Here is a 57,671-nt window from a genome sequence, read left to right on the forward strand (position 1 = left end):
GAATAGTTTTGTCCAAACTCGATCAGATCATTGGTCACATCACCAGAACCGTCAGGTCTAGAAACGTGAATGATATTGTCTAGCTGACGAACTTGGCGAATGGTTGGGCGAGGTGTTGGAAGACCCACTGCCATTTCTGGGCATACTGGTTCTAGTTCAACATAATCTGCAAGGTCATCTGTACAAAAACGAGAGCGTTTGTGACCTGTATCGAAACGTACCTTATGTCCTGCAACACAAGCACTAATGCCTATTTTAATTTTCTTTTCCATTGGCCAACTCCTTTGCTCTTGCTTTGAGCTATTTATTATATTTCAACATTGCTAATCGTACTTACAGAGCCGGGTGTGTTTTAAGTCTCAACACCGTTGATGTTTTAAGCCAGATGTATTTGACGATATACAGGATAACTTCATGCCATCCTGTATATTTATAGCGTGCAACTGGGTTAATAGATATATTTACCGAGTGGATTGAATAACTGGCTCACACCTTTTGTGAAGTAAAGCGCATCACTTGAAACAGTTAAACACACACAACCTTCTTTGGTGGCTGGTTGGTGAGTGTGGTCACCATCTAACCAGATGAAATCGCCTTTGTTGTAGACGCCCATTTCATCTTCGAAACTGCCTTCTAAAAGAAGCGTAATCTCAAAGCCTTTGTGGGTGTGGCATGGCACTTGTCCATCTTTGTCGATGTGCAGTAAACTGGTGTGGTGTGCTTCGTCGTCAAAATCGAGTCGCGCTCGCGAAATTTTGCCTAAGTTCATCCAGTCTTTTCTCGCCACTGAATTCAACGCGCGAGGAATAGTGAACGTGGTGTCTGCAACCGTAACTTGCTGAACTTCGGGTGTCACTTCGATAGCTTGAGATGAATCAGCAGTGATTTGAGCAATCGCATCAAAATCAAACTCTCCATCATCGGATAGGAACGCATCCATTTTGCTGTCAGAAAGTTGAAGCCCTGAGGTATCACTTTCAAAGGCAGATGTATCGCTTTCAAAGGCAGATGTATCGCTTTCAAAGACTGAGTCAGCAGCTTGCGCCGTCAGCATGCTTACTTGTTGTTGGCAGTGTTCACACAGTTCTACATGGCTAGAGACAATCAAAGAAACTGAGTCTGCGAGTGTGCCATCGACAAAATCTTTCAAAATTGCGGCATTTGGGTGATGTTTAATCATGATCTTGTTCCCCCATGTGAACCTTAAGTTTGGCTAAAGCGAGTCTCAGACGTGATTTCACGGTTCCAAGTGGGACGCCAAGTTGTTGAGCGAGTTGCTCTTGTGACAACTCCTGAAAGTAAACGCCTTTGACAATCGTTTTCTGAGCCAAAGGCAGCTTCTCTATTTGAGTCATTACATGGCGGCTCATCAAATGATCACCAAACGGTAATTCATCGCTTTGAGATTCCGCGACCATTGCATCTATTGGCCAAATGTCGTCAGCGATTGTTTGTTCTGCTTTTGCTTTCACCTTTCGTAGCATGTCGAAGGCTGCATTTCGCATCACGGTATAGACCCAAGTAGTCCCAGCGCCTTTCTCTTCGTTGTAGAGATGCGCTTTCTTCCAAACGTTAGTCATCGTGTCTTGAACTAGCTCGTTTGCAGCAGCTTCGCTGCCCAACTTGCTGATTCCAAAACGCTTGATCTTAGGTGCGAAGAACTTGAACAAACAGGTGAAGGCTTGTTTGTCTCGGTCTGAACCAACCAAAATCAACCAGCTTGAGAGCTCTGTAGGTACCTTATTTTCATTAGGTAGTTTGTTGTCGGGGATAATGACATGCTCCTTGCCGTTCCCTGAACTTCTGCTTTCGACTTGCATAGTACTTAACCATCATGCGAATTTGAGTGGCACTACGTGAAAGGAGAAGGTCGGGATCACTTTAATTTAAATTAATTTCCACTATACAAAATTATAGTGAAGAAAAGTGCTTATTGCCCCGTAATGATTTGATTCAAAAAAGGAACTAAAGAAGGAAAGCTAGCGGGTTCGGTAAATTCTGTTTTCTTTTCCAATGGGATAGGCATCATTTCGAGTAATCGCGCACAAATCCATCGTGGGCTTTCGAAGTCTGGAGTGGGGTAGAGCGTTCTGATTGAATCGTGGTCTCGAAACAGCTGTACTAAGAATGCAGTAAATACGTTCGGTACTTTGCATTCTAGATCTGGCCAATGAGGTAACAACCTGAACTGGCTTTTTATCAGGTCATCGTCGTCTCGAAACGGTCCGTGAAGCTGAACCAGCTGTTGGCCTTCGACATCGATTTCCAAAATTTGGTCGTCAGACATGTTGAAATCAACGATGGACACTTTGGTTCCCCAAGAACTGAGTTGTTCAGAGTTGGTGCTGTCTTGGGTGGCAATAATGAACCCATCTCCTTGGGCCGCATGTGCAACCATAGCAAGATATTTTGGTTCAAAGATGCGTAGCCTCTGGCGACCTCCGGGCAGAAGGAATATCGGAAGGGGAAATACGGCGAGCTCGAAAGAAGACTCTACGAGTGCCTCTGGTTCGGCGTCTGTCCGTGTGGTCTGGCTCGATGAATTCGGCACATAGCACTCCTTAGTTCAAATGTAATTTGAGAAGATATACGCGGAGTCGGTGGTGTTCGATCAATTGATTGTGGTTGTTGTTATTGGGTGATGAGCTATAGACATGAGCCAAAGCAGATGATTTTTTGTTGCACATGCTCATAAATTCATTGTTTTTACCTTCTTTCATGCGCGTCATTAGGTAATATATGTACGAATAGTAAGCGGATGGGTAGTCGCCAGACGATGCTTCTATCTAACCTTCTTCTTTACCTGACATCGCATCAAAGGAATGGTCATGATTGTTATATATGGTATCAAAGAATGCTTGAATCCAATTAAGTTGCAGCTCTCTAATGTGTTGCAACAGTGCTTAAACAGTGAAATGGGTTTACCCGATGATAAGCGAGCGCATCGATTTGTTCCATTGGAGCGAGATGATTTCTTTTATCCAGAAGGAAGAACAGAAGCCTATACTGTTATAGAGATCAATATGATGGAAGGCCGAGCGGTCAACACCAAGAAGCGCTTAATTAAGAAGATATTCTCTGAAATAGAGAAGCAGTTAGCTATCTCTCCTATTGATATTGAAATAACCATCAAGGAACAACCTGCACACTGTTGGGGGTTTCGAGGCATGACCGGTGATGAAGCCCAAGACCTGAAGTATAAAGTGAAGGTCTAAGGTCTAAGGTCGCAGGACTAAGATATATTCCACTTTAAATCTTGGATTTATAGATTACTGAGAGCGGCTTTAGAAAAACACTAAGCCGCTTGTTATTGAAGAAGACCAATAGAGAAGGTTAAACCATTAGCTCTCGTCGTTCTCTTTTAGGTAACGGTGCCAGTTGGCATTGATGACATCAAAGTGCTCCACACAGAACTCTTTCCTATCTTTCAAATAGTCGTTTTCTACTTCATCGAGCAAGTTCTTGTAGGCATCAGGATCGCTGCCATACACCAAGCATAATGTGGAGAAGTAGCGCTGTAGATCAAAACTGTGCTCATCAATGTATTCACCCAAGTCGTAATACTCAGGGCGGTCTTCTGACTCGAAAGCGAACATGTCAGCGGCGCTGATTGCGGCATCACCTCCATGTTCTACGTAGTTAAGTAAAAGCACTGTCGCGAGGTTATCAACGGCATCTTCTTCTTTGCCCAGTATGGCAATATTCTGGTCTTCGATATAAGCGTGCCCAGCTTCGTGAAGTAGAGTATGAAGCAAGGTATCGATAGCACCAGTTTGCGCGGTCTTTCCATACTCTTTTTCGTATTGATTCTTTTCAAAGTAATTAAGCGACTCAGAGTAGAAGCTATACGGGATAAGCACTTGATGCGTTTGTGGATCGTAGAGTGGACCTTCTTCCCCGCCGTATTGAATGGTTAATGGCTTTTCAAACATGAAGAGTTGGTTTGACAGGTCAATCACAGTGTCATTGACGCCACTGTTTTGAATTTCACGTTTGAGCTGCTCTTCTTCAGTATTTTGTGGTGAAGAGAACTTAACGATCAGGTTACTTTGGGTTGTTTGTTCACTAGATGCATAAGTGGCGGCAAACACTGAGCTAAGGGCTAGGCTGTAGGCCAGTGTTCGTTTCAATAATGTCATCGGCTATCCTTGTGATTATGCGGCGAGTCAGGCTCGGTGTTAAGGTGATCCCCCTAAGTCATGTAACTCAAGTTACGCGATCTAAGTTATGTACCTTAAGCTGTTTAAGCTGTTTGAGTTAATTGAGTTATTTACTGTGGTTAGATTACAAGTTTAGACTGAATTTTGAAGCATCGAGGACAGCAATTTTTGAAGTCGACACGAACTGATTAATGAGTGACCCGCTTTGAGGTTCGGCTACAAAGAATTGGCGAGCTGAATGACCAGCGGTGATGTGATTCGTTTCTGTTGGTAATTGATAGATAAATTTCGGTTCAAGTGAACCCTTGTGCTATACTCCGCGCCCCAATCCGAATTGGCTTGTTAAATCTTAGGAAATTATTATGAGTGTTAAAAACGAACTTCAACAAATTAACAACCGTCTAGACAAATGTCGCAACAAGTTAGCGGCTGCTAAAACTCGTAATGATCGTCCTGTTGTTCGTCAATTTGAAGACGAGATTAAGAAGCTAACCAAGAAAATTGCTCAGTTGAAACACAAAGAAAGCTTCGATGTAAATCAAGAGCGTAAGTCTTTGGTTGATATGCCATTTAGCCGTGAGATTACAAAAGCTGAGCAAGCGGATATGGGTAAACTTAAGAAGTCTGTAAAAGGGCTCGTAATTGTTCACCCAATGACGAAGATCGGTAAAGAGCTTCGCATTGAGGTTATGACTGGTTATGCACCGAAAAAATTCTAATTACCAGTGATGGTGATGAAAGAGGAGCTAGTAATAGCTCCTTTTTGCTTTTTTAGGTATTAAAAAAGCAGAGTCAGCGGCAAGGATACTCACGCCGTTATCAACTTTTTGGAGGTGATTGTTGTCACAAATCCTTTTATCTCCTATAAAAGTTAACGTGTCACTAACATGGCACCAAGTGAACGCAGTAATGTGTTCGCTTTTCGAATCTACAATTTCTCTCCAGTTTGTATAAATATAGGTAGAGCAGCACAGATAATTACAGATAAAACTAGACTCATTAAGGAAGATGAGAACGTAAAAAAATAGAGGTTATATGAATCAATTAATTTCAATTGGACCACTAGAATCCTTCCTAATCGCGATTAGTGTTTTGTTTCTAGGTCATTTCGTCAATGCAAAGCTTCCGGTTCTCAAAAAGTACAATATTCCAGAGCCCATTGTCGGCGGCTTGATTGTCGCTTTTGCTATTACAGCCCTGCACTTTAACGGCCTTGATCTTGAGTTTTCCTTGCCCCTGCAGAACACTTTTATGTTGATGTTCTTTGCAACGGTCGGTCTTGCGGCTAACTACACGCAGCTGATAAAAGGTGGCGCTAAGGTATTCCTATTCTTAGGGGTGGCTTCGGTTTACATCATTATCCAAAACGGTGTAGGTGTAACACTTGCGACGGCACTAGGCCTTGAACCTTTGATGGGTTTGATTGCTGGATCTATCACGCTTTCGGGTGGTCACGGCACGGGCGCAGCTTGGTCTCAAACTTTTTCAGACACGTTTGGCATTGCCAATACTCTAGAAATCGCGATGGCTTCAGCGACGTTTGGTTTGATTATCGGTGGTATTATCGGTAGCCCAGTAGCACAAAAGCTGATTGATAAAAACCAGCTTGAATCTGAGTACGGCACCGGCACACAAACCCATGAGCGTTTTCCTGAACTTGTTACTTACAACGAGTATGAAGAAGACAAAGTAACAGCGAAGAAGGTGATTGAAGTATTGTTCATTCTTCTAATCTGTATCTCGGGGGCGAAATACTTAGAAGAGTGGGTAGCGACTTTTGAAATTTCTTGGTTGATGATTCCTGACTTCGTTTACGCGTTGTTTATCGGTGTGTTCATCACTAACGTTTTTGAAGTGACTAAGCTGCATAAAACCGACAGTGAAACGGTCGATATTCTTGGTACGGTGTCATTGTCGCTGTTCTTAGCTATGGCGCTAATGAGCCTTAAGCTTTGGAACATCTTTGACCTTGCGATTCCGTTCTTGGTTATCCTTGCGGTTCAGGCTGTGGTGTTGGGTATCTTCTCTTACTTTGTGACGTTCAAAGTAATGGGTTCTAACTACGACGCAGCGGTTATGGCGGGTGGTCACTGTGGTTTCGGCCTAGGTGCAACACCAACAGCGGTAATGAACATGGGTTCTTTGGTGAACCGATTCGGTCCGTCGCCACAAGCCTTCATGGTTGTGCCAATCGTTGGTGCCTTCTTTATCGATATCGTTAACCTGATCATCCTTCAAGGTTACATCTCGTTTATCGGTTAATGTTCGCCTTTGCTTAAATGCGATGAGCTAATCGCACTAAGATGAATACAAGAAAGCCAGTCTGTTGACTGGCTTTTTTATTGTCTAGCGTATACGAACTTATAGATTTTATCTTATGTCGGTGAGCTGGTCTGTAGTTCTTTAAGCAGAGGAAATGCTGCTTTAGTGTGTTCCCCTGTGACAATGAATCCGACGAGTTGGTTTGCCTCATTAAAACCTTTGGCGACAATCCCTTTTGGATCAAACCGAGTCTCCCAACTCTGAGCAGTTTGAATATCACGGCCTGCCAGTTGAATCGGATAACTAGGCGTTTTCACTTTAGTCATAATATGCGGCAAGCTTAGCTTTCCTTCACCCGTAGTGAGTTGTTTCGCTAATACGTTGGCCGCTAATATCGCGGGTTGCAGGTAAGCCATTACTCGTCCTTGAATCTCAGCACAGTCCCCAATGGCATAGACATTTTTGATGTTAGTTCTCATTGCTTCATCAACGATGATACCTCTGTTCACTGCCATTCCTGTCTGTTGCGCGAGTGCTGTATTTGGCATTAACCCAGCTGCAGCGATGACCACATCGGTTTTGATTAATCGAGAAGAGGTCGTTTGTAACCTTACTCCGTCAGCGAGATAGGTGGCATGGCTTACCATTGCATCCGTCTCAACTGTCACACCGGCTTTACGAAGCTCTCGTTCCAGTTCTAAAGAGATAAAAGGTGGCACCAAACTACCTAATAGATAACTTGCTGGTTCAATGATCGTGACACTTTTCCCCGCAGTTTGAAGGTCGAAAGCTAACTCGACGCCAATGAGCCCGCCACCGATAACGGTGATTCGTTGCGCAGCGTCGATCTGAGCTTTGTGTTTTTCGAACTCTTCCAAGCTATTGAGAGTAATCGTTGCCTGAACACTCAACCCCTCAGCAGCAGGTATGAAAGGCGTAGCACCGGTCGCCAGCACTAGTTTTGAGTATGGGATGACATCATCGCCAGCGACAATAAACTGTTGCTCGGTGTTAATCTCGTTTACCCAAACGTTGGTTTTAATGACAACGTTATGCAGCTCAGCTAATTGTTGAGCAGTATTGATCGCAAGTTGCTGAGGTGTTTGAGCTTGACTGAATACATGCGAAAGATTCGGCTTACTGTATTCAATACCCGCATCAGCAGTGACCATTGTAATAGCGATATTTGGGTCAGTTTTACGGATCATCTTTATGGTTTGTAAGGCAGCGAAACCAGCGCCCACAATAACAATGTTGTCCATATTACTTCTCCACAAACACTTCTTTGCCTAAATGGCATTCTGGGCAAAGGAAGTCATCCGGCACTTGTGCCCAAGGTGTTCCTGGTTCAACGCCTTGGTAGGGTTCACCCAATTGTGGGTCGAACACCCATTCACAGACAGTGCAGCGCCAGCAAGTGCAGTCTGCAGTGTGTACTGACTTATCTTGAGCTACTTCTGTTTCTTGCTCTGTCGTGTCTTTGAGCTCGGCAGTGGTGTTTGCCTCAAGCGGTGTAACATTGCGTGATACTTGCTTTGGTGCGCTGACTTCGTCTGGATTTACACGCCAAACTTCAGCAAGTGTCATTCCGTAATCAATACATTGGCGAAGTGCGTCTGTATCTGGTTTCCAGTGAATATGCTGAGGTGCGCTCACTTCGAAGTTGGCTTCACGTAAGCGAGCATCGATGCGTTTTACTGCGCCGCCAGTCCACCCTGAAGAGCCAAATGCTGCGGCTCTTTTTTCTGCAAAGCGGAGGCCGTGTACTTCTTCAAGTAGTGCGGCGATTTGCGGCATCATCACATTGTTCATGGTCGATGATCCAACAAGCACGCCCTTTGAACGGAAGATATTGGCAAGGATGTCATTCTTATCGTGCTTAGAGATATTAAAGACTTTGATTGCTGTTTCTGGGCTGCCTTTACGGATACCTTTTGCGATTGCGTCAGCCATCATGCGAGTGTTGTTCGACATGGTGTCGTAAACAATGGTGATACGATCTTCTTTGTAGGCTTTAGACCACTCGTAGTATTGCTCAACAATTTGCGTCGCGTTGTCGCGCCAAATACAGCCATGAGAGGTTGCGATAACATCGATAGGCACACCTAAGCTCAATACTTCTTCTATCTTCGCTTTCACCAAAGGCGCGAAAGGTGTGAGGATGTTCGAGAAGTAACGCAGACATTGATCATGAAGCTCGACTTGGTCTAGCTGATCGTTGAATAGGTTTTCATCACAGTAGTGCTGACCGAACGCATCGTTACTGAACAGGATCTCGTCACCAGTGAGGTATGTTGCCATTGAGTCTGGCCAGTGCAGCATTTTCATCTCAACAAAGATGAGTTGCTTACCGTTACCGACATCGAGCGTGTCGCCTGTTTTAACGGTTCGGAAGTTCCAGTCAGGCTGATGGTGATGGCCAACAATCGAGTTAACGCCAGCTTCTGTGCAGTAGACGGGTGTGTTTGGAATTTTGGCTAATAGTGCTGAAAGGGCACCTGAGTGGTCTTCTTCAGCATGCTGACAAATGATGTAGTCGATCTCGTTGATGTCGATTTCCATCTCAAGGTTTGCAAGGAATTGTTCAGTAAAGCGATGATCAACGGTATCAACAAGCACCGTTTTCTCTTCACGAATCAGGTACGAGTTATAGCTGGTACCTTTGTTCATGTGGTATTCCTTACCATGGAAGTGTTCTGTTTCCCAATCGTGGACGCCAACCCAGTGAACATTTGATTTAACGTGAATAGTCATAATGATAATACCTTATTTAAATATCTAAGGTCATCATTGCACTAGTTGTGCCATGTTTTTAAGTGCCTGTTTTCAATGTGTTTGTTTGGAGTTTATGTTGTCTGGTGAGTCATTTTGACGTGCTGAGTTTTATGGTTAAAATGAATCTTAGATGTCTTTATGACTTTGTGAATTTATAGCGGTTTGGCAAGAAAATTAATGATGTTTGCTCAGAAAGAGCAGGGTGAGGAACCTGTTTTAACAAAGGGGATTATAGCGTAACTCCTGCGCTTCGCGAATTAGAACACGTGGATTGATTAGGTATTGATGGTCTAAAAAGCGGCTGGGATGGCTAAAACTGAGATAGAAAAGATGGATGCGAAATACAGACATGAAAAAGGCCAGACGAGTGTCTGGCCAAAACAAGGCAGTGTAATTTAACAGTCTGAAGTGCTGTTGAAACTATATTTTGTAAAACGAAAAAGCGTTTTAAAAATTAAAGCGTTGTAGCAGTTAAGCGTTGTAACTGTTTAACGTGTTATAGCTGTTGATTCATTCGTCATCTTAATTAACGTGTTAAAGCGTCGTCACGATTTCATCAAGAGCTAGACGTGCTTTTGGTTTACCGTGGTTATAGTCTTCGCCGTCTTTGTGGTAGCCGATTGCTAGCGCTACATCAACAACGTGACCTTCCAGTTCGTCAGCAAACTCTTCGCCGATCATAGCGGCATCTACGCCTTCCATAGGTGTTGATGCAATGCCAAGACGAGCCAGTGTGTGCATTGTGTTACCTAGTGCGATGTACACTTGAGACTTAGTCCAGTTACCGTTGAACCCCGTTTCGTCTGTGTTCATTTCTGCGAATGCGTAAGCACCTAAGAATTGCTCGTACATTTCAGCGGGTAGGTGACCAGAGCTTACTTCTGTGTCAGCACGCTTAGCGAATTTCTCTTTAGTGTACTTAGGATCGTGAGCAAACAAGATCGTATGTGATGCTTCTTTCGCATGTGGTTGGTTAAACTGGAACATGTTCTCGAAAGTATTGTGAAAACGTTGTTTTGCTGCGTCACTCTCAATGATGATGAATTTCCAAGGCTGAGAGTTGATAGAAGAAGCTGATAAACGAAGTGCTTCTTTGATTACTTCCATGTCTTCCGCAGAGATGCGTTTGTCGGCATCGTATTTTTTAGCTGTGTAACGAGTGTTTAGATCAGTAATGATTGGATGAGTCATGTTGAATCCTAATATCTATCAATAATAAATGTTGTAGGGTTTTATGTTCGGTAACGTCAACAATAAACGGATAACGCATTTAGGCTATATCTCTATAGAAGTCGTTTCTAGAACAGTCAGCCTCTAAAAGGCTGAACGCTTAAATGGCTATCGAACATGCCCCAATAAATCGAGTATCTGCGGTAGCTCAAGTCGATGGGTGTAAGATAATAGAAGATTGGCTCGGGAAAAATAGCGAACACATCAAATCACTATGGTTAATAATATCCATAATGATTTGATTTGTGTGATCTGGGTGTGTGTTGGTTTTCGAAAATCAGCCAGTTAGTACGCCTTGATTCCATATTGGCGTAATAAAGAGGGAAGTACGCTGTCGAGGTTTGGGATATCTTCAGGGTTAAGTTCAATCAAGCTAAAACCATGCTCTTGGTAAACTTTCTTGGTCGCACTTCGTTTGTCTTCTTCTATAGAGCCTGAATCTGTTCCCCAGAACTGAATGTATACTTTGCCGCTTGGCAGGTAGAAATCGCTCATTACTTCTTTTGATATCGGGAGCGGACGTTCATAGGCATGAACCACTCCCGCCATATAAAGCCAGTTATCAATGATCAGCTCTCCCTTTGAACGAACATAGTGCCCATCTAAGGTTCGGTGTTTCGCTTCAAACTTCTGGCGAAAGCTAGAAAACGATACATCAGTAGAATGCCTTTCAGCATCGTGTCCTAGGAATTCGACAACAGACTGCTTCAAACGTTTATTGCGAACCAGTGAGTCGTGCCAAACCACGAATAAGTTTTGAGTCGCTTTATCTTCTCTTTGTTCACCACCGGCTTTTAAGCCTGTAGAGGTGACATGCCAGCCGTCGTCTTCTTTTGTTATCCAGCCAAGCTCATTGAGCAATAAGTTGATTTTCTTTGCGCTGAGTTGAAAGGCACCGCCGAGCTGAGTGGCGGTCAATGTGTTTCCTGAGAATGAATCCAAATCGATAAGCAGTTTCTCTGGCCAGACAATAAAGACACCGAACTTCTTATGTTCGACATATTCCCCACCAAAGCTTTCTCCTCGTTCTGTAAGAACCCAGCGCTCTTGTGAGCGCACGATATAACCCGCTGTTTTTAGATCGCTAAATAAAGTTTTAGCTTCTATGCCTTTTTGTTTAGCGAGTGCGGATGTGGAAATTTTGTCTGACATAGTCTTTTCTCAAATAGCAGAGTGATCCGCTGATGGGTTTTGGAGGGATACATGATCTGATAGCACTGGTAACTACCATATCACATCTACTAATGCTAACTGCAGCTCACTGGTCTATGTTTTTAGTAGAAAGTCATGTCTGGTTTTGATGTTGTGGGAAATGTGGTTCTTTTTGTAATTAAATTACACAATTAGCGATTTTGCTCATCTGGGTGCATATTTTCTATACGTGACACGATGTTCTTTTATACGGTTTATATAGATCTTAGATGCTACATTTTATTAAGTGTGATTTGCATCACTATTTATTTTTAAGTATTACAAAATAAAGTGTGATCTAGATCTTGTGTTAATGATATTTATTCTCATCAATTTGGCTTTGTAATTTAAATTCATGGTGTTTTTGTGATCTAAATTGCTCTTGTTAACCCTAAAGTGTTTTTTGCGTGTGATGTTTGTCACGAAAGTTGGGCTAAGGTGCATTTTGGAAATGTTGTGATACATTTTAATCGACTTTTGAGTACACACTTTCGGTCATTTGACCAACCAATACATTACGGGGTTCTACCTATGTTATCACCAGAAGCAAAGATTAAGGTTCAAAACTTTGGTCGTTTCTTATCCAATATGGTAATGCCAAACATCGGCGCATTTATTGCGTGGGGTTTCATTACAGCACTGTTTATCCCAACAGGTTGGTGGCCTAACGAAACGTTAGCATCAATGGTTGGTCCTATGATCACATACCTTCTACCGCTATTGATTGGTTACACTGGTGGTAAAATGGTAGGCGGCGACCGTGGTGCGGTTGTTGGCGCGATTACAACGATGGGTGTCATCGTTGGTACTGATATCCCTATGTTCATGGGAGCGATGATTGTCGGCCCTCTAGGTGGTATCGCAATTAAGAAATTCGATGAAGCTGTTCACGGTAAAGTGAAGAGTGGTTTCGAAATGCTAGTGAACAACTTCTCTGCTGGCATCATCGGTATGATCTGCGCAATCATCGCATTCGTTGTGATTGGTCCTGCAGTTAAAGTACTGTCTGGTGCTCTTGCTGCTGGTGTTAACGCAATGGTTGAAGCTGGTGCCCTTCCTTTAGCTTCTATCTTTGTTGAACCTGCGAAAATCCTTTTCCTAAACAACGCAATCAACCACGGTATCTTTTCTCCATTAGGTATCCAGCAATCTGAAGAAATTGGTCGTTCAATTTTCTTCCTAATTGAAGCGAACCCAGGTCCTGGTTTTGGTCTTCTACTTGCTTACATGGTATTTGGTAAAGGTAGTGCGAAACAGTCTGCTGCTGGCGCATCTATCATCCACTTCCTAGGTGGTATCCACGAAATTTACTTCCCTTACGTACTAATGAACCCACGTCTAATTCTTGCTGTTATCGCAGGTGGTATGACAGGTGTATTCACTAACGTAATGTTTGATTCTGGCCTTATCTCTCCAGCATCTCCAGGTTCTATCTTTGCAGTTCTATTGATGACGCCAAAAGGCTCTTACGTTGGTGTTGTTCTTTCTGTTATCGCATCAACCGCTGTGTCTTTCATCGTAGCTTCAATCCTACTTAAGACTGCAGCTCAAGGTGACGACGAAGATTCACTAGAAAAAGCATCAGCGCAAATGAAAGACATGAAAGCGTCTTCTAAAGGTGCGGCATCAGGTGCAAACGTGAACCTAACTGATGTAGAAGCAGTGTACGTAGCGTGTGATGCGGGTATGGGGTCAAGTGCAATGGGTGCCGGTCTACTGCGTAAAAAAGTAGAAGCAGCAGGCCTGAACATTGTGGTAACCAACTACGCAATCAACAATCTACCAGCTGATTCGCAAATTGTTATTACACACAAAGACCTAACAGACCGTGCACGTAAAACCGTACCAGGTGCAATGCATATGTCTCTTAACAACTTCTTAGATGGTGCTGTATACGACCAGCTAGTTGCAGACCTTGTAGAAGCAAAAAGTGGCGAAGCAAAAGCGCCAGTGACTGCAGCCGCTCCTACACAGAAAGGCAACAAACTTGCACTAACTAACGACAGTATCTTCCTTGGCCTTAAAGCTACGCAGAAAGAAGACGCTATCAAGTTTGCTGGCGACCAGTTAGTAAAACTTGGCAACGTGTCACCTGAATACGTAGACGGTATGTTTGCTCGTGAAGAGCTTGTGTCTACTTACTTAGGCGAGTCTATCGCGGTACCACACGGCACAATCGAAGCAAAACAATACGTACAAAAAACCGGCATCGTGTTCTGCCAATACCCTGAAGGCATTCAGTGGGGCGAAGACGAAGATGATATCGCTAAGATGGTTATCGGTATTGCAGCACAAGGCGATGAACACAACATGGTGTTGATGGCTATTACCAATTCACTTGATGACGAAGAAGCATTGGAATGCTTACAGAACACAACTAACCCAGATGATGTTCTACGTATTCTAAACGGAAATTAATACGCTCTAGTCAAGCTCCTGAGTGAAGGAGGCCGGTGTCCCCCCACTGGCCTCATTTTCGGTCTTACTCTTTAAAGATTCAGTCTGAATAGCTTACTGCTTAATGCCTAGGGCACGTCGTCAAGGCATGTTGTTGAGCCGTTAGCTATCTAGATTCAAATATTTATAAGGTCAAAATTATGAAAGCGTTACATTTTGGTGCAGGTAATATCGGTCGTGGTTTCATTGGTAAGCTTCTTTCTGATGCAGGTATGAAGGTTACGTTTGCTGACGTAAATGAAACGGTTGTAAATGCGTTAATTGAACGCCAAGAATACCCAGTTAAGATTGTTGGCGAAGAGTGTGTTGTGGAAATGGTTAAGAACGTGACAGCAGTAAACTCAGCGACAAGCGCTGTAGTAGATTGCATCGCTGAGTCTGATCTTGTAACAACAGCGGTAGGCCCAACGGTTCTTAAGATTATCTCTAAATCGATCGCTCAAGGTATTGAAAAACGTGCTGCGGCAAACAACACGGCACCAATGAACATTATCGCGGCAGAGAACATGGTTCGCGGTACTAGCCAATTAAAAGCAGCAGTTTTAGAGCACCTTTCTGATGAAATGAAAGCGTTCACGGAAGAGCACATTGGCTTTGTTGATTCAGCGGTTGACCGTATTGTTCCACCGGCAGAAGCGGGCGAAACAGATCCTCTAGCTGTGACCGTTGAAACGTTCAGCGAGTGGATTGTAGATCAAACACAATTTAAGGGTGAGATTCCAAACATCCCAGGTATGGAATGCACTGATAACCTAATGGCTTTCGTTGAGCGTAAACTGTTCACGCTAAATACGGGTCACTTGGTAACGGCATACCTTGGTGTGCTTGCAGGTCACGAGACAATCAAAGACTCTATCGAAGATGACGTAATCCGCGCTGAAGTAACAGCAACGATGGAAGAGAGTGGTGCGGTTCTGATTAAGCGTTACGGCTTTGATCCAGAAGCTCACGCTGCGTACATCCAAAAGATTCTTGGTCGTTTTGCTAACCCGTTTCTACGTGATGAAGTAGACCGTGTTGGTCGTCAGCCAATTCGTAAACTGAGCCCACAAGACCGCCTAGTCAAGCCATTAAACGGCACATTGGAGTATGGTCTTCCAAACGCTCATCTCGTAAAAGCGATTGCAGCGGCTTTCCATTACAAGAATGAAGATGACCCTCAAGCGGTTGAACTTCAGGCAATGTTCGCAGAAAAAGGGTTTGCTGAGACATTAGCGCATTATTCTGAGCTGAATAGTGACTCAGAAGTTGTTAAACTAGCGGAAGAAGCTTATCTAGCATTGAAATGATAAACCATCAAAGTGCCACACCAGTGGCACTTTCTTATTGCCGAGCCGTTATGCCAATACAAACTAGCCACGAAACTGAATTACTCGAAGCCCTATCTGAAGCTGAGAGCGCTAGCGCCTGTCTAATGGCGGCTTACGATGCATTGGATGACACGGTAGATGCCGTATTAAAAAACATTTTCAAGAAAGACGACACGGCAATTAAATTTGTTGTTGAACCACTTCTCAACAGTGGCGGGCCGTTGGGCGAGATTATGATCCGCGCTAAGCTACTATTAGGGCTTGGTGTGATCAGTAAAGAGCTCTACGATGATTTAGAGATTTTCGTTACCTTGAAAGAGTGGGCGAAAATACAGGGTGAAGACACCAGTTTCACAGAAGTCGACGTTATATTTGAGCTCAACAAGGTGCAAGCGATTCAACGCATAATGCCTATCGAATATGACTCGGAGATGGTGGAAACCATGTCTGGCCCAATGCTTCAAATGTTCTTGGGTCGACACAATCAGAAAGTGAAGTCGACGATCGTTTTGGCTATCACTGACATTATCACGACCTTATGCCGAGATAACGCACTGAGTTCTTAGTTCTAGTTTGCAGTCCTGCTTATCTTGTTTCGCATCCTACATATCTTGTAGCTGTTCGTTCGTATCAATACAAAGTTTAAAATGATGGCGGTTTCTCTCGTTGGAGAAATCGCTTTGTTGTTTTTGTGTCTATAAAAAATACCCGAAACCTCTCTTCCCATTAAACACAAAAGCAGCAGGTACAAAAAAAGCCACATTCAGTGGCTTTTTCTATTCAAGACGCTCTCTTTATTAAAAACGCCCTTCTATCCAAGACTATGCGGATTATAGGTCTTGGATGTTCTCAGCTTCTAGCTCTTGGAAGTAGCGTAGAGTCTTAACTTTTAACTCTTGTTGAGCTGGCTCATCAGCAACGATGATAGCTTTACGGTGCATCTGTAGAGCTGTAACAGTCCACATGTGGTTTACAGAACCTTCGATAGCCATTTGAAGCGCTTGCGCTTTGTTGTGGCCTAGAGAAAGGATCATTACTTCTTCAGAATCTAGAAGAGTAGCAACACCGATAGTTAGTGCGTATTTAGGAACTTGATTGATGTCGCCATCGAAGAAACGAGAGTTCGCGATACGAGTGTCTTCAGTCAACGTTTTGATACGAGTGCGCGAAGATAGAGAAGAACCTGGCTCATTGAATGCGATGTGACCGTCGATGCCTACGCCGCCCATGAATAGGTTGATTTTGCCGTATGAACGGATTTTCTCTTCGTATGCTGCACAGTGAGCATCGATGTCTTCAGCTTTGCCGTCTAGCAGGTTGATGTTTTCTGCTTGAATATCAACGTGGTTGAAGAAGTTCTCGTGCATGAATGTGCGGTAAGATTCTGGGTGGTTAGGGTCGATACCAACGTACTCATCCATGTTGAATGTTACAACGTGCTTGAAGCTTACTTCGCCCGCTTTGTGTAGTTCAATTAGCGCAGCGTAAGTAGTTAGAGGTGTGCTACCAGTAGGAAGACCTAGAACAAATGGACGCTCAGCAGTAGGAGCGAATTTGTTGATAGAATCTGCGATGTGACGAGCAGCCCATTTACCTACTTTAGCTTTGTTGCTTAATGGAATAAGTCTCATTGATTTTGCCCCTAGAAATAAAATTTTATAGTGTTCTGAAACATTAATTCGCATTATAAAATAAGTTATTAAATTCCGCTATTGTTTTAGGTCAAGTTTTTGCTTTTTTCGTCGTATCTGTGACCAGAACTCTCAAGTTTGCACAATTATTGTATGGATATTTGGTAGCGTTAAACAAGATTAATACGTTTGTCATATATCGTCAGGTGGTTTTGATTCAGGGTCTGAAAGATCAACAAGCTTCGTTGGGTGGATAGGTGGATGGGTGGATGGTCAGGAGCGCAATGGACGTATGATCAAAGAGTGATACTTATGTGGCACTGCCGTGCAAAAAAGAGGAGAAAAAGTGAGGAAGTATCACCGACAGGCGTGAATGAGCATGGGTATATTTAAGAATAGTGATTATTCAAAGCTATCACTATGAATTTTATATAAATATTGGTAAAACTGGACAGGTTGGCTAAACTTACTAATTACGAAGAAGATGCGTGTTTGTTTTAAGTTGCCGCTAATATGCTATGAAAAAAAGCCCAAAGTGATTAGGTATCACTTTGAGCAGTTTTACTAATCTTCTAACACTAACTCTCTGTCGTATTCTTCCCTAGGCACTTCACCGCGTTTGCAGCCGTTTAGGGTATGAAAGCGACGGCGTCCACGAGCCAGTTGAATGTACTTCAACCAAACACGGTCTAACTTGGACTTAGCCTTATGAGGGTGAGCCAATACTTTGATGAAATGTCTTTCTTCAGCATTGGTCGGTGTTAGTTCACCAGTCTCAAGTGCAAGCATAGTGTCACCAAACAAGGTTAGGATTTCTTCTTCTGAAAGAGTAAAATCACCTGACTTAGCGAACCCTCGTGGGAATTTAATGGTGTCATAAAAACGTTTTTTTCCGTGTCGGAATTCGGTCTCAGACATATCAGCCTCAGTAATGTGGTTAGATAGAAATTAGTGTTTATTGCTCACGCGAAAATATTGTTAAAAGGCTAAAATAGGAAACAAAACGTTTTTGCCTTTACGATAAACAATCCTAGATCGGCTAGTTAGCAGATTTATTACAGAGATGTATTTTTGATGGATGTGAAAGTATTTAGAACCTTTCTTGAGGTTGCAAGGGTGCGCCACTTTGGGCGCGCAGCTGAAAACTTGTATTTAACACAAGCAGCGGTGAGTGCGCGGATCAAACAGCTTGAAGGCTATTTTGATACTCAGCTCTTCATTCGTGACCGCAATAACATCAAGCTTACCTCTTCCGGTGAGCGTTTGATTGGTTATGCTGAAGTGATGGTATCCACCTTACAACAAGCCAAGTTTGAGCTGTCGTTAGAGAGTGGAAAAGCCTTGCAGTTAACACTAGGTGGCACTCCGAATATTTGGGATGCGTATCTGCAAAACTGTTTAAGCGTAGTGACCGATTCTTTTGGTGGTTATGGCTTCATGGCTGAGGTGATGGGGCGCGAGCAACTGAACCGTAATTTGCTAGAGCGAACCTTAGATATGGCTTTCGCCTTCGATCAAATTAAAGCGGAAGAGCTGAACTGTAAAAAAGTCGCTGATTTGGTTTTGGTGCTGGTATCAACGCAGCAAGATGATCTGGAATCTGTGTTCCAACATAAGTATGTGTATGTCGATTGGGGAACGCGCTTCGGTTCAGAACACGCAGAACGTCACCCTAAAGTTCCAGCTCCGTATTTACGTACCTCTACGGCTCGTATTGCCCTCGATTTCATCTTAGAGAAAGGTGGCAGTGCGTATTTACCTGTTTCTATGGTTGAACCTTTTATCGATTCGGGTCAGCTGCATAAGGTGAAAGGGGTAGAAGATTGGTATCGTCCGATTTATCTGAGCTATCGCAAAAGCAGCACCTCGGTTGATGCGATCATGCAGGTCGAGAAGTTGGTTAACGAAATTGATCCATCGACCGCTTATACGTTGCAACAAGCCGCTGAACAAGCACCAGAGTAGCGGCATTCGCGGTAAGCAACGGCTTTGTTGATTAGATTCAATAAAAAATGGCTCCTAACTAATTGTATAGTTAGGAGCCATTTTTGTTTTAAACCAGAGATGATTTTCTTTTCCAAATCAGGAGATAACCCTAACTCGGATAAAACCGTTTAAGCCTGGTATGCGTAACCTTTTTTAAAAGCCCTATCACTTCAAAGCACTATTCTTCGAAAATTCTAGAGATTCATTAGATTCTCAATGGACTCTTCAAGAGAGTGTGACAGGTATGAATGGATTTGATTTCCATCGGTAGCGTCAATCTCAATTTTAGAAATCCCCTTACTCGCTTCGTCTTCAAGAAAGCTGAGAGACTGCTCGACTGATTGACTGGTGAGAACCTGTTGGTTTGATAAAACAATACGACACGTGTGAAGAACCATAGCCTTTTCCTTTTTATATTCGACAGGTCTCTGCATCTTAGTGTGCTAAGTACCTATCGTTGACGTTGTGAGAAGAGTTTCTTCTCAAGGTTAAATTTAGTCGAATTGCGTAAAAAGAAAACCCTTTTTTGTGATTTATCTAACCTTCAGTTCCGAAAGTGGCTAGCGACAATGACAGTTCACGGTAAACTTTTAGGTATCGGAGTAAAAGTTATGGCAAATGGGAAGAGCACAGCATGTCGAGAAATATTCATCACAACAGTACGTTAACGAGTGAGCAGTGCCATTTGGCTCGATATGCGCGAGACGCTCGCTTTGACGGAATGTTTTTTACAGCGGTAAAAACCACCGGAATTTTTTGTCGTCCGATTTGCCCAGCAAGCCCGCCCAAAGAAGAAAATGTCGAGTATTTTTCTCATCAAGCTCAAGCCTTGAAGGCTGGATATCGCCCATGCTTACGTTGCCGGCCAGACAGCGCACCTTTTTCTCCGGCTTGGAAAGGTGTTGAAACGACTTTCTTGCGTGCTTTACAGTTGATTGATCATGGTGCGCTGAACTCAGGATCAATCGTCGACCTTGCCACACGATTAGGTATTTCAGACCGCTATTTACGAACCTTATTCGATAATTATATTGGGGTGTCGCCGAAGCAATATAGCCTTTATAGCCAATTGATGTTTGCCAAGCAGTTGCTGCACACTAGTAGCATGAGCATTACCGATGTTGGCTTTGCAAGTGGCTTCAATAGCACGCGCCGTTTCAATGATGCCTTTCTAAAAGAGCTTCAGCTCTCGCCAAGCCAAATCCGACGAACAAAGTTAAGTGAAAACCTGAGCAATCATATTCAGCTAGTCTTTCACGGCCCATTAGACTGGAAGCATTTACTGGGTTTCTATCGACGAAGAATGATTGAGGGCTTAGAAGACGTTGGCGAAGACTATTACAAGCGCACAGTGAATGTTAATGGGTCAAAGGGTTGGTTCAAGGCCACTTTGGCTAAAGAGAACCGCTTAGATATTGAATTTGAGTTGGACGATATAAGCCAGTTAAGAAGCTTGATTGCGAACATTCGACGCATGTTCGACCTTGATGTCGATATTGCCAAGGTTGAGGCCTTCTTTACAACCATTGACCCCAACTTAGTGGCTAAGAGTGGCATCCGCATTCCTGGCGTGTGGAGTGCTTGGGAAGCCGGAGTAAGAGCGATTCTAGGGCAGCAAGTTTCAGTAACCGCGGCGATTGGGCAGCTTAACTTGTTGGTCAAAGAGCTTTCTGATGCACATGAGAAGGTCAGCTTCCCGACACCTAAACAGATAGCGGAGGCTGATGTCAGTTTCTTAAGAATGCCGGGAAGCCGCAAAGAGACCTTAAAGCGTTTTGCTGAATACATGGTCGACAATGAAGCAGAGCACCCTTCCAAATGGATTGAGCTAAAGGGCATTGGGCCTTGGACGATTCAATACGCGCTGCTTCGCGGGTTAAGTGAACCTAACCACCTGTTGGTAGGCGATTTGGTGGTGAAGAAGTTCATTGAGCATCGCCCCGCCATCAACACAGAGAGTGTTTCGCCTTGGGGTAGTTACGCCACGTTCCACTGTTGGAATCAGTCTTAGTAGAAAGAACAATCTACAAACATCAGTAATCCACAAACATCTGCAGTAGCAGGCTAGGAGAGATTATGACTCACCGATTTACTTATTATGAGAGCCCATTGGGAACCGTGACGTTACAGGCGAACGAAGAAGGGCTGCTCGGCCTTTGGTTTGAAACATACACCACCAAGCCAGAACAGTTAGGCGTTCAAGATGCTAGCTTTCCGATCTTTGAATTGGTCGCCGACCAGCTCAACCGTTATTTTTCTGGTGAAGCAATCCAGTTTTCTGTACCGATCGCCGCAAAGGGCACGCCATTTCAGCAATCGGTTTGGCAAGCGCTCATGACTATTCCTTATGGAGAAACATGGAGCTATGCACAACTGGCTGATGCGATTGGTAACCCAAAGGCCGTTCGAGCCGTGGGTTTAGCGAATGGTAAAAATCCAGTGTCAGTGATTGTGCCGTGCCATCGAGTTATTGGTAAAAATGGCAAGCTGACCGGGTATGCGGGTGGCGTAGAACGCAAACAACGCTTGTTAGTTATTGAGGGAAGAGAAGAAGATTAAAGAGTCTTTTTCGGAATGTTTGTTGAAAATTGCGTATCAATTATTGGTGAACGTTAAGGGTTCTTAAAGTGTGACTTTGCAATAAAACTGCCACTTGCTGGAAAATACTTGTTTGGTTGCATATCCTTTAACCATGTTCTCTAGGCAAGGATGCCCAAATGAATAGCCATCATTCACTTATACTCTGCTGCAGTAGCGCACTATTGCTGACCGGTTGTTTAACCGACACCAGTCGACCCTTCGAAGTACCACAACTTGTTCTGTTTAAGGGCATGTATGAGAACGCTGACAATGACAGTTACTTGCTTTTTGAATCTGGGCAAGTGACTTATCAAACAACGGATAAGTCTGTTACTCGAACTTATCGTGTTGAAGATGACTTAATCAATATTGAGTTGAATTCAGCGAACCGCCGATCTGACTCCGGGCTAGTGATGCGAATTCAACACGAGGGTGCAGTGTTAACCTGCAACCAGTGTCCAGCGATGCAGTTAAGTAACGTCTGGACACGCGTTGAGAAGCCTCTAGCTGATATGCATTAGAGCGTTTTACTAGAAAAGATCGCCATTCAGCCATAGGTGAGCAGCGATACTGACGGCATAGCCAATCATGATCACTGGCATCCATTTCAAGTGGCCAAAGAAGGTGTATTTGCCATGCGCCGCGCCCATTAACGCCACACCTGCCGCACTACCAATTGACAACAAACTACCACCGACGCCCGCGGTTAAGGTGATCAGTAGCCAGTTGCCCATCGACATTTGGGGTTCCATGGATAACACGGCAAACATCACCGGAATGTTATCGACAATAGCCGATAAGATCCCCACCATGACGTTGGCCCAAATTGGATCCCATTGGCTATACATCACGCCTGAGGCTAATTCCAAGTATCCAAGTAAACTCAAGCCACCGACACACATTACGACGCCGTAGAAGAACAGCAACGTGTCCCATTCGGCATGCGACACTCTTCGAAATACATCGAATGGCACAACAGAACCGAGTCGTTTCAGGGCGCCTTCATCGTTATTGGCGATCGCCACCGCTTTTTTCTTCGCGAGTGAGTTGGGTAAAGTCTTACGTAAGTAATAACCAAAGAACTGAAGGTAGGCGAGCCCCATCATCATCCCCATCACAGGAGGGAAGTGGAGTACGGCATGGAAAGCAACCGCGGTCGCTATTGTCATGATGAACAAGAAGACGATTCGTCTTGCACCACGTTTTAATTCAACGTGTTGATGAACCGTGTCGGGCTGAGTCGTGGGTACAAAATAAGACATGATCAACGCAGGGACGAGGTAATTCATCACCGAAGGAATAAACAAAGGAATGAACTCACTAAAACTCACATAACCAGCCTGCCACACCATTAGCGTTGTGATGTCGCCGAATGGACTGAACGCGCCGCCAGCATTGGCGGCTATCACGATATTCACACAAGCGAGGTTAACGAATTTAGGGTTAGAACCAGCAACCTTGAGAACCACGGCACACATCAATAGAGCTGTCGTAAGGTTGTCGGCAATAGGCGAGATAAAGAAGGCTAGAATACCGGTTATCCAGAACAGAGAGCGGAAATTGAAGCCTTTGCCTACCATCCACGCTTGCAGCGCATCAAACAGTCTTCTCTCTTCCATGGCGCTAATGTATGTCATGGCGACGAGCAGAAAGAGTAATAGCTCGGCATATTCCAGCAGGTTGTGTTCGAGTGCTTGTTTGGCGACTTCAACAAGGTTGTGTTCTTGGTAGGTAAAACCAATGATTATCCAGATCAGGCCCGCCGCAAGTAGAACCGGCTTGGATTTTCGGAGTTTTAGGTATTCTTCCATCATCACCACGATGTAGGCGACAACGAAAATGGTCAGCGATAGGTAGCCAGCAAATGAACTGGTTAGTTTGAGCGGCTCTCCCAACTGAGAAGTGGCAGCGCCTGCTACCGTAGAAAAAAATAATAAAGAGAGAACAGCAGAAAGCTGGATACCTAACATGGATTACGCTCCGAAGTTAATAAGTTATTAACACGGGTAAAAGCGTAGACCTAAATAACCATGTGCAGTGTGATAGATATCTTAATAATTCAATAGATTATATAGAAAACAGTAGATTGGGTGAAAACGTGAGGTCACAGTGAAAGCCGTCGATTATAGGAACCCATCGTTCATAGGAAAACGGTCGATCATCGGTAACTCGTCAATCATAGAGAAATAGAGAAAATAGAGGTTAGGGAAAAAGCCCTACCGGGTTTATTACCGATAGAGCTTATTCGCCATTGCCAATATTATGCAGCATTGAGATCAAACGTTAGTGTTTGTTCTGCGGCACATACTTCAACAGGCCAGCCGTAGGATTGATATTCCAGCGCAAGTTTGTCCGCTACTGCGCGAGATACTGTTGCAGTGATCCACATGCCTTTGCCCATTACTTGATATTTAAGCGTTCTCATTTCCATCATCATCACCACCGTTCTCCTTCGATATTGGCAGCGCGAAGTCTATAGCACCTCTGAGGGCTGAAATTTCGGATTAAGCTCAAATTCTTTATAAAATGGCTCACGGTTTAGCCATGGTTCAAAACTCAACCAATAATAGGTAAACGATTGCATTTTAGAATGCGTAACCACGATTTAAGCCGCTGTATTATAATCGAATTAAAATTGAACAGAAAAAGCATGTAAGAGATCACTTACATCATTATCAGAGATCAGACTAGGTAAAAACCTGTCATTTGAAACCTTATTTGTGTGGTGATTGTGTGCGTTTTTGGTTGCGCTGTTGAAGCGAATTTTGTTTAGTTTTGTATGTGAAATATTCTAATTATTTTAGCGTATACCTCTGCTTTTAAATCTAAATCACAGTTTTATATGTTGCTGTGGTTCTTTTGTTCAAACCGATACGCTATTTGATTTTGGTCATTAACCTATTGCTCATTAGTTTGCACTATCTATACGTGTTCTGTTCCACATAAACGAGATGTATAGAGGTCCTTATGACTAATCCAACTAAAACCGATCGTAAAGTCACGATCGGCAGCTATATCGCACTCGCATTCGCGATTGTGTTCTTTTCAGGCTTAATGCAGTCCAATGAATGGTATGGAGTGCTCGATTTTACAACGCTCAACGGTTCATTCGGTAAGGTCGCTTACGATGTAAGTGAAACGGCCGATGGTATCCAAGCGGCAACGACGTCACTGCGTGGTAAAGGCGGTAGTGGTGCTCGCGACGGTTTCATTTTTGCTTTGACACTTATTCCGACCGTGATGTTTGCACTGGGTATGATCAACGTACTTGAGCACTACGGTGCACTGGACGCGGCTCGTAAACTACTGACACCGCTGCTTCGCCCTCTAATGGGTATTCCGGGTAACTCAGGCTTGGCACTGATTGCTTCTTTGCAAAGTACCGATGCAGGTGCAGCGATGACCAGGCAACTGAAAGATGAAGGGCATCTGACTAAGCGTGAAACCGATGTCTTCACCATGTTCCAGTTTACGGCGGGCGCGGCGATCGTTAACTTTTTCTCTTCAGGTGCGGTTCTGTTCACTCTAACGGCGATGGATGGTTCTTTAGCGGTAACATCGTCAATTGGTTTGGCTGTGGCTGTGATGTTCATCTTCAAGTTTGTCGGTGCGAACCTGTTCCGTATTTACCTCAACATTACTGAAGGCAGAGAAGACAAACCAAAATCAGACAAAGAACAAAAACTGGAAGAGGAAGTAGCATAATGAGCGAAGTTAAAGCAAAGAAACCAATGGTTACTGATATTTTCGTTGAAGGTGCTAAGAAAGGCTGGGTTATTGCGACTACCTCTACGGTACCGAATGTTCTGATGGCGTTTGTGATCATCAAGGCATTGCAGATCACCGGTGCGCTGGATTTGATGGGCAGTGTATTTGCTCCAATCATGGCGGTATTTGGTTTACCTGGTGAAGCGGCAGCAGTATTGATTGGCGCTTGGATGTCGATGGGCGGTGCTGTGGGTGTGGTTATCACGCTGTTTGACCAAGGCATCCTGAACGGCAACCATATCGCTATCTTGGCGCCAGCTATCTACTTGATGGGCTCTCAGGTGCAATACATGGGTCGTATTATGGGACCAATTGGTACTGAAGGTCGTTATATCCCGGTGATGATCGCGATTTCGGTATTGAATGCCTTTGGTGCAATGTTCTTGATGAACATTATTTTGTAACGTGCCTTTTAACGGTTAGCTACTATTAACGGTTAGCTGCTAACAGCTTTTAGACGTTACAAAAAAGGAAACCCCGTTTGGCTTTCACCAAACGGGGTCTATTCTTTTCGTAGCCATCCTGCTACTGCGCGTTACTTATCTTTCAATAGGTAACTGGTGCTCCCTGCATCATTCCTTGACGTGGCTAAATCCTTTAACCTATCCAATTCATCGCCTTCCTAGCGGTGTCCTTGCTAACTCATCATCCTGACAAGCGACTCTATCCTAGAGCAAAACTTCCTTGCTGATAACTCATCCTAAGTCATCAAATCTTCATCCTGAAGATACCTAATCCGTTAGGCTTTTTCCTGTTCCTGCCAACTCCCTGTCGACATGTGTATTAAACACTGCAGAGGCTTTACTCACAATCCACCTCAAGAAATAAATGTACTCACTAACCGAAATAAATATGCGTGGATTCATACAAAACAAGGGGTTGGGTTTGTATTTTAGGAATTTTCTGCGAAGCTTGATTGTGATCTCTTACGTTCGGTGTGAGAGATCTCTTACAAACTTTCGGGCTCGACTATCATTTTGCGTTGACCGCATCAATGAATTGATGGGTAATGGATGATGAATAAACACCAAGTAATAGGGAAATATAATGGTTACAGCACTATACGCAGCCTTGCTTACGGTAGTAATGATCTGGTTAGCGATCGAAGTTATTAAGCAAAGACGAATCAATCTTGTTGCTCATGCCGATGGTGGTGTTGAGTCGTTACAGATAGCTCGATCGGCACAAAGTAACGCAATGGATTACATCCCAATCACGGTGATTTTGATGGGGTTGCTAGAGGTGAATGGGGCTGGTGTGTGGCTTATTCATGTCATTGGTGTGGCGTTTATTCTGGGGCGAGTGATTCACGCGAAAGGGATCTTAGCGAAGAATTTCAAAGGCAGAAAAGTGGGTATGGTGTTAACGCTTATCTGCATGATCTCTTTGATTGTCCTAAACTTAGCTTACCTACCTTTTGATAAAATGTTCTAGGGAGCATTATGGCATTGCGCCTTCCTCCTGCTTGGGCGATTGTCCTTGCAGGTCTCATACTGAACGTCATGGCGATTGTCATGTCGAGTTTGGTGTTAGACAAAATTGAAGCGGAGAAAGCGGAATACAACGATCGTAAATACGGCAATGTGTACTCAATACAACTGGCCTGGAACACGATCGAAACCTTAGAGCGTAAGCGTGAAGCGATTCTGATTCACCTTGATAAGCTATCCCCAGAAACCGCTCAACCTGCCACTGTTCTTAATGAAGCGCTTCGCGGCCAACTCCGGAGTTGGGTGAGTGATGAGGTGCCAGCCATCTCGTTGGCTAATTTACCTAAGCTTATGATGCTGATAAACAGTGCCCAAGAATCGCAACGAGCACGAATCGATGACTACTATTTGGATAATCTGACCTTGGTTGAGTTAATCCAAAGACTCGATGAGAAAATGGCTTTCTACAAGAACATCGCCCTGTTTCTTCAGGTGTTTGGTTTAGCACTTATCTTGGCTCGCGATCTAGCCAGAAGACCATAGCCTATCTAGCTTTTATGGTTAGCGACTGGAATTATCTGTATAGCTATCGAGACTCGCTTGGCAGGTTAGGGTGCTGTTGGTCTTGGTACTTTGGTAATTGTTCTTTTAGCCCTTTAAACGTGCTCAGTGCACTGCCAATCGATAACTTATTCATCAACCAATTTGGCAAGATGCCACCTGCGTTCGCATACGCGGTGTAGGTAATGTAGGTATTGCCGTTGGTGAGCGGTTGCAGTGTCCAAAGTGCGTCCACATCGTAAATTCGAATGTACCCCGACTCTTTCGCCAAATAGTTAGATGCATCTTTAATCGACAAGACAAACTGGCCATCCTCAATGCTGTATTTTGAGTAAGTCACCATATCGCGATCTCTAGCAGGCCATGGCGCTTTGAATTGGGTATAGACGATATTTTCATCCTCAGATATCTGCATCAAGACACGACTTTCCGATACGTTATCTATCCAGTTTGGCACGTTCTCGCTGTCTTCCAATAACAGTAAAAAACCAGAATAAGTGGTGGGCGTTTGCATTTGTGCTCGTATCTCTACCAAGCCTTCAGTGTGAGGTCTCTTATCAATGATGATGCCATCTTCACTTTTGACGAACTGCCACGGGTTGGCATAAGTCAGTGTTGATAAGGCGCAAAGTCCGAGTGCAAAAATCCTAGGTAATATCATTATTCTTCCATTAAAAGAAAAGCTTATCTTCTAGGAGTATAGAATAGAAATGGGCTTGATTCGTGCTAAAGGCTGACGGGTTTTTCCTGATTTGAGCTGCGCATCGCTATTTATTGTGGTGATGCCAATAGCTGGAGGCTTATTAATATTTGGAACGTCGAAATGAAAACGGAAGCATTCGGTCGCTTCCGTTTTTATTAATGGGCAATGGATAAAGGTTAAAGTTACTAGGCTAAAACTTGTAGGTTAAAGCTTATAGACTAAAGCTTATAGGCTTCTACGGTTTTGATCGTCGTCCAGTTGCTGTTGGCGTCTTGGATGAACTCTTGCGTATCTTCCAACCATCGTTTTTGTACTGATTTGTCTAAGTTCAGATACAACTTTCCATCTTCGACTTTCCAAGCGTTAGGGTCGGTCTCAAATTTCTTACCCATAGCCACACCAAAGGCACAATAGCCACCGTATTGAGGCGCATAAGCTTCAGGGTTGGTGCGGAACTGATCTCGGTTGTCACTGTTTGCGAACTGATAAATAGCGTTCTTATAAGTAGCAGTGAATTCTGATGAACCTTGAACGGCACCAGCATCAGTAAAGTAAGCCACTGGGTCATAGCCTTTGATCGCGATGTCATTGCTATCAACGCTCATGTCGATGTCTGCTGCCATCAGTGAAAAGCTGGTTCCTAGTAACGCGGCCAATAGAGTGATTTTTTGACTGGTCGATTTCATGTGTGACATATCAAGTTCCTTGTCAGTGTTGGTTATCTTGTTTGAAATAATTTAGCCCACTCGTCCGGTCTATAGAGGGACAAAAGAACTTAAAAGTAAGCGAATCGTTCGGAGGATGCATGGATCTGCTTTCACAACTAATGGAACACTTCTCGATACGTACCGGTGTTTTCTATTCTGGCAATTTGTGCGGAGTGTCGTCATTTAAGCCGCAACAGGGTAAAGAAGGGCATCTTCATGTATTGAGCGCGGGTGAGTTGACCTTGTCTAGCGCGCACACGGAGTACAGGCAACTGGCACAGCCCTGCATTGTTTACCTGCCGAATAGCACACCACATGTGATAGAAGGTGTGGGAGACGGTGCTGAGGTCGTGTGTGCGAATGTCGAATATCGTTCAGGGCAGATGAATCCTTTATTGTCTGCTCTGCCTGACGTGATAGTAATTCCGTTTGCGGATGCACCTAACTTAATGCCAGTGATAGAGGTGTTATTTCGAGAGTCGAGTCAAGATTCATCGGGGCAACAATATCTAATGGACAAGTTGAGTGACGCCTTGATGGCTTTGATTTTCCGCCATCTCATTGAACAACAGCAGATCGATCAAGGCGTATTTTCTGCACTTGCTCATCCGCGGCTTGCTCCGGTCGTTACTGCGATTCACCTAATGCCTGCTCGCCACTTTTCGATAGAGCAAATGGCTTCATTGGCAGCGATGTCTCGAACTCAGTTTATAGAAGCGTTCAAGCGTGAAGTGGGTGAAACCCCAGGTGACTATGTACAAAAGTGGCGAGTCTCAGTGGCTCAATCCCTCTTATTGCAAAATAAGCCCATCAACTGGGTTGCTGATGAAGTGGGTTACAGCAGCTATTCGGGGTTTTCACGCGCTTTTCAGCATGTTGCTGGGGTGTCACCGCGCCTTTGGCTAAAGCAAAATGTATCGTGAAACGCTCGGCAACCTTACCCAATATATGGCTATTCGCATCGGGCTGGTCTATGTTTTAGCGGAAATTGTGCAGAGTTTGTTCTTTTCTCAAAAGAGGGTCTAAAAAGGTGGACTTTTTAAGCTTGTCGTAACATCCTGCTCGTCCTATTTTATCTAGACACCAATGAGACGAAGTGCCTGCTGGACATTATTCAGCCTCCCGTATCTCATTAAAGTATTAAGGAGTTCAACTTGAACCTATTTGTAAGAGACCTTACCGTTATCGATTCTTCATACATCTGTGAACATAGAGGGGTCGTAGGAGATAGTTGGATTTTAGATGTCACCATGTCTGGTGAACTTAATGAAATGAGCATGGTGCTGGATTTTAGCAAGGTCAAAAAGCAGATCAAACACCTCGTTGATGAGCACGTTGATCACCGCTTACTGCTGCCGATGCAAAGCGCTGCAGTTGTTCTTCAAGCGAGCAAAGCGGGCTATTCTCAGGTTGATGTGTTGCGTGGTGACAAGAGCCTCCACCTACATTGCCCTGACGAAGCGTACTGTCTTATTGATGCAGAGGCGATCACCATCGAGAGCGTGACCGCACACGTTTACCATATTCTTCGCGATAACCTACCAAGTAACGTCACTGGGTTAGAGATCACCCTTCGTCATGAGAACATTAATGGCGCGTTTTACCACTATACCCATGGTTTGAAAAAGCATGATGGCAACTGCCAACGCATCGCACATGGTCACCGTTCTCCAGTCGAAATCTTGGTTGATGGTCAGCGTGACGAACAACGCGAACAGGCGTTTGCTCAGCGCTGGGAAGACATTTACTTAGGCTCTAAAGAAGATCAAGTTTCAATTTCATCACTTAATCTGAGTGAACACGCGCAAAGCGTTAATGATGAAAGCCACTATGGCTTCCGCTACACAGCACCACAAGGCGAATTTGAGCTAGCGATTGCTAAGAGTGAGACGGAAATTTTACCGACAGATACCACAGTAGAATTACTGGCAGGCTATATTGCGGATCAAGTTGAGCCGAGCCTAGCAGAGAACCAATCACTACAAATCGTCGCTTATGAAGGGGTCGGTAAAGGTGCGATGGCGTTCCTATAGCACCTCACGAGTGAGATAATCTCGGTTCCAATATGATGAAAGAAAGGCAAGATATTAAGTTATCTTGCCTTTCTTTTTTGTGGCTCTTTAAAATTGATTTAGCGGATAGTTTTAGGCACAAAATTTAACCGCGAAAGGTCAACACGCCCTAGCGAAGTAGCGCGTGTCGTAATGGTGTTTTTTCGATACCAGCAACCAACATAAAGCTCAGGATAAAGGTGCCGAAGAAGACGGTGATGTCTTTACCGAGCTCCGTGATACCCAAGACTCCACAAACGTTGAACAGCACAATAATGATCAAAAGGTGGCAAACGTAGATACCTAGCATGCGATTCGAGATAGCGCGAACCCAAGCGTAGTTACCCATGTTTGGATTAGCTAAAAGCCACATAAACACACCAATCCCCCACAGAGCCGTACCAAACAAGAAATCATTCATGTTGAATCCGACGTCGAACGTGGTGAGCCATGCCGCCTCAGCAAAGTGAATCAACATGCCTAACGCTAATAACCCCAACGCTTTAGTTGATGACACCTTCCATTGATTCTGACGAATAACGAAACCTAAGGTCACCATTAATGTGCCAAAGAACGGGCCGTTACGCGTGAAGAAGGGTGCTTCCAATCCGGTCAGCGTTGCGTAGCTTCCTGCCAAAACACCATAGCCATAGAGTGCAATAGCGATCGGTAATAGAAGTTTGTTGAGTTTCAATTCAATCAATAAAGCGATGATCAACACTGCGCAAACAAGGGCTGGAATGAACCACAAATGCACCAGACCTCCCTCTAAGAATGAGTTAAGAGGAGTGCTCATTAAGAAACCCCAATAGCCTTCACGTTCACCTAGATAGCCAAACTCTTCTACATTCGCGAGATTGAATGGCATCACTAAGCAAATGATGCTCCATGCCAACCAAGCCTTAAGCAGTGGTTTGGAGTAGTTAATGAAGGTTGTCCAAGGCGATGCGGCCAACTTAGGCTGAATAAGATAGCCAGAAATCAGGAAGAACAGAGGTACCGCAAAACGAGCGGTTTGGTTGAGCACATAACCGATCCAAGGCACTTCATCTATTTGCCAATAAGTGAGTGCCATTTGGCCGTGTAAACCAATGATCGCCAAGATAGCAATCACTCGGCCTAACTCGATACTGGCGATGCGTTGTGAAGGCATATTTTGAACGGAAGACATATCAGATCTCTAAGAAAAATTTCGTAAAATCTAACAGTCTTTATGTGGAATCCGTTAGTCCTAAATCAAAGGTGGAGGCCTTTGATTTAAGGCTTATATTGATTTTTTGAAGCCTGTCGCAGCTATATTAAATCCATTGCAGTCAGTGCGAATATACCAAGGGTGCAAGTGATAAGTGAAACGACAGTGGTTAACGCGATAATATTGGCAGCCAATGTGGAGTTTCCACCCATCGCACGGGCCATAACATAGCTTGCAGCTGCCGTTGGCGCGGCGCTCATTAAGAAGATAAGCCCGAGATCGAGCCCTTCAAACCCTAAGTACCCAGCAGCCAATGTAATCAGTAACGGTGAGGCAATTAACTTGTAGCTAGAGGCGAACCACGTCGACAACTTTTCTTGTTTGAGCGAGCTAATATCCAGCGACCCGCCAGTACAGAGCAGGGCCAAAGGTAATGTCATATTGGCAAAGTATTGCCCAGCGTCAGCCACCATTTTTGGAATCGGAATTGAAAGCGCATAGAAGACGACCGCTAAGAAAATAGCAATAATTAACGGGTTTTTGGTGATGGACTTGACGATCACTTTAATGGCTTTAGCGCCGGTGTCTTTGCCTTTGGGTGTCAGTGCAATCACGGCTTGAATGTTATACAGCACGGTTAGGGATGCGACATAGATAGCCGCCAATGCCACGCCTTGGTTGCCATAGATATTAGCCACATAGGCGAGGCCAATGATCGCGGTATTAGCGCGGAATCCACCCTGGACAATCACACCTTGATCTTTCGAGTTTTTGAATACCAATTTGGTCGAGAAAATCGTAAACAAGAAAAAGACAAAGTTAGCGATGACGCCAAACGCCACTAACGCGCTACTGGCTGAAAAATTATGATTTGATTGAACAATACTAAGAAATAGCATTGCTGGTAGGGTGACTTGAAATACGACCTTAGATGCGACATCAATGAAATTATCATTGATCAAGCCGATTCGCTTGAGCATCACACCAAGAAACAGCATTAAACAGATAGGGCCTGTTACTGACGCCGAAAACGCAAACTGTTCCCAAAGTGTGTTCATTCTTTTTCCTTTGTTAGTCGATTTCAATTTCCTTTGAATACTGTCGCATTTTTCCACAATTCTTTGATAATACAAAATGAATACCAAGGGTTAAGTAAAAAACTTGAAAAAAAGTACGAACGTGCTAAAAATAAAGCATCAGATTTATTATTGGTGAATAATGAGCAAAGGAAAGATAACCAAAGAGTATATTTTGAGCCATGCATTTTCACTTGCGAGTGAGAATGGTCTTGAAAGTTTGACGATTGGCGAATTAGCCAAGCAGTGTGGTATGTCTAAGAGTGGATTGTTTGCGCACTTCAACTCTAAAGAGAACCTGCAACTCTCTGTACTCGAATATTCCAACGCCATATTCATTGAAAGAGTCATCATTCCGGCGAGAGAGTTGGGCGACGGTGATATTGAAGCCAAGCTGAAACAACTGCTCGATAACTGGCTGGGCTGGAACCACTCGTTCCAAGGCAGCTGCATGTTTATTGATGCTTGGAAAGATGCAGGCAGCGAAACCTCTGTGATTCAGAAGGCACTGCAGAAAACCATTTCAGTGTGGATTGATTACTTGACGATTCAGGTAGCAAAAGCGGTTGAGAGCAAACAATTCAGAGCCGATTTAGACCCGAAACAGGCAACCTTCGAGTTGTACGGTCTCTACTTAAGTGCGAACTTGTTCTACTCATTACGAGGTCAACAAGCCAGCCACACTCATTTTTGGAGTGGTGTCGAGCGCTTGGTAGCCAGTTGGAAAGCGGTTTAATACATACAGCAGGTTAACTCGCAAATCATGTGAGTCTTGCTGAAGTAAGGCTTACAACAAAATTTTAGAGAAGTGGTGGTAAGCGATGATAAATCGCAGTAGCGCCATTTTTTATATCAACAAATAGCACGGTCGTTCGATTTTTAGGGCCGAGCTCGATCCGCCAATAATGATGGCGATACAAGGAACGGTCATGAGTGACAAAATCTATTTCAATACATCGAACAAATTCAGCTTCAAGCGTAGCTTGATTGGTGCTACAACCAATCTGCACTACATTTTAGCTCCGAGTCATGCAAAGAAAACGGCACGTAAACTGCTGCTCACTCCGATGCGTACCGAGCAAAAGAATGCCGATCCAAAAGGTTTGATTAAAAGTGAAATCAAAGGTCGTGACGGTGTATTGAAGACATACTCTCTGGGTACGGGACCCGTTTGGGTGCTGACCCATGGTTGGTCTGGCACCGCGAGTCAATTCTTTCCTTTAATGGAACACATCGCCGCGAAAGGTTTTACGGCCTTGGCTTACGATCATCCTGCCCATGGTGGCAGTGATGGTGTACATGGGCATATCCCAGCGTTTGTGAACGGTTTAGAAGCGATTCTAGATTCGGTTGGCGAAGTGGCAGGTTTAGTCGGTCACAGCATGGGTACTGCTTCAGCGTTGGAATGTAAGCACGTTAAATTAGAAAACAAACCTTTGTTGCTTATTGCACCTGTGTTGGATTATCTAGAAAACCTATTTGGTAGCGTTGCGCGTTCTGGTTACTCAATGAAGCTGTTTGAGGCGGTCGTGGGTGAAGTGGAGGAGCAGTTTAACTATCCAATTCAGTCTGTTGATCCATATGGAAAGCTAGCGCTTCGTGAGTCTCAGACGATCATTGTTCATGATGAGCAAGACAAGTTTACTAAGTTTGATGTGTCTCAGCGTGCTGCTAATGAAATGGGTCGCGTTACCTTGATTGCGACTCAAGGACAGGGTCACGGGCGAGTGATGAAGTGTCCACAAGTATTCGAGAGCTTTGATAACTTAATTGGCTAAGTCCAACGATCGCAAGTCAGTAGGACGCCAATAAAAAGATCGTAAGCCCAAAGCTCAGAAAACATAAATAAAAAGGCCAACCAGACATTATCTGGTTGGCCTTGCTTTTAGGTGTTTAGTCGACGCTTAGTTAGCGTTTAGCTAAACCCTATTTTTAGCTTGCACAGTTTGCAGGGCCGATCTCTTTCCACACGCCCCATTGGCCTGTCGTTGTTGGATCTTCACCTGTTGTCCACCATTTCGCTTCCCAAATCTTACCGCCTTGAGTTACTTGGTCGCCGCTAGTATAGACCGCACTTGAATCCCAAGCGTTAGTACACGTACCGCCGCCTGTGGTTTTCTTAAGAACGTTCACTGAAGTAGCCGCTACCGATGTATCAGTGCCATCGCTGACCGTTACAGAGAAGTTCAGCGTCGTATCTTGCGTGTATTCCGCCGCGACAAAGCTCACTGAAGCACCTTGAACCGTAGCATCAATACCAGCAGGCACATCCCACGTGAAGGTCAATGTATCTTGGTTAGCATCACTCGAAGCCGAAGCATCAACCACGACTACATCACCCGCATTAACTTCAGCCGGAGCCGTAACCACAGCAACTGGTGCTGTATTGACTGGACCCGTGTCTTTAGGGGTTACTGTTACAACAACGGCGTCAGTTGCAGTAGCGCCTTCGTTATCAGTTACCGTTAGGCTAAACGTTAGTACTTCTTGTTGCACGACTTCAACCACATCGAAGCTTGCAACTGCTGTATTAGCGTTGGCTAGCGTGACCGCTGCACCGCTTACTTGTGCCCAAGCGTAGCTCGCAATCGTGCCGTCGCTGTCTTTTGAAGCGCTACCGTCTAGAGAAACAGAAGCTGGGCCTTCAACCGATTGGTCTGCGCCCGCTGCTGCGGTTGGTTTACGGTTTACAGGATCTGTTGTTCCGCCCGCTAGGCCTTCATGCATTGCGTTGAGGATGTCGCCGTTATCTGCATCAATTTCCCAAGAGAATAGACCCGCAAGGCCAAGGCTACGAACGTACGCGCCTTTTGCTTTTACTGAGCGGTCATCATCAAATGTGATCAGCTTGCCCGAAGTACGGTTCCAAACGTAAGGCGCTTCTGCCATTTCGTCGTAACCATATTCAAAGCCGTTGATGCCTTGGTTGTTTGCACCAAGCATGTTCGCCTTAATGCCTTTGTAATCGATAACGCCATCTTCCCATACACCTTGTGCAGAGCTACCGGTCAGTTTGCCATTACCAACGCCTGTCATTGGATCGCTTGGATCTGAAAGTGATGATGGTAATACGCCTTCCCAACCACGACCGTACATCGCTGTACCAACCACAAGTTTGTTCGCAGGAACGCCTTGCTCAAGCAGCAATTGGATGCCGTTGTCTGTGGTGTAAGCTGGACCAGTGTATTGTTCGCCATTTTCATCAAGTCCTGAGCCATCACATTGACCAGGACGCATGAAGTTACCGCAGTTTAGTGCTGTTTGGTGACCTAAGACGTTGTTCCAACCGCCGTAGAAGTCGTAAGTCATTGCGAAGATGTAATCCATGTATTGGATAGCATCGCCGTAGTTCACGTCTTCAATCTTATCGTGACCAACACCGATCGCTGATGTTAGCTCGTAAGTACGGCCGTTCTCAGCTTCTAGCTCATCCAACATAACGCGCAGCTCTGCCATCAATGCAATGTAAGCAGGGCCGTCATTTACAGGATCACCAAGATCGGGAGCAGCACCGCCTCCACCAGGGAATTCCCAATCGATATCGACACCATCGTAGAATTTCCATGTGTTGAGGAATTTCTTAACCGATGCAACGAACGTGTCGCGGTTGGCTTTAGTCGTGAAATCGAAGAACGGGTCAGACAGTGTCCAACCACCAATTGATGGGATGATTTTCAAGTCTGGATTGCGCTGTTTTAGCGCCATCATCATTGCGTAGTTACCCTTGATAGGTGAGCTGTATTCGTGACCAGCTTGCGGGAAACTCTTTTGGAAAGCGGCCCAAGGGTCATGAATCACCACTTCGTAATCGTTTACACCCTGACAGGCTGTCATGAGTGCGTTGTAGCTGTTGCCGCCTACCGATTTTACTGATTCATTAGGACCACAAATTGGGATGAAGCCATAAAGGATATGGGTCAAGTTGTCAGCGGGTAGGTTATCAACGGTGTAATCACGACCATAAATACCCCACTCAACAAAGTAAGTACCTACTACCGTGCTTGGGTCTGTATTGTATGACTTGTTGTTCGGATCAACATTCATTGCAAGTGGCGCTAAGTGTGAACCATCGGTATCTGCAATCGTGATCTGAGCAGGAGCACTCTTGGCGCAGCCTGTTTCGTCACACGCTTCGATTTCCATCTGAAATAAGCCGCCTTGGCCGTATTCGAATGAAGCTGTAGTTTGGCTGCCAGTAATAGGGCCAGTGGCCACTTTAACGCCATCGAAGTAGATGTTGTACGTGCTTCCTGACGTTCCGCTCCATTGGTTGAACTTGACGTCGACCTTTGCTTTGTCGTGATATTTAACCATCTGGTTGTAGCCTGATGTGGTTTCCATCGCGAGTTCAATTTTAGAAAACTGCAGGTTGTTGGAACCGTACATGTCGATGCTAGGTGCTGTAGGAGCAGCTAATGCTGTACCAGATAGCGCTAGAGCAATGCTTGCCGCACAGGTATTAATACGAATCATACTTTTTCTCTCATTCCTTGAAGGTTACGAGAACCAAATGGCCCCATAAACGGCTCCAGTCAGTTTTGAAGGAGCTTCCCAGTCAGTATTCGAGAGAGTTTTAATTTTATAACTGAAAATAAATCCGTTTTCGATGGACAACTAAAAAATAGTATTTCGTTACAATTCTGTTGCTTAATGAGTGAGAGGCTGAGTCCATGTTTTATAAAATAAAACACCCTTCAGAAGTAAAATCTCATAAGTGAAAATCCACGACATGAAGTTATGAAAAGATGCAACAAACGATAAGAAAATATCGCAAGTTGAAGCAGTATCACAAAGCGAAGTGTGTTGAGTGAGCGGCGCAGATCGGTAGGTAAATATGAAAGTAGTGATGCGGAGAATACTTTTTACGGAGAAGACTATTATTTAGACGACTGAAGACTGAGAAGGGGATTATCTTTTGAATTGCTCAGCTAAGGAAGCGCGTCTTTGTTGCATAACACTGTGGGTATCACCAGCTGCAGTATCTTCGTAGCCTTCTTTAATAAATTGCTGAGATGGTACGCTTGGCTCTAGTCGCTTCAAGCGAGGAGAATCGTAAGTACCACTGATGGTGTAAACGGTGGTTCCAGAGCCTGTGCTAATCGTGACAATCTTGCCATCAAAATCAAACGAGGTAGCAATGAGGCGATGATTCATCATCACACCATTATCTGAAAGTGTCAGGGTATCAGTATTGTAAGGTGGTGCTGCAATCTCTATCCATGTGCCATAGACATTACTTGGGCTGACAGATTGTTGGTGGGCTTGGTAAGCAAAATAGCCCGCGGTGAGGGCAATCATAAAACCAGCTAATAGGAAGCTGTAGAGTAACGAGTTGGCAAATAAATCTCTGCTTTTGATCGACTTTTTTGCCATTATCTCTTCATTTTCCCACTGATATTATTTTAGATTCTATTAACTAAAACCTTAGTTTGCAAAAATTGTTATAAGAGTTAGAAGCAGGATCGAATGTTCCAATAAATTTGGTTGCGTTGGCGATTTTTTGCCTGATTCCTTGGTATTTACGTTATCAATGAAAGTGAATTCAATAAATGCCTAAGCTATGCGTATTTATTTCTTGTAGGACAGTCTCGAATTGGTTAAAACAATTATCACCTAGATTTACGCATAGGCTCATTCGTTGAGTCCAATAATTGCAATTTGAAGATAACAAGGAAGTACAATGATTAAAGAAAATACATACTTTGATGGTGGCGTTAAGTCGTTAGCGTTTAACCAAGCTGGCGCTGATGTGAGTGTTGGTGTGATGGCGGCTGGCGAATACACATTCGGTACCGCGGCTCCAGAGAAGATGACCGTTGTTAAAGGTGCTTTAATTGTAAAGCGTGTTGGCGATGATGACTGGACGACATACCAATCTGGTGAGTCTTTTGACGTTGCGGGTGATTCTTCATTCGACCTACAGGTAAAAGAAGCGACAGCTTACCTATGTGAGTACCTGTAACTCGCTCTAAATTCGTTTAATTAGGGCATCGTTGGTCTCTGATTTAATAGAAAAAAACCACGCTCTAAGAGCGTGGTTAAATAAGTGATAGTAACCGGCAGTGGATAGTGTCACTTGTTTTTGCAGTCATCAAATGGATGACCAAATCGTTGTTCGTTGCAAAATATCTTCAATCTTCAATCTTCAATCTTCAATCTTCAATCTTCAACTTCAATTCAAAGCTAAAAGCTCAAAGACAGACATCTGTAAATCAGTAAGTCTCAAATACGCCGTTGTTGTAATCCTGAATCGTCTGTTCAATCTCTTCCATTGAATTCATGACGAACGGACCATAGTGCACAACAGGTTCATTAATCGGCTGACCAGAAAAAATCAGTACACCTGAATCTTCTAGGCTTTCTAAAGACAACAATTCAGCTTTTGTTAACAGGGCAAGCTGACCTTGCTTGATCACTTTGTCGTTGATCTTAATACTGCCTCGGTACACATAAGTCATGGCATTGTGATTAACATTAGTCCCTAACGTCACTTTTTGCCCAGAATGAGAGCGCCAATCCGCAACGCTTAATGGCACACCTGTTTTCTGCAATGGACCTTGCGCCCGTAAAGCCTCTGAATCATCGTTAGTTTGGTTATACAGCTCAAATCCACCGGCTATCACACGTAATAAACCGCTTTGCTCATCTTGATGTTCAGCAATGCTTTCACTCTGGAAATCATGGTATTGCGCTGGTCGCATTTTGTGTGTTGCTGGTTGGTTTATCCAAATCTGAAAACCGTGCAATGCGCCTTCTTCCATCATCGGCATTTCACTGTGAATCACACCACGACCCGCGGCCATCCACTGTGCGCCACCGCTGCGTAGCTCTCCAATATTCCCCATGTGGTCTTTGTGTTGGAAGTGACCTTGGAGCATGTAAGTGAGCGTTTCTATCCCACGGTGAGGGTGTGGAGGAAAGCCACCAACATAGTCTTTGCTTTCATCCGACTTAAGTTCATCAATCATCAAAAATGGAGAGAAACGCGTGTTATTGAAACCAGCGAGTCTTTGGATTTTGACGCCATCACCATCGGAGGTAGCATGTGCTGCAATCACATGATCTACTGTTCTTACACTCGTCATTTTGAAATCCTCATAAACTTGAATAGCTGTAGTTTATGTAATTCGATTTAAAAAGAAGATGGCATAGCGTTGAGTGACTTATTCGAAAATTTTGAACAGGTAACAATAATTTTGAACAGGTAACAATATGAAATTATGTCTATACTCAATATAGAGTAGACCGCCAAGGAGGCCGCTATGGCAGTACAGCAAAAACATGGCGAAAGGCAAGGTCGGATGGGCTTTGATAACGACTTTACAACGGAGCAAGGGCAGCGTTTTACCGAGGTTGCGAACAGCGCGGTTAAACGTCGCGTGAAAAAACGTGAGATTGAAGCACCGTTTATTCAGTCGGCTAAGCAAGCTGCTTTTAAAACGGTAGTGAGACCTAGAGGCAATAACCCAAACCGAACACGACAAGTCGTATGGATCATTGTGATCGGGTTAGTGAGCCTATGGCTTATGTATATGGCAGGTTAGCGCGCTTAGCAGTAAGCGATGTCAATGGTTAACGTTGACGCGTTTTTAACAGCGTAACATTGTTCCCTTCGACTTTTGCTTCAAGACAATCTTCAAGCTCAGATGAATCCGATTCTGAGAAGGTTAGATTCGTCGGTAGTTCTTCTATCAAGGTCGATACTGGATTGTCGTGATAATAAGCGTATCGGTTTTTTCCTGAGTGCTTAGCGACATACATCGCTTTATCAGCACATCTCGTCAGTTCATGTAATTCTTGAGCATCTTGCGGATACAAAGACACCCCAACACTGAGCGTCAACTCCTTTATTCTCTCGTTTGTCTGGCAACCACTTTCGAATAACCCACAAATCCTATCTAAAATACCGTCTAGATCTTTACGAGTTGGTACATCGTAGAGCATCAAAACAAACTCGTCGCCAGCAAAGCGCGCAATCGAATAGTCGTATTCATGGCTTTTTCTGTCTCTGGTTCGGATGTTGTTGCTCAAGCGATTAGCAAAGTGCTGTAAGACACTGTCTCCGACGTCGTGCCCGTAGCTGTCGTTAATGCCTTTAAAGTCATCAATATCTAAAAAGACCAATGCCGTAAGTGATCGCTCACTATCCACTGTCGCAAGCTTTTCTACCGCCCAGCGCTCAAAACTCCAGCGGTTTGCCAATCCGGTAAGTTGGTCTCTGTAGGCGAGATCTTCAATGCCTTCTTTATACAGGCGTTGGATGTAACTGACGGCTTTTGTGTAGTAATAAGCGGATGTGTGACACACCAAACTCATGGTAAACAGGCTAAGAATAAATCTGTGTGTGCTGTTAAATGGCAAAGAAAAGTTGTTGGGCATCGCCGTAATTAAGATGCTGATAAATAGGCAAAATGAGGTGCTGAAGACAATGCCAATTCTGAAATCGTTAATGAAAATGACGGCTGCCAGAATCGGATAGAGCCAAAGTATCCGGTCGGGAATAGCGTGACTGTACAAGAATAGGATAACCCCTTGTACCAGAAGAACGCCACTCAGAATCAATTCTGAATATTCAGGGTGAATGACTTTTCTTACGTAAAATGCATTGGAGATAGCGATCAGTGCAAAACACAATTCGAAAACCGATAGTGTGTAATGTTGGCCTTGGAAGTAAGCCCAAGTGTAGAAAATGAATAACGCAGCGGCAGTCAGTGAAAAGGAGTGGACAATCTTTTGCTTGCGGGTGGATCGTATGTCCGCCATTTCTTCTAGATGTCTGCCGACCAGCCTTTTCATGTGATTTGTGCCAAAGATTTTGATAATGAAGTTAATAGTAGATTAAATAATAAGCTATGCGGATACTTAGATGGCTATTTAGTGTGATTGTTATCAAGGTTTTATATTAAAAATGCCCAACCGATAATAAATAGTGATGCGTATCACTGACGGCGCAAGCTTGTCCGAGAGGGAGGATAATCAAGGTTCGAGTTGGCAAAAGCGATTTAGTTATTATCCACTTGCTTTCCAATGATTTACTCAACATAGTTTGTAGATAGCTAAATGTTTATAGATACCTAAATTTGATAGAGGCTCATTATGTTAATTACCTTTAGTTGCAAGGCTCATGCTAGCGTCACGATGTTTGGTGAAGTAGGTCTTCAGTTCATTAAGATGCTTGGACATAGTGGCGCGATCCCAGGAGCGATTGATGCTTCAGAGGTTCCTCAAGCGCTAAACAACTTACGTGCTGCGATCGCTGCTGAGCAGAGCAAACCGGTAGAGCAAGAAAATGCTGATGACGACAGTGAAGAAGAGGTTGTTGAAGCGCCTGTTAATATCGGTAGCCGAGCTTTTCCGCTAGTCGAACTATTGAAAGCGGCTATCAAGGATGAATGCGAAGTGATGTGGGAAGACGGCAGCGGTAAACGACTGTAGTACGATTCGCGCAAAACACGTAACAAGCCTATTGAATCTATTTTAATAGGAATGAATGTTGAGCCAGTATTGATCATGTCATGGAGTTTGATGGTGATGAATCGACACTGGCGCTTTTTTTAGGCGAAGTGTTTCACTTGTGTCTGTTCGTTTACAAAGTTTATCAGCCTTGAAATGAGTTACTTTTGTTATCGTAATATCAATACATAACAGACCGTAAACAAAGTGATGCTGTTCACGCTTTCTTGACTCCCAATTCTGAACTAGGAATTTTTCTTAGTTATTCTAAGACCCTCTCTCATGCGGTCGATTTTTAGACTCTTTATTATTTCACGGTCAACTAACAAAGAATGCATGGTCGCAATTATGCCGTGCAGACCTCATAAATAATAAGAGAGTTCACAATGTTAAAGTTCCTAGATCAGGTTCGAAAACCGACACTGGATCTTCCGGTCGAAACTAGAAGAAAAATGTGGTTTAAACCCTTCCTACAATCTTACCTAGTCGTGTTCATTGGTTATCTAACCATGTATTTGATCCGTAAGAACTTCAATGTCGCGCAAAACGACATGATTTCTACTTATGGGTTATCAATGACGGATCTAGGTCTTATCGGTCTTGGTTTCTCAATCACTTATGGTATCGGTAAAACCGTCGTTTCTTATTACGCCGATGGTAAAAATACCAAGCAGTTCCTGCCCTTCATGCTTGTCCTTTCGGGTATTGCCATGTTGGGCTTCAGCTTCAGTATGGGTGGCGGCAGCGCTAGCTTATTCATGATGGTTGCCTTCTACGCATTGAGTGGTTTCTTCCAAAGTACGGGTGGCCCTTCAAGTTATTCAACGATCACTAAATGGACGCCTCGTAACAAGCGTGGTTCGTATTTAGGTCTTTGGAATATGTCGCACAACGTGGGTGGTGCGGGTGCTGCTGGTGTTGCTCTGTTTGGTGCGAACTACCTATTTGATGGCAACGTTATTGGTATGTTCGTTTTCCCATCTATCATCGCGATTGTGGTCGGCTTTATTGGGATGCGTTTTGGTAATGATTCTCCAGAAGCATACGGTCTAGGTACGGTTGAAGAGTTGTTTGATGAAGAAATTAGCGAAGAAGATACTATCGCTGAAGAAAATCAAATGACCAAGAAAGAGATCTTTGTTGAATACATTCTAAAAAACAAAGTGATCTGGTTGCTCTGCTTCGCGAATATCTTTTTATACATTGTTCGTATCGGTATCGATCAATGGTCTACCGTTTACGCGTATCAAGAGCTAGGTCTATCAAAAGAAACGGCGATTTCAGGCTTTACTCTTTTTGAAGTCGGAGCACTGGTTGGCACATTGATGTGGGGTTATTTATCAGACCTTGCGAACGGACGCCGTGCTTTAGTTGCTTGTGTATCGCTTGGACTGATTATTGTCTCTCTAGAGTTCTACCAAAATGCAACGAGCGAGTTCATGTACCTAGCGTCACTGTTCGTACTTGGCTTCCTAGTGTTCGGTCCTCAACTGTTGATTGGTGTTGCTGCGGTAGGTTTTGTACCTAAGAAAGCAATCAGTGTTGCTGACGGCGTGAAAGGTACATTTGCTTACCTAATTGGTGACAGCTTTGCCAAACTTGGCCTCGGTATGATTGCGGATGGCACACCTATTTTCGGCTTAACGGGTTGGAAAGGCACATTCGCAGCATTGGATACATCTGCTGCTATTTGTATTGTTTTGCTGCTATTCGTTGCGGTTGCGGAAGAGAAGAAGATTCGTCACGCGAAGAAGATGCACCTAGCGGCTCAAAACGCCTAGCGAGTTTTCGTAAATAGAGTTTCGGGTAGTTAGTCTCACGTGCTTTATTTGATTAAAGCACGTGAGATCATACCAATCGCTAGTTCGATTCAGTATCATCTCTATCAATAAACTTAATATTAAATAGCTCCTGTCGGGGCTATTTTTCTTTCTTACTCCTAATTTTGGTTAATATCATGATTAATGTTGCGCTTGTTGATGACCACGTCATTGTTCGTTCGGGCTTTGCTCAATTACTCAGTCTTGAAACTGATATTACGGTCGTGGGTGAATTCAACTCTGCGGCAGAAGCGCGCCTCGGATTGCCAAGTTGTCACCCTGATGTCGTTATCTTGGATATTTCAATGCAGGATGAAAGTGGCTTGAGCTTATTGGAAGAAATTCCATCAGGCATTGCCAGTATCATGCTGAGCGTACATGACTCTCCGGCGATGGTTGAGAAGTCACTAGAGTTAGGAGCCAAAGGTTATCTCAGCAAGCGCTGCAGCCCAGATGAGTTAATCCAAGCCGTACATACGAGCGCAAATGGTGGCTGTTATCTCACGCCCGATATCGCTATAAAGCTTGCGACACCAATGAAGAATAAAGCCTCTTTAAATCAACTCACCCGTCGAGAAAGCGAAGTGTGCCAGTTATTGGCAACAGGGCTCGATGTGAAATCTATCGCCGTTGAGTTAGGAGTTAGTCATAAAACGGTTCATGTACACCGTGCTAATGCCATGGACAAACTCAATGTTAAGAACAACGTTGAGTTAGCCAAATTGTTCACTCAAGATCAGTACTAATGCGCTCCTATCTAGCCACCTCCCTATGTGGGGTTTTTATGGCTGGCTGCGCATGGTTTTGTTTATGGGTTATTGCCTTTTATTTCATTAATGACCCTGAGTTAGCCATTCTGCTTTTTCCATTCTCACTCAGGTTAGGAATGACGCTGCACACTCGCACTCACTATTGGCCTGCTATCTATATTGCAGAGTGGGGGCTCGCGATTGCTTTAGCCCTATTACTCGATGAGCCACAGTGGTTAACCATATTAATTGCGAGTGGATTAAGTATTCCCGTTACTTTACTTGCTAAGCGGTACTACTTTGGTGACCAAAATCGTCACCTGTTAGTGATGGCGAGCTTGATCATGGTTACAGCATTGATCAACGTGGCTGTGATGAGCTCTCATGTTTCTGTTTTGTATATGGTGGGCTTAGTGAGTATCACTGGCGGGCTCATGCTGGTGCCTATGTGTTATCTGGTCTGGAACTATCTATTCCAAAATAAGTGGGCGCCACTGAGCTCTTACTTAATCCATAATGTTGTAGAGTTCAAAATCCGTCACATCGCTTTATACAGTGTGTTGCTGGTGGCCAGTATTTTGATACAAACCAGTTTGCCTGATGAACTAAGGCGCTTCGCCCCATTTTGTATGGCGATCCCTATTATCTTGCTAGCCGTTCGTTACGGATGGCAAGGCGCTTTGCTCGCGACCCTGTTAAACAGTGTTGCGCTGATTGCTGCCCACAGTGGAACGTCCAAACTTGAAATTACCGATTTACTCTTATCTCTTTCCGCTCAAACCATCACTGGTATATTGCTGGGTCTTGCAGTTCAAAAGCAAAAAGATCTCAATTCGAAATTGCGCAGTGAGCTCTCCAGGAATCAAAATCTTTCACGTCAGTTAATCACGGCTGAAGAATCGGTTCGTCGTGACATTGCTCGTGAGCTACACGATGAAATCGGTCAAAACATCACCGCAATTCGCACTCAAGCAAGCATTATTAAGCGTGTCGATACCGCTGAAATGAGTGTTCGTTGTGCGGGGACGATTGAGTCATTGTCTTTGAATGTTTATGACACCACCAAACGTCTACTTACAAAACTAAGACCTAAGATGTTGGACGATCTTGATCTAAAAGATTCCGTGGAACAGCTTATTCGAGAGATGGAGTTTTCGGATCATGGCGTTGATATTCAGTTAAATTGGCAAGGTGATTATTCGTGTTTGAGTGACACGCTCAAGGTCACTATCTTCAGGCTGTGCCAAGAATCTCTAAACAATGCCTCCAAATACGCCAACGCGAGCGAAATCAGAATTGAACTGATTCTAGATGATCAGGCTTATCTTCGGATTTCAGACAATGGCGTTGGTTTTACAGCGCAAGACCTTCTCAAAGGAATGGGTGTTCGTGGTATGCAAGAGCGTGTTCAGGCGCTCGGTGGCAAGATGACAATCGACGCTAATGGTTCCTCTTCGGGCACCAATATCAGCGTTACATTACCTAAAGTGTGAGAACGAATATGTTTGGATTTCTGCGCTCAACAACGTCAAAGAGTGATGCTCTAACTGATGATGAGATTAATCTGAGTTACCACTACTGGCGCCTTCACATCATGATAGGAATGTATGTCGGCTATGCCGGTTTTTACTTCACTCGTAAAACCTTTAATTATGCCGCGCCAGCCATGATCACCGACCTTGGCTTGGACAAAGGCGATATCGGCTTAATTGGCACGCTCTTTTATCTTTCTTATGGCTTATCGAAATTTATCTCAGGCACGATATCGGATCGTTCAAACCCGCGCTACTTTATGGGGCTTGGATTAATCGCAACAGGCTTGATCAATATCGCGTTTGGCTTTTCTAGTTCGTTAGCGGCTTTCATTTCGCTTTGGGTACTGAATGCATGGTTTCAAGGTTGGGGCTGGCCATCGTGTTCTAAGTTATTGACGACTTGGTATTCTCGCTCCGAAAGAGGCTTTCGCTGGGCTATATGGAATACAGCACACAACGTTGGTGGGGCGCTAATTCCTATTCTCGTGGGTTATCTAACGCTGCAATTCAGTTGGCGAGCTGGGTTTATCTGGCCGGGTGTGATTGGTGTATTTATCGGTCTTATCGTTTGTTGGCGCTTACGTGATAAGCCCACCACCATGGGACTTCCGACGGTAGGGAAGTGGCGCAGTGACCATCTAGAATTGGCGCAAGAGAGCCATGGGCAAGGGTTAAGCTATCGAGAAATCTTGAAAACTTATGTGTTCAGCAATAAGTACATTTGGTTGCTCGCCTTTAGCTATGTGCTGGTTTACATCGTAAGAACGGCAGTTAACGACTGGGGTAACTTATACCTCACCGAAGAACACAATTACAGTTTGATAAACGCCAACGCTGCCTTGTCTCTGTTTGAGATTGGCGGTTTCGTTGGTTCACTTGTGGCTGGGTGGGGCTCGGATCGGCTGTTTGGTGGTAACCGCGGTCCAATGAACATCTTGTTTGCCATCGGCATATTTCTTTCAGTTTCTGCATTGTGGTTGATGCCTTTAACCAACTTTGTGTTTCAAGCTGCTGGGCTGTTTTGTGTAGGATTTTTTGTTTTTGGTCCTCAAATGCTTATTGGCATGGCGGCGGCAGAATGCTCGCACAAAGACTCTGCTGGGGCGGCGACAGGCTTTGTTGGCTTGTTTGCTTACATGGGTGCAGCACTTTCTGGTTACCCATTAGCGCTTGTTCTAGAAACTTATGGTTGGAGTGGGTTCTTCATTACCATCTCTACTTGTGCAGCCGTTATTGGCTTGCTGCTGCTGCCTTTCCTACAAGCTCAATCGCCTCAGAAAAGTGCAGAGGTTCGCTCTGGCTTTTAAGGACTCTTCCCGATAACAAGATAGTCGCTGGTGTTTGTATTGTTGCTTGTATCGCTGCTGTAACCAGTGCGATACAAGCAGCTATCTTATTCTCAGCGCTTTCTACTAGTGATATTCAAATGTGACTCTTTTCACGCTTTTCATCGATCTCACCTGTTTCTAAGAATTTTTCCTATTGCGTCTAAGACCTCATCTCATGTGGGTCCTAGCTGCTCTCTGTAGTCTTTCTAATTATTTACGTTATTAGAAATCAGCTCTCTGAATTATGTTCAAAGGGCTCACTATGGAAAACGCCATGTCACTCAGCCACTTCTCAGAACACTCATTTTTCCCAATGGAAAACACCATCCAAAATTATGCATGGGGGAGTATTTCTTCGATACGTGAGCTGTTTGGCTTTAAGAATGAGTCACAAGAGCCGCAAGCGGAAGTCTGGATGGGAGCGCATCCGAAGGGCTGCTCAATGGTCAAGCTTGACCAACATTTGGTGCCTCTATCTGAGCTGATTAACAAGAATAAACCCGCTTATCTATCTACTGATATTGCGCAGGAGTTCGGTGAGCTACCGTTCTTGTTTAAGATCTTGGCAGCAGAAAAAGCGCTGTCTGTTCAGGTTCACCCAAACAAGCGCCAAGCTGAAATTGGCTTTGCGAGAGAAGAGCAAGCAAGAATCCCCCTAAACGCAGGGCATCGCAATTACAAAGACTCGAACCACAAACCTGAATTGGTTTACGCGATCACTGAATATCAAGCGATGAATGGCTTTCGAGAGTTCGATGAAATATTAGGTCTGTTCAGAAAATTGGATTCGAGTGAGCTGGCTGGCTTGGTTGAAGAGTTTGGTAACAATATTGATTCTCTTGGTTTAGAAGCGTTTTTCCGCGATCTGTTAACGCTGAATGATCAACGTAAACACCGAGCATTAGAGCAACTTCTGACTCACGCAGCCGCTCACCAAGATCAAGCTGAGTTTGCCTTGGTTACTGAGCTTAGCCATCAGTACCCGAACGATATCGGTTTGTTTTGTGTCCTGCTACTTAACTTGATCACACTAAAGCCGGGTGAAGCGATGTATTTGAATGCGAACACTCCGCACGCTTACATCAAGGGGACTGGGCTCGAGATCATGGCGAATTCAGACAACGTGTTACGTGCTGGTTTAACGCCAAAGCACATTGATGTGGCTGAGTTAGTCGCCTGCACAACATTTACGCCAATTCCCTTCGAACGCTTGTTGTTAGCGCCCTCAAAACTGGGTCAATGTGATAGCTATGATATCCCGGTCAGTGATTTTGATTTCAATATCTTTCATCGCCCTCAGCAAGAAGAAGTCATCACAAGCGGCGCTGAAATATTAATGGCAATAGATGATGATTTAACGCTAATGAGTCAGAAAGGCGAGCACTTAACCCTCACTAAAGGACAATCTGTATTTATTCCAGCCTATATAGGTCATTACGAATTGAGCAGTAACGGGCGAGTGGCCAGAGCGTTTAATTAGGGGAATAGCTGTCGTCTAACATTAGAAAGCTTTCGGGCTTTGGGTATGCGGTAAAGTCGTAGAGATATTAGTAAGAATGAACATTTCATAACAATAAGAGCTCTTCGAATCAGAAAACAAACGTTTTCATAGGTTGACTAATAAATGCAAACTGAAACAATAAGTCGCATTTATAGAAGTGTGTTGATCTAAAGGAAATTTGATGAGCTCTTATTCTCACGTTCGCAGTTACGCCAGTTTATTCAGTGTCTTATCGTTGGCGGTTGCGTCAGCTCCGAGTGCCGCTGATATATCAACAACGCCCGTCATTGGTGGCGTGTTTAGCTCCAGTGAAGTGTTGAAAAATCAGGTGCTTTTAAGCCTAAGTTACTCTGCCAAACTCACTCGTGATGCGGCTCTTTTCACGATTGGTGGCGTTACATTAGATGCGTATATTCTCGCTCTCCCTTTAGATGTCAAAACAAAAGCCAGAGTCGTTGCTCAGTTATCTAACCCGACGTACTCAATTCCTTTGGGTTATTTTCTCTATAGTTATTACGACCGCTATTCAGGCTTGGGCAGTGAAGATGTGTTCAAATCTTACTTGTCGACGGTTTATGATAAGCAGGCGCTAAAGGGCTTTGAACATAGCCTCTATCATGTTGGAGATAAGCCAACCTCAGAGCATCATGAGCCAGATACCTCGACTGAAGCAACGGGACATCATGAAGGTATTCGTATCGATGAACAGTTCATTGCCAACATGGTGGTTATCTACGATGCGTTATTCGAAATTGGTGTTTGGCAGGATATGGACACGCTCCCTGCGAATTACACCTACTTAACCAATAGCCCTGAAGATCTAGCGATCATCGCTCAGATTCAACCGATCATCGTTGATTTGATCGATAAAGCGGCATTGGGAATGGATGACGGCGACATGAAGTCTGCAATGTTGGCGATTGCAGAAGATGGTAAACCAGAAAACGCTGATAAGCCGAATAACAAAGCACAAGCTCTTACCATCACGCTTATTGATTTTGTGCGCTTAAACTTGCTGAAAGCCTACCGACAGTTTGTGTTTAAAGAAGAACGTGCAGAAGCGCTCGATGATTGGATGCAGCAAGCGTTCAGTGACCAGCCTGATGCGCTCATTCAGTTCTTAGAATCCCAACAGAACAAACGTTTTGCGGTCCAAGTGACTGTCGATGGTTTACAGCAGGGGTTGATCGAAGGCTTGGTCGATGAAGATTCACCTTTCATTTCTGTTGCTTACCAAAATCATAAAAACCGAGCGCAATACAAACCTAAGCTAGAAACGGTGATTGAGCCTGAGCATCAACAGCAGGTGAGGTTCATGGAGGTTCTGTCTGAACAAACCTACCGTGATCCGAATTATCTTCCGTTCTTCAAAAAACTCTATCAAGAGAATCGAAATAATATAAGCCGAGTGGGTATCTCTTCTACTCCGACGATCAGCGTACGTAATCTACCGATCATTAAAACGGGCGCGAAAGTATCGGGGCAAGGTGGCACGGGTATTCCTAATTTCCACTTTGTTGACCGAGAGATCGACCGAGCGTATTACTTCTTTGGTAATGATGCCCTGCAGTTGGATGTGTTGATGGAAAACAACAAGGTGCAGACCATGTTTGATCGCCTTGATTACCTAAAAACGCTGAACTGCAATGCTCAATATGATTGGAATGCTCACACCACTTACGATGGGTTAGTAAACCTAGGTTTGGGTGAGTCACTACGTGATTATGGTGAGAAACGCTGCGTGAAAGAGCTTCAAGAACGTTCAGAAGTCGAAGTGGTTTTGCAAGAAAAGCGTCAAGCCTTGATTGAAGATATTGAAGCGTATCAGACTATATCTGGCTTTGATTTTTTCACTAAGTTTTCAAAGAAGGCTCAGGTTAAACAATTGATTACTCAGTTTGCCGAGTTAGATGGAAAAGGGATGCCAGACTACACCTTGGTGTATAACCCATGGCCGGATCACTTCGCACACTTTACCGGTCCTTTTAGTGACGAAATTCTGATGCCGACGGGAGAGCTTAACCGACTGGACTATTGGATTCGCCAGATTGAAGCGACTTACCGCAGTGCCGGCGTTTACGATAAAACGCTATGGGGTATGGCAGGGGATCATGGTTTAACGCCGGTGTTCTACGCGCTCAATCCCGAAAAGCAGGTATTTGAAGGCTTACAAGCAGAGCTAGAGTACCCAATAGTGGTTAAGAAGATATCTTCAGACGAGGGTGAAGGGCCTAAAATCACCAATGCCCTAAGCTACCCAAGTTCGAAGGAGTTGGATGTTGTGGTTGCTTCTACTGCTGGTGGTAACTTCATGATGGACTTCTTTAATTCGGCTCACGGGTGGCAGGTGCAGCCAGTTTACCAAGAACTCACGCAGTGGTCTCCGATTGCGGCGACAGCTGGTCAGAATATCGACATCATCAATCAGATAGCGCAACGCTTGCCTGAAAGTCTTGATTATATGGTCGTAAGAGAAAGTACATGTGATCAACAACGCTGCGCTGTTCGTGTGATTGGCAATCGTGATTTAAAACGGGTCGATGAATTGATCACACGTGAAGGTGACAAGCTTTTCTATGAGTCATTGGAAGACAACCGAGCGCCGATTTTGCTTAATACACAAAGGTTAAATCCATACCTAGCATCACCAAGCGAAGCTGATTTTTCACAGTACTCTCAATTAGTAGAAAAGTGTATTAACCGAGCGGTTAAGGCGGATGTGACAACGTGGTGTAGCAGTGCTGAGTGGACTTCATTGACGCTACCAACACCTCGACCAGATTCAGTAAATCAACTGGCTAATATCTACCTTGAAGATAGGGCTGGCACGGTTAACTTGTTCCCTAAAGCAGGAATTGGCTACAACACCAAGGTACCAGGGCGTCATGCTGGTGAGGATTACTTAGAGAAAGATGCCTTCATCGGATTCTGGGGAGCGCCAATTGGCGATAACTCTCAGAAATTGAAAATCGAAGCTAATGGATCTTTAGCACCAACGCTGTTTGAGTATTTGACCGGAGAACCTGTGGTCGAAGGCGAGAACGGTTGGGGTTTTCCGTCGTTGATTGAGAAATTAGATATTTCAAGCGCGCGCTAACGTAAACGCTCTCTACCTACTCGCTATCTGTATTTTCTCTATGGTTAGCGAGACTTAGAGTTAGCTAGGTTGAGAGCCATCCCCACAAAATCTTCATCACTGTCATCAATAACCTGATAGCCAAGTGACTGATAAAAGCGAATGGCGCGGGTGTTACTTCTAAAGCTCGACAGAGTGACTTGGTTTCGTTGCTCTTGATGGGCTTTTTCGTGGATGAGTGACATGACTTTTTTACCAAGAGATTGATCTTGGTATTGAGGGGAAATGATCAGCAGATGAATATGGTATGCGTTGTCATAAGGCTTAAAACACACAAGTCCAATCCTCTCTTTTCCTCGGTATACCCAATGAAACCAAGAGGGATGGTAATCGTTTAAAAGTCGTTGGCGTTGGAAGTCGTCATCCCAACCGAAAACACTATCGACGTGTATGAAAAGACTTTGTTTAACACACGTAAACCGTTCTTCGAATTCAGAATTTGAAACGAGCTGGAATTGTATATTCTCTTCTTTTATTACCACTCTGATTGCTTCCTTATCAAACGCCTTTGAATAAGCAAACAGTAACATAATTGAAGAAGCCGAATTAGCTTAGATTTGCGATGTGATAAAACCAAAAAGCCATGCGTGATGCATGGCTTAGAATAAAGTCTTGGATTGATTTTTCTATACGATCTTAAGTGCGTGGTGGCGCGTGAGCTGTTTGTGTAGCGAGTCTTTTAGCGCCATGCGTTCAACTTTGAGGTTGTGCATGCTGTCGTCATCGATAGGGCTGCCAGAGATTTCTAGCTGACGGATGTCGTAGTCGAGTTGGTGGTATTTCTGCATGTCTGCTTTGAATTTTTCGTCGTCGTGGTTGAGCTGAACAATGTCTAATTTAAGATCTGGGAAATCTAAGATAAAGGCATGGTTTTCATTGAGCATTGGCACTTCCTCTCTAGTCGAATTATCTTCAGTATAGATCCTATTTTTGAAGATAAATGTGTTCCTAAACACAAAGCGAGAGCAGGATCAAAAAAGGGCATAAGCGTTCCATTGTGGATTCGCTTATGCCCTTTGTTATTTTAGTAATACTAAAAACTACTTCGCTTTCTTACCAGAACGTTGCTGCTCTTTGTGTGCTAGCTTTTCTTTCTTACGTTGATCGATAAGGTGAGCAGCATCGCCGCCTACGTGGGTTTCGCCACGAGCATTCGACAATTGAACTTGCTTTTCACGTTCACGGAAACGGGCTTTTTGCTCGTCGCTGTGCTTATCAATACACTTAGGGCAGCTTACGCCTTTCTCGAAGTGCTCAGAGGCTTTGTCTTCGTCAGTAATTGGCAAGCGACAAGCATTACACACATCGTAATCGCTCTTTTCTAGCTGGTGGTTTACCGCAACACGGCCATCAAATACGTAGCAGTCGCCTTCCCACATGCTCTCTTCTTCTGGTACTTCTTCTAAGTACTTAAGAATGCCGCCTTCAAGGTGGTATACCTCATCAAAGCCTTGCTCTTTCATGTAGGCTGTTGATTTTTCACAGCGAATACCACCCGTACAGAACATCGCGACTTTTTTGTGTTTCTTAGGGTCGAGGTTATCTGCAACATATTGAGGGAATTCACGGAAGGTTTCAGTGTTCGGATTTACTGCGTTTTTGAATGTGCCGATATCGACTTCGTAGTCGTTACGAGTATCAACCAAAATCACATCTGGATCAGAGATAAGGTCGTTCCATTCGTTTGGTTTAACGTAAGTGCCGACAACGTGGCGAGGGTCGATACCTTCAACGCCCATGGTTACGATCTCTTTCTTGAGTTTCACCTTGGTGCGGTTGAATGGCTGTTCTTCGTTGAACGACTCTTTGTAAACAACATCAGCTAGACGTGGGTCTTGCTTGAACCATTGAAGAAGAGCGTCGATAGATTCGCGCTTACCTGCAACAGTGCCGTTGATACCTTCACTTGCAAGTAGCAAAGTACCGCGGATTTGGTTAGCTTCTAACACGTAAGTTAGTGGCTGGCGAATTTCTTGGTAATCATCAAGTGCTACGAATTTATACAGAGCACATACAACATATTGAGACATGGTTTTTCCTTTCTGCGAGCTGGAACGTAAATCCAGAGCGGTTGCCTTTTATGATACATACTGAGTTTGATTTACTCAGGTTTGCCCATATTGGCTTATTAAAATCCGCCGCAGTATAACCAAGCCAATGTAGGACAAAAACCAACCAAAAGTAGGGCTATTTATCATTTTGATTTGTGTGGTTTTAGGCTTGCAAAGATACATGCTCATGAAGTGGGATGAATAGGTAAGAGGATTGCGACATGCAGGCCTGCCAAAGCGTAATGATTGGCAGGCGAGTAATGTATTGAGTCACTTAATCTTTTACGACTCAATTACAGGTGAGTAGGTAGCGTAAACTCTTGAGTTTCAGTTGCTTCATTGAGTCGCTCTCTCGTTAATCGCATCGGCGTTACGGGCATCCCATAGAAGTCGAACTTGTCACCTAAAACCTCTCCACCGAGTCCTTTTACGATATTGACGGTTGTGTCGCGCGCTTCGATATAGATTTCGTTGATGTCTTTCGACGCCTGAACTAATGAATAACGAGCCAATGCTTTTCCTATGCCAAGGCCGCGGAATCGGTTGTCGACAACAAATCGCCCCCAGTGCCATTCTCCATCGCTCTCCCATGCCGCTACGGCGCCTAAAACATATTCTCCTGAACGTGCTAACCACCATTTCTGAGGAATGTCAGGGGATAATGGTATGAGATGTTGTGGGATACTTTGTTCACCCGAAAAGGTATCTCTGATCAAACTGTCGATCTCAGTGCGGTATACCGAAGTGCAAGCTTCGAGCTGAATTCTGGCTTTGTTGTGCGTGGCGTTTTTCTGAAAAGCGCTGAGTCGTAATGTTCTTAGTCCATCAATCACATTTTGGGTATCTTCTGGGCTCATTAGGTTCAGCAATTGAGACAGTTCATTGTTGGCTGACTCATCGGCTTCTTCTAACCTTTTCAATCCTTCAGCTTTGAGTGAAAAGTACTTCTGACGTTTATCCGTCTCACTCAAAGATGGTTCGATATATTGTTTTTCTACTAGGGAGTTGAGGGTTCGGCTAAGAGAGGCTTTCTCGACGCTGAGCTGTACGCTGAGCTCAGAAAAGGGTGTGACTCCATTCTTACGTAGATAGGTAAGAAGGTGGACTTGTGTCAGTGATAAGCCTGAATTAAGGCAGTTTTTATCCAATAGTCCAAGCTCGCGAACGAGATAACGTAACTCGCTTCTGATCTGCATAACCGATGACATACTCACTCCATAGAAATATACGTTGATAGTATCAACAATAATCCCAAAGACCGTTCAATGTCAATAATGTTGATACTATCAATGAATTCTCTACACTTTAGAACTGATAGTTGAATTCAATACGTTGGTCACCTTCAAAGTAGTCTTGATCTTGAGTCCAGTTGGTATAGTATCTTGCGTTAAAACGCGGTGTGAATTGATAGGAAATCGATAACTCATTGGTGAAGATATTGCTATCTCCGGCCATGCCTTGGTCAACAAACGAGTCAGAACCAGCAATCGACGTTAACCACATTGGGTTGTAGTTAATCCATATGTTTTCGGTGACCGTGATGCGGCTGTACATGCCTACCACGGCATATACACCGGGAATTGTGTAGCCCACAGATGTGTCGATTTCATAAGCGCCAGAATCCGTATCGACCACTTTATCAACCTGACCATTCATGATACGAGCGCCAACTCCAGCCAAAGGATAGAGCTGTATCGCACCCCATTTTGGTAGCGCTTGAATAAAGCTGTATGAAGCGTCTAACTGTTCTTGCTCGACGCTGTAATTCAAATCGATTTGTTTCCCTTGGCCATTAGTCTTATCAACGGTGAAATTACGAAAACGAACACTATCGATTGAATCATCGCGGTGGTTCGAGCCTGACCACCCTAGCTGTTCGCCTGCCACCCCTTTTATTTCGACGATGTTCATTCCCATCGTGATATCACTGCCCGTATCATAAGATTGTCCGATTTTGATATTGAGCCCTTTGTCTGAGATACCGAAACCCGCTTGAGTGTAAACCGCGAGCGGATCAGACATGTCTTGGACTTTTTCAGGTGTGGCGCTTTCTGTCGACGGCATCACTTCTTGAGGCGAAGTCTTCTGAATGATATCTGTTGTGTCGGAAGTGTTTTGTTGAGCAAACGCATTCGATGTTAATAGGAGCAGCGATATGGATGAGATGAGTGGTACAGTTTTCATGTTTTTCTCTCTTTGATTTTTTCTGGTGCTTAAAAAGCTTTTATTTGGCGCTAAAAAAAGCGGCTCCAAATGGAACCGCTATATCTATCGGCATTGATGGTGAATTGGCGTGTTAGTTAGGTAGAACTAGGTTGATGTCATTCGCTTTGTTATGGTCGAACAAGCTAAAGAACGTATCCACTGATTGACTGTTGCCTTCGATGGTTGCGTTACTGACATCGCCAGAGGCGAAATAACCCAGAACCTCTAACTTCTTGCCGCTTAACGTTGCATCTGCGTTTGGATCTTGCTCTAGAGAGAAAACAGCAATCTCGTTACGTACCGTGTAGTTCGCTACTTCTCCGGTGTCAGATACCTTAATGTTGATAGATAATTCTTTTCCTTGAGCACGATCTGCGTTTAGGTTTACGCGCTCGGTTTCTAAGATTTTGGTGGTTGGCAGCACCTTAACAATAGCTGGGTTAGCAAAATCCCATGCCACAGAGCGATCTAATGTACCGTCCAATTCTGCTGCGTTAGAAATCGCATAGCCTCTCCAGTATATGTTGGTTTGAGCGTAACCCCATTCACGAAGTGCTTGCGCTTTTAGGTCACGCGCTTCCATGTTGTCAGGATCGGCATTGTTTACGTGAGTTAACACTTCTGCTGCCCAGCCGTAGTTCTTCTCGGCATACGCGTCGCGAGCAATATCGATGACTTTATCTTCGCCGCCCATCGCATCAACGTAATCTTGAGCCATGTCTTTGACGCCCGGACGAGCCAGTTTGGTTACATCACCGTCCCACCAACCTAGGTAGCCGTTGTAAATATTACGAACTGAGTGCGCTACTGTACCGTAGTATTC

Annotated in this window: 55 protein-coding genes (2 of these 55 only partly in view); 27 read left to right on the top strand and 28 right to left on the bottom strand. The window is 44.2% G+C overall.

Going from position 1 to position 57,671, the window contains the following annotated elements:
• The 4 genes from AC3CID_RS23775 to AC3CID_RS23790 all read right to left on the bottom strand — a co-directional run.
• A protein-coding gene (locus AC3CID_RS23775; RefSeq protein WP_054546099.1) for a YbgA family protein crosses the window boundary here: on the bottom strand, positions 1-272 show its 5' portion. The gene continues 676 nt to the left of window position 1, outside the view; only the first 272 of its 948 coding nucleotides appear in the window; the start codon lies at positions 270-272; its stop codon lies beyond the left edge, outside the window.
• Between the two features lie 176 nt (positions 273-448).
• Complete coding sequence (locus AC3CID_RS23780; protein WP_488527635.1) at positions 449-1,180, bottom strand: ChrR family anti-sigma-E factor; 732 nt, start codon at positions 1,178-1,180, stop codon at positions 449-451.
• Positions 1,173-1,820 carry a sigma-70 family RNA polymerase sigma factor gene (locus tag AC3CID_RS23785; protein ID WP_017077063.1) on the bottom strand — a complete coding sequence of 216 codons (648 nt, stop codon included), beginning with the start codon at positions 1,818-1,820 and terminating at the stop codon, positions 1,173-1,175. Before AC3CID_RS23785 ends, AC3CID_RS23780 begins: the two co-directional genes overlap by 8 nt.
• A 110-nt stretch (positions 1,821-1,930) precedes the next feature.
• Entirely contained in the window at positions 1,931-2,551 is a 621-nt protein-coding gene (locus tag AC3CID_RS23790) for an LON peptidase substrate-binding domain-containing protein (RefSeq protein WP_488527636.1), read from the bottom strand.
• A gap of 277 nt (positions 2,552-2,828) precedes the next feature.
• Between AC3CID_RS23790 and AC3CID_RS23795 the strand changes: the two genes are divergently transcribed.
• Entirely contained in the window at positions 2,829-3,215 is a 387-nt protein-coding gene (locus tag AC3CID_RS23795) for a tautomerase family protein (RefSeq protein WP_004732720.1), read from the top strand.
• Between the two features lie 126 nt (positions 3,216-3,341).
• Here the strand turns inward: AC3CID_RS23795 and AC3CID_RS23800 are convergent, their stop codons facing one another.
• Positions 3,342-4,139: a DUF4344 domain-containing metallopeptidase gene (locus AC3CID_RS23800; RefSeq protein WP_488527637.1), complete on the bottom strand. Its 798-nt coding sequence runs from the start codon at positions 4,137-4,139 to the stop codon at positions 3,342-3,344.
• Positions 4,140-4,522: 383 nt separating this feature from the next.
• Here AC3CID_RS23800 and AC3CID_RS23805 point away from each other — a divergent pair, with 383 nt between their 5' ends.
• Entirely contained in the window at positions 4,523-4,879 is a 357-nt protein-coding gene (locus AC3CID_RS23805; protein WP_004732722.1) for a YibL family ribosome-associated protein, read from the top strand.
• 316 nt (positions 4,880-5,195) lie between these two features.
• The gene (gene gltS, locus AC3CID_RS23810; protein WP_004732723.1) at positions 5,196-6,422 is read left to right on the top strand and encodes a sodium/glutamate symporter; all 1,227 of its coding nucleotides are present in this window, start codon (positions 5,196-5,198) and stop codon (positions 6,420-6,422) included.
• Between the two features lie 113 nt (positions 6,423-6,535).
• On the opposite strand, the gene norW is transcribed toward gltS, so the two are convergent.
• The 4 genes from norW to AC3CID_RS23830 form a co-directional block, all read right to left on the bottom strand.
• Complete coding sequence (norW, locus tag AC3CID_RS23815) at positions 6,536-7,684, bottom strand: NADH:flavorubredoxin reductase NorW (protein WP_488519481.1); 1,149 nt, start codon at positions 7,682-7,684, stop codon at positions 6,536-6,538.
• A gap of 1 nt (position 7,685) precedes the next feature.
• Entirely contained in the window at positions 7,686-9,176 is a 1,491-nt protein-coding gene (gene norV / locus AC3CID_RS23820) for an anaerobic nitric oxide reductase flavorubredoxin (protein ID WP_488519480.1), read from the bottom strand.
• A 555-nt stretch (positions 9,177-9,731) separates the two neighbouring features.
• A complete protein-coding gene (locus AC3CID_RS23825) occupies positions 9,732-10,388 on the bottom strand; it encodes an NAD(P)H-dependent oxidoreductase (RefSeq protein ID WP_488527638.1) in 657 nt (218 codons plus the stop codon).
• Positions 10,389-10,712: 324 nt separating this feature from the next.
• The gene (locus tag AC3CID_RS23830; protein ID WP_171314223.1) at positions 10,713-11,579 is read right to left on the bottom strand and encodes a glycerol kinase; all 867 of its coding nucleotides are present in this window, start codon (positions 11,577-11,579) and stop codon (positions 10,713-10,715) included.
• A gap of 570 nt (positions 11,580-12,149) precedes the next feature.
• Here AC3CID_RS23830 and AC3CID_RS23835 point away from each other — a divergent pair.
• The 3 genes from AC3CID_RS23835 (at position 12,150) to AC3CID_RS23845 (ending at position 15,951) form a co-directional block, all read left to right on the top strand.
• On the top strand, positions 12,150-14,036 hold the full coding sequence (locus AC3CID_RS23835) for a PTS mannitol transporter subunit IICBA (RefSeq protein WP_171307409.1): 1,887 nt from the start codon (positions 12,150-12,152) through the stop codon (positions 14,034-14,036).
• Positions 14,037-14,215: 179 nt separating this feature from the next.
• Positions 14,216-15,364 carry a mannitol-1-phosphate 5-dehydrogenase gene (locus AC3CID_RS23840; RefSeq protein WP_171307408.1) on the top strand — a complete coding sequence of 383 codons (1,149 nt, stop codon included), beginning with the start codon at positions 14,216-14,218 and terminating at the stop codon, positions 15,362-15,364.
• A 50-nt stretch (positions 15,365-15,414) separates the two neighbouring features.
• Positions 15,415-15,951 carry an MltR family transcriptional regulator gene (locus tag AC3CID_RS23845; RefSeq protein WP_193835446.1) on the top strand — a complete coding sequence of 179 codons (537 nt, stop codon included), beginning with the start codon at positions 15,415-15,417 and terminating at the stop codon, positions 15,949-15,951.
• Positions 15,952-16,215: 264 nt separating this feature from the next.
• Here the strand turns inward: AC3CID_RS23845 and nagB are convergent, their stop codons facing one another.
• Entirely contained in the window at positions 16,216-17,016 is an 801-nt protein-coding gene (gene nagB, locus AC3CID_RS23850; protein ID WP_004732731.1) for a glucosamine-6-phosphate deaminase, read from the bottom strand.
• A gap of 564 nt (positions 17,017-17,580) precedes the next feature.
• On the bottom strand, positions 17,581-17,934 hold the full coding sequence (locus AC3CID_RS23855) for a MaoP family protein (RefSeq protein ID WP_017092459.1): 354 nt from the start codon (positions 17,932-17,934) through the stop codon (positions 17,581-17,583).
• Positions 17,935-18,090: 156 nt separating this feature from the next.
• On the opposite strand from AC3CID_RS23855, the gene AC3CID_RS23860 reads away from it, so the two are divergent.
• Positions 18,091-18,981 carry a LysR family transcriptional regulator gene (locus AC3CID_RS23860; RefSeq protein ID WP_004732733.1) on the top strand — a complete coding sequence of 297 codons (891 nt, stop codon included), beginning with the start codon at positions 18,091-18,093 and terminating at the stop codon, positions 18,979-18,981.
• 215 nt (positions 18,982-19,196) lie between these two features.
• Here AC3CID_RS23860 and AC3CID_RS23865 read toward each other — a convergent pair whose 3' ends face one another.
• The gene (locus AC3CID_RS23865; protein WP_004732734.1) at positions 19,197-19,400 is read right to left on the bottom strand and encodes a hypothetical protein; all 204 of its coding nucleotides are present in this window, start codon (positions 19,398-19,400) and stop codon (positions 19,197-19,199) included.
• A gap of 236 nt (positions 19,401-19,636) precedes the next feature.
• Between AC3CID_RS23865 and AC3CID_RS23870 the strand changes: the two genes are divergently transcribed.
• From AC3CID_RS23870 to AC3CID_RS23880, 3 genes are all read left to right on the top strand, one after another.
• The gene (locus tag AC3CID_RS23870) at positions 19,637-21,013 is read left to right on the top strand and encodes an AlkA N-terminal domain-containing protein (protein ID WP_488519477.1); all 1,377 of its coding nucleotides are present in this window, start codon (positions 19,637-19,639) and stop codon (positions 21,011-21,013) included.
• A 65-nt stretch (positions 21,014-21,078) separates the two neighbouring features.
• Complete coding sequence (locus AC3CID_RS23875; RefSeq protein ID WP_488519476.1) at positions 21,079-21,561, top strand: methylated-DNA--[protein]-cysteine S-methyltransferase; 483 nt, start codon at positions 21,079-21,081, stop codon at positions 21,559-21,561.
• Positions 21,562-21,719: 158 nt separating this feature from the next.
• Positions 21,720-22,103, top strand: coding sequence for a hypothetical protein (locus AC3CID_RS23880; protein WP_065206460.1), 384 nt, complete (start codon positions 21,720-21,722; stop codon positions 22,101-22,103).
• A 9-nt stretch (positions 22,104-22,112) separates the two neighbouring features.
• On the opposite strand, the gene nhaD is transcribed toward AC3CID_RS23880, so the two are convergent.
• On the bottom strand, positions 22,113-23,552 hold the full coding sequence (gene nhaD / locus AC3CID_RS23885) for a sodium:proton antiporter NhaD (RefSeq protein WP_017077049.1): 1,440 nt from the start codon (positions 23,550-23,552) through the stop codon (positions 22,113-22,115).
• A 290-nt stretch (positions 23,553-23,842) separates the two neighbouring features.
• Positions 23,843-24,019 (bottom strand): hypothetical protein, encoded by a 177-nt coding sequence (locus AC3CID_RS23890; protein ID WP_004732739.1) that lies wholly within the window; start codon positions 24,017-24,019, stop codon positions 23,843-23,845.
• 530 nt (positions 24,020-24,549) lie between these two features.
• On the opposite strand from AC3CID_RS23890, the gene AC3CID_RS23895 reads away from it, so the two are divergent.
• The 4 genes from AC3CID_RS23895 (at position 24,550) to AC3CID_RS23910 (ending at position 27,323) form a co-directional block, all read left to right on the top strand.
• Complete coding sequence (locus AC3CID_RS23895; protein ID WP_488527639.1) at positions 24,550-25,287, top strand: nucleoside recognition domain-containing protein; 738 nt, start codon at positions 24,550-24,552, stop codon at positions 25,285-25,287.
• A complete protein-coding gene (locus AC3CID_RS23900) occupies positions 25,287-25,754 on the top strand; it encodes a YjiG family protein (RefSeq protein ID WP_004737023.1) in 468 nt (155 codons plus the stop codon). The genes AC3CID_RS23895 and AC3CID_RS23900 overlap by 1 nt, the downstream gene beginning before the upstream one ends.
• Positions 25,755-26,397: 643 nt before the next feature.
• Positions 26,398-26,784: an MAPEG family protein gene (locus tag AC3CID_RS23905; protein ID WP_054546115.1), complete on the top strand. Its 387-nt coding sequence runs from the start codon at positions 26,398-26,400 to the stop codon at positions 26,782-26,784.
• Positions 26,785-26,792: 8 nt separating this feature from the next.
• Positions 26,793-27,323 carry a DNA mismatch repair protein gene (locus AC3CID_RS23910; RefSeq protein ID WP_488527640.1) on the top strand — a complete coding sequence of 177 codons (531 nt, stop codon included), beginning with the start codon at positions 26,793-26,795 and terminating at the stop codon, positions 27,321-27,323.
• A gap of 43 nt (positions 27,324-27,366) precedes the next feature.
• Here AC3CID_RS23910 and AC3CID_RS23915 read toward each other — a convergent pair whose 3' ends face one another.
• The gene (locus tag AC3CID_RS23915) at positions 27,367-28,002 is read right to left on the bottom strand and encodes an START domain-containing protein (RefSeq protein WP_017111346.1); all 636 of its coding nucleotides are present in this window, start codon (positions 28,000-28,002) and stop codon (positions 27,367-27,369) included.
• A gap of 260 nt (positions 28,003-28,262) precedes the next feature.
• On the bottom strand, positions 28,263-28,739 hold the full coding sequence (locus AC3CID_RS23920) for a YHS domain-containing (seleno)protein (protein WP_017077045.1): 477 nt from the start codon (positions 28,737-28,739) through the stop codon (positions 28,263-28,265).
• Between the two features lie 110 nt (positions 28,740-28,849).
• Between AC3CID_RS23920 and AC3CID_RS23925 the strand changes: the two genes are divergently transcribed.
• Together AC3CID_RS23925 and AC3CID_RS23930 are read left to right on the top strand one after the other, a co-directional pair.
• Positions 28,850-29,674: an AraC family transcriptional regulator gene (locus AC3CID_RS23925; RefSeq protein ID WP_114634363.1), complete on the top strand. Its 825-nt coding sequence runs from the start codon at positions 28,850-28,852 to the stop codon at positions 29,672-29,674.
• 231 nt (positions 29,675-29,905) lie between these two features.
• Positions 29,906-30,784 carry a 6-pyruvoyl trahydropterin synthase family protein gene (locus AC3CID_RS23930; protein ID WP_488527641.1) on the top strand — a complete coding sequence of 293 codons (879 nt, stop codon included), beginning with the start codon at positions 29,906-29,908 and terminating at the stop codon, positions 30,782-30,784.
• A 148-nt stretch (positions 30,785-30,932) separates the two neighbouring features.
• On the opposite strand, the gene AC3CID_RS23935 is transcribed toward AC3CID_RS23930, so the two are convergent.
• Complete coding sequence (locus AC3CID_RS23935; RefSeq protein ID WP_488527642.1) at positions 30,933-31,973, bottom strand: acyltransferase; 1,041 nt, start codon at positions 31,971-31,973, stop codon at positions 30,933-30,935.
• 122 nt (positions 31,974-32,095) lie between these two features.
• Positions 32,096-33,052 carry an AEC family transporter gene (locus tag AC3CID_RS23940; protein ID WP_488527643.1) on the bottom strand — a complete coding sequence of 319 codons (957 nt, stop codon included), beginning with the start codon at positions 33,050-33,052 and terminating at the stop codon, positions 32,096-32,098.
• Positions 33,053-33,212: 160 nt separating this feature from the next.
• On the opposite strand from AC3CID_RS23940, the gene AC3CID_RS23945 reads away from it, so the two are divergent.
• Entirely contained in the window at positions 33,213-33,806 is a 594-nt protein-coding gene (locus AC3CID_RS23945; RefSeq protein ID WP_265972556.1) for a TetR/AcrR family transcriptional regulator, read from the top strand.
• A gap of 193 nt (positions 33,807-33,999) precedes the next feature.
• Positions 34,000-34,848 carry an alpha/beta hydrolase gene (locus AC3CID_RS23950; protein ID WP_265972558.1) on the top strand — a complete coding sequence of 283 codons (849 nt, stop codon included), beginning with the start codon at positions 34,000-34,002 and terminating at the stop codon, positions 34,846-34,848.
• A 154-nt stretch (positions 34,849-35,002) separates the two neighbouring features.
• Here AC3CID_RS23950 and AC3CID_RS23955 read toward each other — a convergent pair whose 3' ends face one another.
• Together AC3CID_RS23955 and AC3CID_RS23960 are read right to left on the bottom strand one after the other, a co-directional pair.
• Positions 35,003-37,543: a glycosyl hydrolase family 18 protein gene (locus AC3CID_RS23955; RefSeq protein ID WP_488527644.1), complete on the bottom strand. Its 2,541-nt coding sequence runs from the start codon at positions 37,541-37,543 to the stop codon at positions 35,003-35,005.
• A 435-nt stretch (positions 37,544-37,978) separates the two neighbouring features.
• The gene (locus AC3CID_RS23960; protein ID WP_004732753.1) at positions 37,979-38,443 is read right to left on the bottom strand and encodes a DUF2850 domain-containing protein; all 465 of its coding nucleotides are present in this window, start codon (positions 38,441-38,443) and stop codon (positions 37,979-37,981) included.
• Positions 38,444-38,750: 307 nt separating this feature from the next.
• Between AC3CID_RS23960 and ppnP the strand changes: the two genes are divergently transcribed.
• Positions 38,751-39,032: a pyrimidine/purine nucleoside phosphorylase gene (ppnP, locus tag AC3CID_RS23965; RefSeq protein ID WP_054546124.1), complete on the top strand. Its 282-nt coding sequence runs from the start codon at positions 38,751-38,753 to the stop codon at positions 39,030-39,032.
• Between the two features lie 250 nt (positions 39,033-39,282).
• On the opposite strand, the gene AC3CID_RS23970 is transcribed toward ppnP, so the two are convergent.
• Entirely contained in the window at positions 39,283-40,155 is an 873-nt protein-coding gene (locus AC3CID_RS23970; protein ID WP_488527645.1) for a pirin family protein, read from the bottom strand.
• Between the two features lie 177 nt (positions 40,156-40,332).
• Here AC3CID_RS23970 and AC3CID_RS23975 point away from each other — a divergent pair, with 177 nt between their 5' ends.
• Complete coding sequence (locus tag AC3CID_RS23975; RefSeq protein WP_054546126.1) at positions 40,333-40,614, top strand: hypothetical protein; 282 nt, start codon at positions 40,333-40,335, stop codon at positions 40,612-40,614.
• A 28-nt stretch (positions 40,615-40,642) separates the two neighbouring features.
• Here the strand turns inward: AC3CID_RS23975 and AC3CID_RS23980 are convergent, their stop codons facing one another.
• Positions 40,643-41,833, bottom strand: coding sequence for a GGDEF domain-containing protein (locus AC3CID_RS23980; RefSeq protein WP_488528011.1), 1,191 nt, complete (start codon positions 41,831-41,833; stop codon positions 40,643-40,645).
• A 333-nt stretch (positions 41,834-42,166) separates the two neighbouring features.
• On the opposite strand from AC3CID_RS23980, the gene AC3CID_RS23985 reads away from it, so the two are divergent.
• The 7 genes from AC3CID_RS23985 to AC3CID_RS24015 all read left to right on the top strand — a co-directional run bounded on the left by AC3CID_RS23985 (position 42,167) and on the right by AC3CID_RS24015 (position 52,553).
• Positions 42,167-42,505, top strand: coding sequence for a DUF1840 domain-containing protein (locus AC3CID_RS23985; RefSeq protein ID WP_146455334.1), 339 nt, complete (start codon positions 42,167-42,169; stop codon positions 42,503-42,505).
• 404 nt (positions 42,506-42,909) lie between these two features.
• Positions 42,910-44,304: a hexose-6-phosphate:phosphate antiporter UhpT gene (uhpT, locus tag AC3CID_RS23990; RefSeq protein ID WP_004732760.1), complete on the top strand. Its 1,395-nt coding sequence runs from the start codon at positions 42,910-42,912 to the stop codon at positions 44,302-44,304.
• 176 nt (positions 44,305-44,480) lie between these two features.
• Entirely contained in the window at positions 44,481-45,089 is a 609-nt protein-coding gene (uhpA, locus tag AC3CID_RS23995; protein ID WP_004732761.1) for a response regulator transcription factor UhpA, read from the top strand.
• The gene (gene uhpB, locus AC3CID_RS24000; RefSeq protein ID WP_488527646.1) at positions 45,089-46,585 is read left to right on the top strand and encodes a signal transduction histidine-protein kinase/phosphatase UhpB; all 1,497 of its coding nucleotides are present in this window, start codon (positions 45,089-45,091) and stop codon (positions 46,583-46,585) included. Before uhpA ends, uhpB begins: the two co-directional genes overlap by 1 nt.
• 8 nt (positions 46,586-46,593) lie before the next feature.
• Complete coding sequence (gene uhpC / locus AC3CID_RS24005; RefSeq protein WP_237298758.1) at positions 46,594-47,934, top strand: MFS transporter; 1,341 nt, start codon at positions 46,594-46,596, stop codon at positions 47,932-47,934.
• A 295-nt stretch (positions 47,935-48,229) separates the two neighbouring features.
• Entirely contained in the window at positions 48,230-49,435 is a 1,206-nt protein-coding gene (gene manA / locus AC3CID_RS24010; RefSeq protein WP_488528012.1) for a mannose-6-phosphate isomerase, class I, read from the top strand.
• A 202-nt stretch (positions 49,436-49,637) separates the two neighbouring features.
• Positions 49,638-52,553 carry an alkaline phosphatase family protein gene (locus tag AC3CID_RS24015; RefSeq protein WP_488527647.1) on the top strand — a complete coding sequence of 972 codons (2,916 nt, stop codon included), beginning with the start codon at positions 49,638-49,640 and terminating at the stop codon, positions 52,551-52,553.
• 44 nt (positions 52,554-52,597) lie between these two features.
• Here the strand turns inward: AC3CID_RS24015 and AC3CID_RS24020 are convergent, their stop codons facing one another.
• From AC3CID_RS24020 to AC3CID_RS24045, 6 genes are all read right to left on the bottom strand, one after another.
• Positions 52,598-53,122: a GNAT family N-acetyltransferase gene (locus AC3CID_RS24020; protein WP_054546133.1), complete on the bottom strand. Its 525-nt coding sequence runs from the start codon at positions 53,120-53,122 to the stop codon at positions 52,598-52,600.
• A 96-nt stretch (positions 53,123-53,218) separates the two neighbouring features.
• Positions 53,219-53,476 carry an HP1242/YdcH family protein gene (locus AC3CID_RS24025; protein WP_010432560.1) on the bottom strand — a complete coding sequence of 86 codons (258 nt, stop codon included), beginning with the start codon at positions 53,474-53,476 and terminating at the stop codon, positions 53,219-53,221.
• Positions 53,477-53,632: 156 nt separating this feature from the next.
• Positions 53,633-54,622 (bottom strand): oxygen-dependent tRNA uridine(34) hydroxylase TrhO, encoded by a 990-nt coding sequence (gene trhO, locus AC3CID_RS24030; RefSeq protein ID WP_065206445.1) that lies wholly within the window; start codon positions 54,620-54,622, stop codon positions 53,633-53,635.
• 314 nt (positions 54,623-54,936) lie between these two features.
• Positions 54,937-55,851 (bottom strand): GNAT family N-acetyltransferase, encoded by a 915-nt coding sequence (locus tag AC3CID_RS24035; protein ID WP_102436177.1) that lies wholly within the window; start codon positions 55,849-55,851, stop codon positions 54,937-54,939.
• A gap of 97 nt (positions 55,852-55,948) precedes the next feature.
• Positions 55,949-56,707: a hypothetical protein gene (locus tag AC3CID_RS24040; RefSeq protein ID WP_474357407.1), complete on the bottom strand. Its 759-nt coding sequence runs from the start codon at positions 56,705-56,707 to the stop codon at positions 55,949-55,951.
• 232 nt (positions 56,708-56,939) lie between these two features.
• On the bottom strand, positions 56,940-57,671 hold the 3' portion of the coding sequence (locus tag AC3CID_RS24045) for an alkyl sulfatase dimerization domain-containing protein (RefSeq protein ID WP_054546137.1). Its footprint extends 1,143 nt past the window's final position; only the last 732 of its 1,875 coding nucleotides appear in the window; its start codon lies off the right edge, out of view — the gene reads right to left on this strand; the stop codon is at positions 56,940-56,942.

The sequence above is a fragment of the Vibrio sp. QJM3NY_21 genome, assembly GCF_057785975.1.

Coding starts and splice junctions, on each gene's coding strand:
- uhpA (WP_004732761.1), top strand. CDS start 44,481: ATGATTAATGTTGCGCTTGTTGATGACCACGTCATTGTTCGTTCGGGC.
- uhpB (WP_488527646.1), top strand. CDS start 45,089: ATGCGCTCCTATCTAGCCACCTCCCTATGTGGGGTTTTTATGGCTGGC.
- norV (WP_488519480.1), bottom strand. CDS start 9,176: ATGACTATTCACGTTAAATCAAATGTTCACTGGGTTGGCGTCCACGAT.
- AC3CID_RS24015 (WP_488527647.1), top strand. CDS start 49,638: ATGAGCTCTTATTCTCACGTTCGCAGTTACGCCAGTTTATTCAGTGTC.
- AC3CID_RS23795 (WP_004732720.1), top strand. CDS start 2,829: ATGATTGTTATATATGGTATCAAAGAATGCTTGAATCCAATTAAGTTG.
- norW (WP_488519481.1), bottom strand. CDS start 7,684: ATGGACAACATTGTTATTGTGGGCGCTGGTTTCGCTGCCTTACAAACC.
- AC3CID_RS23925 (WP_114634363.1), top strand. CDS start 28,850: ATGGATCTGCTTTCACAACTAATGGAACACTTCTCGATACGTACCGGT.
- AC3CID_RS24020 (WP_054546133.1), bottom strand. CDS start 53,122: ATGTTACTGTTTGCTTATTCAAAGGCGTTTGATAAGGAAGCAATCAGA.
- AC3CID_RS23805 (WP_004732722.1), top strand. CDS start 4,523: ATGAGTGTTAAAAACGAACTTCAACAAATTAACAACCGTCTAGACAAA.
- AC3CID_RS23860 (WP_004732733.1), top strand. CDS start 18,091: ATGGATGTGAAAGTATTTAGAACCTTTCTTGAGGTTGCAAGGGTGCGC.
- uhpT (WP_004732760.1), top strand. CDS start 42,910: ATGTTAAAGTTCCTAGATCAGGTTCGAAAACCGACACTGGATCTTCCG.
- AC3CID_RS23940 (WP_488527643.1), bottom strand. CDS start 33,052: ATGAACACACTTTGGGAACAGTTTGCGTTTTCGGCGTCAGTAACAGGC.
- AC3CID_RS23955 (WP_488527644.1), bottom strand. CDS start 37,543: ATGATTCGTATTAATACCTGTGCGGCAAGCATTGCTCTAGCGCTATCT.
- AC3CID_RS23840 (WP_171307408.1), top strand. CDS start 14,216: ATGAAAGCGTTACATTTTGGTGCAGGTAATATCGGTCGTGGTTTCATT.
- AC3CID_RS23800 (WP_488527637.1), bottom strand. CDS start 4,139: ATGACATTATTGAAACGAACACTGGCCTACAGCCTAGCCCTTAGCTCA.
- AC3CID_RS23870 (WP_488519477.1), top strand. CDS start 19,637: ATGTCGAGAAATATTCATCACAACAGTACGTTAACGAGTGAGCAGTGC.
- AC3CID_RS23905 (WP_054546115.1), top strand. CDS start 26,398: ATGGTTACAGCACTATACGCAGCCTTGCTTACGGTAGTAATGATCTGG.
- nagB (WP_004732731.1), bottom strand. CDS start 17,016: ATGAGACTTATTCCATTAAGCAACAAAGCTAAAGTAGGTAAATGGGCT.
- AC3CID_RS23880 (WP_065206460.1), top strand. CDS start 21,720: ATGAATAGCCATCATTCACTTATACTCTGCTGCAGTAGCGCACTATTG.
- nhaD (WP_017077049.1), bottom strand. CDS start 23,552: ATGTTAGGTATCCAGCTTTCTGCTGTTCTCTCTTTATTATTTTTTTCT.
- AC3CID_RS24025 (WP_010432560.1), bottom strand. CDS start 53,476: ATGCTCAATGAAAACCATGCCTTTATCTTAGATTTCCCAGATCTTAAA.
- AC3CID_RS23950 (WP_265972558.1), top strand. CDS start 34,000: ATGAGTGACAAAATCTATTTCAATACATCGAACAAATTCAGCTTCAAG.
- gltS (WP_004732723.1), top strand. CDS start 5,196: ATGAATCAATTAATTTCAATTGGACCACTAGAATCCTTCCTAATCGCG.
- uhpC (WP_237298758.1), top strand. CDS start 46,594: ATGTTTGGATTTCTGCGCTCAACAACGTCAAAGAGTGATGCTCTAACT.
- AC3CID_RS23975 (WP_054546126.1), top strand. CDS start 40,333: ATGGCAGTACAGCAAAAACATGGCGAAAGGCAAGGTCGGATGGGCTTT.
- AC3CID_RS23875 (WP_488519476.1), top strand. CDS start 21,079: ATGACTCACCGATTTACTTATTATGAGAGCCCATTGGGAACCGTGACG.
- AC3CID_RS23835 (WP_171307409.1), top strand. CDS start 12,150: ATGTTATCACCAGAAGCAAAGATTAAGGTTCAAAACTTTGGTCGTTTC.
- AC3CID_RS23855 (WP_017092459.1), bottom strand. CDS start 17,934: ATGTCTGAGACCGAATTCCGACACGGAAAAAAACGTTTTTATGACACC.
- AC3CID_RS23865 (WP_004732734.1), bottom strand. CDS start 19,400: ATGGTTCTTCACACGTGTCGTATTGTTTTATCAAACCAACAGGTTCTC.
- AC3CID_RS24035 (WP_102436177.1), bottom strand. CDS start 55,851: ATGTCATCGGTTATGCAGATCAGAAGCGAGTTACGTTATCTCGTTCGC.
- trhO (WP_065206445.1), bottom strand. CDS start 54,622: ATGTCTCAATATGTTGTATGTGCTCTGTATAAATTCGTAGCACTTGAT.
- AC3CID_RS23985 (WP_146455334.1), top strand. CDS start 42,167: ATGTTAATTACCTTTAGTTGCAAGGCTCATGCTAGCGTCACGATGTTT.
- AC3CID_RS24040 (WP_474357407.1), bottom strand. CDS start 56,707: ATGCCGTCGACAGAAAGCGCCACACCTGAAAAAGTCCAAGACATGTCT.
- AC3CID_RS23945 (WP_265972556.1), top strand. CDS start 33,213: ATGAGCAAAGGAAAGATAACCAAAGAGTATATTTTGAGCCATGCATTT.
- AC3CID_RS23910 (WP_488527640.1), top strand. CDS start 26,793: ATGGCATTGCGCCTTCCTCCTGCTTGGGCGATTGTCCTTGCAGGTCTC.
- AC3CID_RS23895 (WP_488527639.1), top strand. CDS start 24,550: ATGACTAATCCAACTAAAACCGATCGTAAAGTCACGATCGGCAGCTAT.
- AC3CID_RS23830 (WP_171314223.1), bottom strand. CDS start 11,579: ATGTCAGACAAAATTTCCACATCCGCACTCGCTAAACAAAAAGGCATA.
- AC3CID_RS23780 (WP_488527635.1), bottom strand. CDS start 1,180: ATGATTAAACATCACCCAAATGCCGCAATTTTGAAAGATTTTGTCGAT.
- ppnP (WP_054546124.1), top strand. CDS start 38,751: ATGATTAAAGAAAATACATACTTTGATGGTGGCGTTAAGTCGTTAGCG.
- manA (WP_488528012.1), top strand. CDS start 48,230: ATGTCACTCAGCCACTTCTCAGAACACTCATTTTTCCCAATGGAAAAC.
- AC3CID_RS23845 (WP_193835446.1), top strand. CDS start 15,415: ATGCCAATACAAACTAGCCACGAAACTGAATTACTCGAAGCCCTATCT.
- AC3CID_RS23785 (WP_017077063.1), bottom strand. CDS start 1,820: ATGCAAGTCGAAAGCAGAAGTTCAGGGAACGGCAAGGAGCATGTCATT.
- AC3CID_RS23900 (WP_004737023.1), top strand. CDS start 25,287: ATGAGCGAAGTTAAAGCAAAGAAACCAATGGTTACTGATATTTTCGTT.
- AC3CID_RS23970 (WP_488527645.1), bottom strand. CDS start 40,155: ATGACGAGTGTAAGAACAGTAGATCATGTGATTGCAGCACATGCTACC.
- AC3CID_RS23920 (WP_017077045.1), bottom strand. CDS start 28,739: ATGTCACACATGAAATCGACCAGTCAAAAAATCACTCTATTGGCCGCG.
- AC3CID_RS23980 (WP_488528011.1), bottom strand. CDS start 41,833: ATGGCGGACATACGATCCACCCGCAAGCAAAAGATTGTCCACTCCTTT.
- AC3CID_RS23960 (WP_004732753.1), bottom strand. CDS start 38,443: ATGGCAAAAAAGTCGATCAAAAGCAGAGATTTATTTGCCAACTCGTTA.
- AC3CID_RS23915 (WP_017111346.1), bottom strand. CDS start 28,002: ATGATATTACCTAGGATTTTTGCACTCGGACTTTGCGCCTTATCAACA.
- AC3CID_RS23935 (WP_488527642.1), bottom strand. CDS start 31,973: ATGTCTTCCGTTCAAAATATGCCTTCACAACGCATCGCCAGTATCGAG.
- AC3CID_RS23825 (WP_488527638.1), bottom strand. CDS start 10,388: ATGACTCATCCAATCATTACTGATCTAAACACTCGTTACACAGCTAAA.
- AC3CID_RS23890 (WP_004732739.1), bottom strand. CDS start 24,019: ATGATGATGGAAATGAGAACGCTTAAATATCAAGTAATGGGCAAAGGC.